Annotated in this window: 52 protein-coding genes and 2 pseudogenes; 38 read left to right on the forward strand and 16 right to left on the reverse strand. The window is 31.9% G+C overall.

Annotation, left to right across the window (positions count from 1 at the left end; all coding sequences use genetic code 11):
• The 4 genes from EKL98_RS13945 to EKL98_RS13960 all read right to left on the reverse strand — a co-directional run.
• Window positions 1–450 (reverse strand): hypothetical protein (locus EKL98_RS13945; protein ID WP_126562916.1); only part of this gene is annotated, 450 nt, incomplete at its 3' end.
• A 282-nt stretch (window positions 451–732) separates the two neighbouring features.
• The gene (locus EKL98_RS13950; protein WP_126562917.1) at window positions 733–981 is read right to left on the reverse strand and encodes a hypothetical protein; all 249 of its coding nucleotides are present in this window, start codon (window positions 979–981) and stop codon (window positions 733–735) included.
• A 331-nt stretch (window positions 982–1,312) separates the two neighbouring features.
• Complete coding sequence (locus EKL98_RS13955) at window positions 1,313–2,410, reverse strand: Fic family protein (protein WP_126553758.1); 1,098 nt, start codon at window positions 2,408–2,410, stop codon at window positions 1,313–1,315.
• A gap of 265 nt (window positions 2,411–2,675) precedes the next feature.
• Window positions 2,676–2,924, reverse strand: a complete 249-nt coding sequence (locus EKL98_RS13960) for an RteC domain-containing protein (RefSeq protein ID WP_158615131.1) — start codon at window positions 2,922–2,924, stop codon at window positions 2,676–2,678.
• A 797-nt stretch (window positions 2,925–3,721) separates the two neighbouring features.
• On the opposite strand from EKL98_RS13960, the gene EKL98_RS13965 reads away from it, so the two are divergent.
• Entirely contained in the window at window positions 3,722–4,135 is a 414-nt protein-coding gene (locus EKL98_RS13965) for a hypothetical protein (RefSeq protein ID WP_126562918.1), read from the forward strand.
• Window positions 4,136–4,364: 229 nt separating this feature from the next.
• On the opposite strand, the gene EKL98_RS13970 is transcribed toward EKL98_RS13965, so the two are convergent.
• Together EKL98_RS13970 and EKL98_RS13975 are read right to left on the reverse strand one after the other, a co-directional pair.
• A complete protein-coding gene (locus tag EKL98_RS13970) occupies window positions 4,365–4,826 on the reverse strand; it encodes a UpxY family transcription antiterminator (RefSeq protein ID WP_126562919.1) in 462 nt (153 codons plus the stop codon).
• Window positions 4,827–5,629: 803 nt separating this feature from the next.
• Window positions 5,630–5,881 (reverse strand): hypothetical protein, encoded by a 252-nt coding sequence (locus tag EKL98_RS13975; RefSeq protein WP_126553766.1) that lies wholly within the window; start codon window positions 5,879–5,881, stop codon window positions 5,630–5,632.
• 848 nt (window positions 5,882–6,729) lie between these two features.
• Between EKL98_RS13975 and EKL98_RS13980 the strand changes: the two genes are divergently transcribed.
• The 3 genes and pseudogenes from EKL98_RS13980 (at window position 6,730) to EKL98_RS13990 (ending at window position 8,031) form a co-directional block, all read left to right on the forward strand.
• On the forward strand, window positions 6,730–7,068 hold the full coding sequence (locus EKL98_RS13980; RefSeq protein ID WP_126562920.1) for a helix-turn-helix transcriptional regulator: 339 nt from the start codon (window positions 6,730–6,732) through the stop codon (window positions 7,066–7,068).
• A 228-nt stretch (window positions 7,069–7,296) separates the two neighbouring features.
• A pseudogene (gene tnpA, locus EKL98_RS13985) lies at window positions 7,297–7,742 on the forward strand (IS200/IS605 family transposase).
• 55 nt (window positions 7,743–7,797) lie between these two features.
• Window positions 7,798–8,031, forward strand: coding sequence for a helix-turn-helix transcriptional regulator (locus tag EKL98_RS13990; protein WP_126553770.1), 234 nt, complete (start codon window positions 7,798–7,800; stop codon window positions 8,029–8,031).
• Between the two features lie 182 nt (window positions 8,032–8,213).
• Here the strand turns inward: EKL98_RS13990 and EKL98_RS13995 are convergent, their stop codons facing one another.
• From EKL98_RS13995 to EKL98_RS18440, 3 genes are all read right to left on the reverse strand, one after another.
• On the reverse strand, window positions 8,214–8,690 hold the full coding sequence (locus tag EKL98_RS13995; RefSeq protein WP_126562921.1) for a DDE-type integrase/transposase/recombinase: 477 nt from the start codon (window positions 8,688–8,690) through the stop codon (window positions 8,214–8,216).
• A 113-nt stretch (window positions 8,691–8,803) separates the two neighbouring features.
• On the reverse strand, window positions 8,804–9,046 hold the full coding sequence (locus EKL98_RS14000; RefSeq protein ID WP_158618335.1) for an IS3 family transposase: 243 nt from the start codon (window positions 9,044–9,046) through the stop codon (window positions 8,804–8,806).
• 230 nt (window positions 9,047–9,276) lie between these two features.
• On the reverse strand, window positions 9,277–9,405 hold the full coding sequence (locus EKL98_RS18440) for a hypothetical protein (protein WP_255416483.1): 129 nt from the start codon (window positions 9,403–9,405) through the stop codon (window positions 9,277–9,279).
• 625 nt (window positions 9,406–10,030) lie between these two features.
• On the opposite strand from EKL98_RS18440, the gene EKL98_RS14005 reads away from it, so the two are divergent.
• The 25 genes from EKL98_RS14005 to EKL98_RS14125 all read left to right on the forward strand — a co-directional run bounded on the left by EKL98_RS14005 (window position 10,031) and on the right by EKL98_RS14125 (window position 36,265).
• Window positions 10,031–10,456 (forward strand): adenylyltransferase/cytidyltransferase family protein, encoded by a 426-nt coding sequence (locus EKL98_RS14005; protein ID WP_126562923.1) that lies wholly within the window; start codon window positions 10,031–10,033, stop codon window positions 10,454–10,456.
• Window positions 10,457–10,494: 38 nt separating this feature from the next.
• Window positions 10,495–11,499, forward strand: a complete 1,005-nt coding sequence (locus tag EKL98_RS14010) for a mannose-1-phosphate guanylyltransferase (RefSeq protein ID WP_126562924.1) — start codon at window positions 10,495–10,497, stop codon at window positions 11,497–11,499.
• A gap of 116 nt (window positions 11,500–11,615) precedes the next feature.
• Window positions 11,616–11,957 carry a phosphomannose isomerase type II C-terminal cupin domain gene (locus EKL98_RS18445; RefSeq protein ID WP_126562925.1) on the forward strand — a complete coding sequence of 114 codons (342 nt, stop codon included), beginning with the start codon at window positions 11,616–11,618 and terminating at the stop codon, window positions 11,955–11,957.
• A gap of 30 nt (window positions 11,958–11,987) precedes the next feature.
• Window positions 11,988–12,356: a hypothetical protein gene (locus EKL98_RS14020; protein ID WP_126562926.1), complete on the forward strand. Its 369-nt coding sequence runs from the start codon at window positions 11,988–11,990 to the stop codon at window positions 12,354–12,356.
• Window positions 12,357–12,497: 141 nt separating this feature from the next.
• Window positions 12,498–13,448 (forward strand): GDP-L-fucose synthase family protein, encoded by a 951-nt coding sequence (locus tag EKL98_RS14025; protein ID WP_126562955.1) that lies wholly within the window; start codon window positions 12,498–12,500, stop codon window positions 13,446–13,448.
• A gap of 140 nt (window positions 13,449–13,588) precedes the next feature.
• Entirely contained in the window at window positions 13,589–14,713 is a 1,125-nt protein-coding gene (gene gmd / locus EKL98_RS14030; protein WP_126562927.1) for a GDP-mannose 4,6-dehydratase, read from the forward strand.
• Between the two features lie 174 nt (window positions 14,714–14,887).
• A complete protein-coding gene (locus EKL98_RS14035) occupies window positions 14,888–16,009 on the forward strand; it encodes a glycosyltransferase family protein (protein ID WP_126562928.1) in 1,122 nt (373 codons plus the stop codon).
• A gap of 2 nt (window positions 16,010–16,011) precedes the next feature.
• Window positions 16,012–17,469: a hypothetical protein gene (locus EKL98_RS14040; protein WP_126562929.1), complete on the forward strand. Its 1,458-nt coding sequence runs from the start codon at window positions 16,012–16,014 to the stop codon at window positions 17,467–17,469.
• Between the two features lie 3 nt (window positions 17,470–17,472).
• Window positions 17,473–18,195 carry an acyltransferase gene (locus tag EKL98_RS18135; protein ID WP_126562930.1) on the forward strand — a complete coding sequence of 241 codons (723 nt, stop codon included), beginning with the start codon at window positions 17,473–17,475 and terminating at the stop codon, window positions 18,193–18,195.
• A gap of 2 nt (window positions 18,196–18,197) precedes the next feature.
• On the forward strand, window positions 18,198–19,448 hold the full coding sequence (locus tag EKL98_RS14050) for a glycosyltransferase (RefSeq protein WP_126562931.1): 1,251 nt from the start codon (window positions 18,198–18,200) through the stop codon (window positions 19,446–19,448).
• Window positions 19,449–19,463: 15 nt separating this feature from the next.
• Complete coding sequence (locus tag EKL98_RS14055) at window positions 19,464–20,585, forward strand: glycosyltransferase family 4 protein (RefSeq protein ID WP_126562932.1); 1,122 nt, start codon at window positions 19,464–19,466, stop codon at window positions 20,583–20,585.
• Between the two features lie 5 nt (window positions 20,586–20,590).
• The gene (locus tag EKL98_RS14060) at window positions 20,591–21,274 is read left to right on the forward strand and encodes an acyltransferase (RefSeq protein ID WP_126562933.1); all 684 of its coding nucleotides are present in this window, start codon (window positions 20,591–20,593) and stop codon (window positions 21,272–21,274) included.
• A 10-nt stretch (window positions 21,275–21,284) separates the two neighbouring features.
• Window positions 21,285–22,826: a lipopolysaccharide biosynthesis protein gene (locus EKL98_RS14065; protein WP_126562934.1), complete on the forward strand. Its 1,542-nt coding sequence runs from the start codon at window positions 21,285–21,287 to the stop codon at window positions 22,824–22,826.
• Complete coding sequence (locus EKL98_RS14070; protein WP_126562935.1) at window positions 22,823–23,362, forward strand: acyltransferase; 540 nt, start codon at window positions 22,823–22,825, stop codon at window positions 23,360–23,362. Before EKL98_RS14065 ends, EKL98_RS14070 begins: the two co-directional genes overlap by 4 nt.
• A gap of 4 nt (window positions 23,363–23,366) precedes the next feature.
• Window positions 23,367–24,452 (forward strand): glycosyltransferase family 4 protein, encoded by a 1,086-nt coding sequence (locus EKL98_RS14075; protein ID WP_126562936.1) that lies wholly within the window; start codon window positions 23,367–23,369, stop codon window positions 24,450–24,452.
• Window positions 24,453–24,460: 8 nt separating this feature from the next.
• The gene (locus tag EKL98_RS14080) at window positions 24,461–25,015 is read left to right on the forward strand and encodes a WcaF family extracellular polysaccharide biosynthesis acetyltransferase (protein ID WP_126562937.1); all 555 of its coding nucleotides are present in this window, start codon (window positions 24,461–24,463) and stop codon (window positions 25,013–25,015) included.
• 299 nt (window positions 25,016–25,314) lie between these two features.
• Window positions 25,315–26,073, forward strand: coding sequence for a glycosyltransferase family 2 protein (locus EKL98_RS14085; protein WP_126562938.1), 759 nt, complete (start codon window positions 25,315–25,317; stop codon window positions 26,071–26,073).
• A complete protein-coding gene (locus tag EKL98_RS14090) occupies window positions 26,063–27,454 on the forward strand; it encodes a UDP-glucose 6-dehydrogenase (RefSeq protein ID WP_126562939.1) in 1,392 nt (463 codons plus the stop codon). The genes EKL98_RS14085 and EKL98_RS14090 overlap by 11 nt, the downstream gene beginning before the upstream one ends.
• Window positions 27,455–27,590: 136 nt before the next feature.
• Complete coding sequence (locus tag EKL98_RS14095; protein WP_126562940.1) at window positions 27,591–28,016, forward strand: VanZ family protein; 426 nt, start codon at window positions 27,591–27,593, stop codon at window positions 28,014–28,016.
• On the forward strand, window positions 28,006–29,406 hold the full coding sequence (locus EKL98_RS14100) for an exopolysaccharide biosynthesis polyprenyl glycosylphosphotransferase (protein WP_126562941.1): 1,401 nt from the start codon (window positions 28,006–28,008) through the stop codon (window positions 29,404–29,406). The genes EKL98_RS14095 and EKL98_RS14100 overlap by 11 nt, the downstream gene beginning before the upstream one ends.
• An 18-nt stretch (window positions 29,407–29,424) precedes the next feature.
• Entirely contained in the window at window positions 29,425–29,613 is a 189-nt protein-coding gene (locus EKL98_RS14105) for a hypothetical protein (RefSeq protein WP_126562942.1), read from the forward strand.
• Between the two features lie 344 nt (window positions 29,614–29,957).
• Window positions 29,958–30,725 (forward strand): polysaccharide biosynthesis/export family protein, encoded by a 768-nt coding sequence (locus tag EKL98_RS14110; protein WP_126562943.1) that lies wholly within the window; start codon window positions 29,958–29,960, stop codon window positions 30,723–30,725.
• Window positions 30,726–30,732: 7 nt separating this feature from the next.
• Window positions 30,733–33,114 carry a polysaccharide biosynthesis tyrosine autokinase gene (locus tag EKL98_RS14115; RefSeq protein ID WP_126562944.1) on the forward strand — a complete coding sequence of 794 codons (2,382 nt, stop codon included), beginning with the start codon at window positions 30,733–30,735 and terminating at the stop codon, window positions 33,112–33,114.
• A 23-nt stretch (window positions 33,115–33,137) separates the two neighbouring features.
• Window positions 33,138–34,880, forward strand: a complete 1,743-nt coding sequence (locus EKL98_RS14120; protein WP_126562945.1) for a phospho-sugar mutase — start codon at window positions 33,138–33,140, stop codon at window positions 34,878–34,880.
• A 95-nt stretch (window positions 34,881–34,975) separates the two neighbouring features.
• Window positions 34,976–36,265: a lipid-binding protein gene (locus EKL98_RS14125; protein ID WP_126562946.1), complete on the forward strand. Its 1,290-nt coding sequence runs from the start codon at window positions 34,976–34,978 to the stop codon at window positions 36,263–36,265.
• 666 nt (window positions 36,266–36,931) lie between these two features.
• On the opposite strand, the gene EKL98_RS14130 is transcribed toward EKL98_RS14125, so the two are convergent.
• Window positions 36,932–37,669: a tyrosine-protein phosphatase gene (locus tag EKL98_RS14130; RefSeq protein ID WP_126562947.1), complete on the reverse strand. Its 738-nt coding sequence runs from the start codon at window positions 37,667–37,669 to the stop codon at window positions 36,932–36,934.
• A 220-nt stretch (window positions 37,670–37,889) separates the two neighbouring features.
• On the opposite strand from EKL98_RS14130, the gene EKL98_RS14135 reads away from it, so the two are divergent.
• From EKL98_RS14135 to EKL98_RS14160, 6 genes and pseudogenes are all read left to right on the forward strand, one after another.
• Window positions 37,890–38,231 carry a superoxide dismutase gene (locus EKL98_RS14135; protein WP_126562948.1) on the forward strand — a complete coding sequence of 114 codons (342 nt, stop codon included), beginning with the start codon at window positions 37,890–37,892 and terminating at the stop codon, window positions 38,229–38,231.
• Between the two features lie 686 nt (window positions 38,232–38,917).
• The gene (locus tag EKL98_RS14140) at window positions 38,918–40,006 is read left to right on the forward strand and encodes a Fic family protein (RefSeq protein ID WP_126562949.1); all 1,089 of its coding nucleotides are present in this window, start codon (window positions 38,918–38,920) and stop codon (window positions 40,004–40,006) included.
• A 22-nt stretch (window positions 40,007–40,028) separates the two neighbouring features.
• A complete protein-coding gene (locus EKL98_RS14145; protein ID WP_126562950.1) occupies window positions 40,029–40,628 on the forward strand; it encodes a transposase in 600 nt (199 codons plus the stop codon).
• Between the two features lie 158 nt (window positions 40,629–40,786).
• Window positions 40,787–40,855: pseudogene (locus EKL98_RS18140) on the forward strand (histone H1); the annotation flags it as partial.
• A 548-nt stretch (window positions 40,856–41,403) separates the two neighbouring features.
• Window positions 41,404–43,791 (forward strand): TonB-dependent receptor, encoded by a 2,388-nt coding sequence (locus EKL98_RS14155; protein WP_126562951.1) that lies wholly within the window; start codon window positions 41,404–41,406, stop codon window positions 43,789–43,791.
• A 10-nt stretch (window positions 43,792–43,801) separates the two neighbouring features.
• Window positions 43,802–44,875 (forward strand): PepSY-associated TM helix domain-containing protein, encoded by a 1,074-nt coding sequence (locus EKL98_RS14160; protein ID WP_126463452.1) that lies wholly within the window; start codon window positions 43,802–43,804, stop codon window positions 44,873–44,875.
• 356 nt (window positions 44,876–45,231) lie between these two features.
• Here EKL98_RS14160 and EKL98_RS14165 read toward each other — a convergent pair whose 3' ends face one another.
• From EKL98_RS14165 to EKL98_RS14185, 4 genes are all read right to left on the reverse strand, one after another.
• On the reverse strand, window positions 45,232–45,684 hold the full coding sequence (locus EKL98_RS14165) for a hypothetical protein (protein ID WP_126463454.1): 453 nt from the start codon (window positions 45,682–45,684) through the stop codon (window positions 45,232–45,234).
• Complete coding sequence (locus EKL98_RS14170; protein WP_126463456.1) at window positions 45,685–46,044, reverse strand: hypothetical protein; 360 nt, start codon at window positions 46,042–46,044, stop codon at window positions 45,685–45,687. It abuts the gene before it with no gap.
• Window positions 46,025–46,231, reverse strand: coding sequence for a hypothetical protein (locus EKL98_RS14175; RefSeq protein ID WP_126463458.1), 207 nt, complete (start codon window positions 46,229–46,231; stop codon window positions 46,025–46,027). Before EKL98_RS14175 ends, EKL98_RS14170 begins: the two co-directional genes overlap by 20 nt.
• Before the next feature lie 564 nt (window positions 46,232–46,795).
• On the reverse strand, window positions 46,796–47,101 hold the full coding sequence (locus EKL98_RS14185; protein ID WP_126455293.1) for an HNH endonuclease: 306 nt from the start codon (window positions 47,099–47,101) through the stop codon (window positions 46,796–46,798).
• Window positions 47,102–47,987: 886 nt separating this feature from the next.
• On the opposite strand from EKL98_RS14185, the gene EKL98_RS14190 reads away from it, so the two are divergent.
• The 3 genes from EKL98_RS14190 (at window position 47,988) to EKL98_RS18145 (ending at window position 49,508) form a co-directional block, all read left to right on the forward strand.
• Window positions 47,988–48,503 (forward strand): hypothetical protein, encoded by a 516-nt coding sequence (locus EKL98_RS14190; protein ID WP_126463460.1) that lies wholly within the window; start codon window positions 47,988–47,990, stop codon window positions 48,501–48,503.
• A 2-nt stretch (window positions 48,504–48,505) separates the two neighbouring features.
• On the forward strand, window positions 48,506–48,973 hold the full coding sequence (locus EKL98_RS14195) for a helix-turn-helix domain-containing protein (protein ID WP_231507358.1): 468 nt from the start codon (window positions 48,506–48,508) through the stop codon (window positions 48,971–48,973).
• Between the two features lie 412 nt (window positions 48,974–49,385).
• The gene (locus tag EKL98_RS18145; RefSeq protein WP_262706930.1) at window positions 49,386–49,508 is read left to right on the forward strand and encodes a Fic family protein; all 123 of its coding nucleotides are present in this window, start codon (window positions 49,386–49,388) and stop codon (window positions 49,506–49,508) included.
• 172 nt (window positions 49,509–49,680) lie between these two features.
• Here EKL98_RS18145 and EKL98_RS14205 read toward each other — a convergent pair whose 3' ends face one another.
• A complete protein-coding gene (locus EKL98_RS14205; RefSeq protein WP_126562953.1) occupies window positions 49,681–50,136 on the reverse strand; it encodes a hypothetical protein in 456 nt (151 codons plus the stop codon).
• A gap of 247 nt (window positions 50,137–50,383) precedes the next feature.
• Complete coding sequence (locus tag EKL98_RS14210) at window positions 50,384–50,854, reverse strand: hypothetical protein (protein ID WP_158618336.1); 471 nt, start codon at window positions 50,852–50,854, stop codon at window positions 50,384–50,386.
• Between the last annotated feature and the right edge of the window lie 116 nt (window positions 50,855–50,970).

A 50,970-nucleotide genomic window follows, 5' to 3' on the forward strand; every position in this document is an offset into this window, starting at 1 on the left:
TGCATCGACCATTGCCAGTAATTCGTATAATATGTTATCTTTTAGTATTGCTTCTACTACTGTATTGTATAACGGTTCGATGGCTTGACCTCTATCGTTTCCTCTAGCGTAAGGCCAAACATATTTTTCTGAGGCATTTATAATTTTATTTAACGGTTCTGCAGAATGGGCTGTCAGTACACCTCTTACTATTGGTCCAGGGTGTTGTGGAAACGCATAGCTTATGCCGTGGATGATGAATTCATTGAATGCTATACGGTTTACTTTTTTTCTTGCGTCATCAATTAAGCCTGCATATTTGGAACGATTGAGAGATTGGCTGACTTCTGATTGGCTCATTCCCAATTCTTCTGCCAGTGTATGGTGAAACCAATCTTTGTTTCCTAAAGCGATAATCTTTAGGAGGATTACTATGTCTTGTGGCTTTAGATTATTTTTTATTTGGGACATTTTCTTTATATTGCATATTGCGATATGCAATATTACTTAATATTTACTTATAAAACAATAGATTACTATTTTATATCGCATATCGCGATATGCAATATATCTCTATTGACTATAACAAATTGAGTTGAGGTTAATTATTTAAATACTATGTGTAAAATATGATTCTAAGTATGTATTGACTTCAGCTAAAACATTCTGATATTCTATAATTAATTCTTTTAGTATTTTTTTTCTTAATCTCACCGCTTGAATTCATTATGTCTAATTGAGTTGATACGTCCTCTAAATTCCAAACAAGGTTTCTCCTTTATTGGTAGCAGTTATTGTTGCTGATTTTGTTAATGGCAAGTGCGCAAAAGCATTTCTTGTATTCATTAAAGTTTGAACTTTACTTATCATTTTGTTATCAAATGAATCAATATTTCTTAATATTTTCATTTTGGCACCCGTGCTTACAATTGAAGAGTTAAGGACAATAGTTTTAAATTCATGTTCTTTTGCAGGAGAAAAGTAGCGTATCGTAGATATCAAATTCTTTCTTTTTAGAATGGAAAAACTTTTTGCCTAATCCCCAGAAAATTTATGTGACCCATGATTTCTCGTATCATAAATGATCCTATTAATTTATTGGCCATACTGATGTGATTTGATCGCAAAGTAGGACTAAAAATCATCATCAAAACTGTCCAGTTTGAACCGGAATGAGGTGTTCACTTTGCTCCGGAATCACCTGTCCAGTTTGAACCGGAATGGGGTGTTCAGTTTGACCCGGAATATCCAATAAGAATTTGTTGGATTCCTCTAATATATTCCGTTGGATTGTGATTTAAGTCAGCCATATTTTTATAGATTACTTTTTTAATTATTTTACTCTCAAAACTTCTAACAACTTAAAATTTAGATACAACTTTTCTTTGCCCACTTGTTCACTTTTCAAGAAACCGTGATTTTCCAATTCTTTTAAATAATTACCTACCGTTTTTAGATTGCCTAATCCTGCCTTTTCTAATTGGTTTCTTTTTGTATATGGTAATCGGAATAGCTCTTCCATAAGGTCTTTTGAATATATTTTTGGTAACTTTTGTTGTATTTCGGTTCCCATTTCATTCATCAGTTTTTCAATCTCCGCTATTTGGCTCCTTCCTTTTAGGGCTGTTTGTTCCACCATATCCAGCATATATATAATCCAATCTTCCCAATTTCCTTCTTCTGTTACTTTTCTGAGATTGGTGTAGTATTTGTCTTTGTGTTGAATGATATAATTACTTAAATATAGTGCCGGTAAATCAAGTAAGCCTGTCATTTTGAGGTATAATAATAGAATAATTCTTCCTGTACGACCATTTCCATCAAAGAATGGGTGAATTGCTTCAAACTGGTAATGAATGATTGCCATTTTTACTAATGGGTCAATATTATCTTCTGCGTGAATAAAATCTTCTAGGTTTTTTAGCTTTTCTCTAATTACATTTTCTCCTTCTGGTGGTGTATAGACTACAGAGTTTGTTGCTGGGTTTTTTAATTGTGTTCCAGGTGCATTTCTTATACTGGATTGATTTTCTTTTATGATTTGCATTATTGCAACAAATAGATTTGTCGTTAGGATAGGTCGGTTTTCTACTTGTTCTACACCAAACCACAAGGCATTTTTGTAATGCATTACTTCTTTTGTAGCAGGATTATCATTTTTTTTCTCAGCAATCGATGCTTTGAACAGTTCGTCTTGTGTTGTGATTATATTTTCAATTGCAGAACTAGCTTGTGCTTCCTGTAAATTGATTGTGTCTATAAATAATGTTGGATTGGGTAAATTTGTAATTGCTCCTTTTAGCTCTGATAAAGCTCTACTGGCTGCAATTGTTTTTTTGAGTATTGTAGTATTTTCTATTTCCGCTTGTGGGGGTAATAACGGCAAATCATTGTACGCAATTTCTGGATTATGTGTTATTCTCTTACTCATATTATAATTTTTAAACGAAGGCGTTTATTACCTTTAATTTGTGTTCGAGTGTAAATATAATAAAAATTTACTCTCGTTTTGTTTTTGAGAGTAAATATTGCCCTCGTTTGATTTTAAGTTTTTCTTTCTTTACAAAAAGGTAATTGACATTAAATATCGGGGTTTGTTTTTTGTTATTATTTAACTTTTATTGAGGGTAAATATAATTCTTCAATAAAATAGTTTTGGAATAACGAAGTTTCATCTTTTACAACACCAAGCACAATTAGCCGACCAGCTTGCTGATCTCAATATTATAGATTTCATTATAGAAAATTAATTTACTTGCCAACTGCGGCTTAATTTCCTTGAAAAATTCTATTTCTTCTGATTTACTGGTAAAACTATGTTTTTTGAAAAATGCTTTCAATTGTTCTAAGCTTGCTATTGTAGCTTTAATAGCCTGCTGAGAAGAGTGTATTGGGTAATCTACATTGGAATGGGTTGTTTTTAATTGTTTTTCTAATTCTGCCATTATTGAATTTGAGTAGTTTTTCATTGGATTCGCTGCTAATTAAGTATTTAAGACCTGTCTATTGTCTTATTTGTAGTCAGCAAATCTATTTGGACGTATGCATTTTAGCAAATGTTTACTTGTGTAATTCCCGAATTGCATAGTAGAATTCCCGAATTGCATACTTTGTTTTTTGATATTCATGCGGTAAATAGGCTTTGTATTTACCGTAATAATGCGGTGATTAATGAAAATAATCACGGCATATTTTTATTTGCGGTATATTGGATAATCAGGAATAATTCGAGGTCGATAGATCATGAAGAGTTATGATGAGATGCTTTATGGTCTTTACCTTACTTATTTAAAAGATTAAGTGCTTATTTATGAGTAACTTACTTACTTTTAAAATTACAGTAGCGTTTAATTACTTTTCTAATTTTATACTTATATGTTATTTTGATTTATCCTAAAATCAGGTTGTCAATTTGACTTGTTTTTCACGTACTTGGACCGATTAAAAGGAGACATAATCTTGAATCAAAAACTAATTTCTCTAAAAGTCCTGTAAAAGGAAAAATTAAAATAAATAAGGATATATAAATACTTTTTTTATTTAGCAATGAGTCAATTTTTATTTTATTTTACATTTTTTCAATTTAAAAAACTACAAATTCTTTTTAATTAAAACATTGATTAATATAAAAAGACAGTATGGATTCCTTCAGTCAGGAATTAAATTAAAATTTAAAAAAGGGTTACTTAATCCGAAAGGATATAAAAGGATTTATGAAATGTAGAACTAATAAAAAATAGATTTGAAAAGGTATAGAAATAACTTTGGGGCATTAGATAGCAATGAAATTACTTTATTTATTCATAATAAAAAACAAAAAATAGAATTTCAGGATATTTTAAAAATTAGATTTATTAAAAGACAAAAATATCTTTTAAATTATCTTGTTTTTTTTGTGTCTGTTCTTTTAATGTTTTTTATTAAAAATAATTCTTTGTCTAGTCATCAACATCTAATTTTTTTGTTTTCAAGCTTGATACTTTTACTGATTAGCTTTTTTTTTAAATCATTTGAATATAAGTTCATTCTAATTAAAAAAAATGATTTTATAATAATTGATGTTCCTAGTAAATTAAGTATGGAAGCTGAAAATTTAGTAAATCAATACCATTTAGTCTATGCTGAGTACAAAAATTGGACAAATTTTCAAGACTAATTTAAATAGGAATAAAAACCTATCTTAAATCGTTGAGATTTCTGTCTAGAAAATGAGTGCGGCCTAGTCATACTGTTAATAATCACAATATTATTTTAAAAAAAAGGAATCATATTAAAAAAATAGAAGTAAAAATGACAACTTATCATCGATTTTGAGTTCAATTCAAATTGCTTAATTAGGAATTAAGCGCTAAAACATCTCATTTTAGATTATAAATTCAAATCTTTTATTTAATTCGAATTTTAAGTGTACATCCTAATGATTCTAAAATCAAAAAATAATGCGTATTTGTAATTTCTTTTACAACTGCATTTTGATTCAAAAAGGGTCCGGAATCTACTTGTATTGTTTCTCCAACCTGATATGACGTTATTGATATTTCAGCTGTTTCATCTTTCAGCCATTCTTTTATGGTTTCAATTTCTTTGTCTTTTACAATAGCATGCTTTCCCAACCAGAATAAATATCGGATAGCCCCGGGTGAAGTAAAGACTAAATTCCTGTCTTTTTCTGCTAATTGAACAAAAACATAATGATTAAAAAGAGGTACTTGTATCTTCTTTTTTCTATCGGACCATTGTTGCTCTTTTATAATTAAAGGACAGTAACAATTTATACCAAACCGATTTAATTGTTCTGCTACTTTTTTTTCCCCTTTGGGTTTCGTATATACTACATACCAGTTCATATTGCTTTCTTCTATTTTAGTGGAAGTATAATTCGTTTGATATTACTAACTAAATTCTAATTGCAATTTTAAAAATACAGTTAGATTCTATAATTTATACTTATATGTTAGGTGTTGAGGTACTCTTTTTAGTGCTTTTAAAAATAGATAAAACTAGGTAAGCTATTTCTTTAAATTTAAAACAATTTTTTAAATAATGGATTTAAAGAATTAATCGTAATTTATTTGGTAGGGATTTGTCTTTTTTTTAATGTTAGGAAGTGTATTTTCTTGGTATGAATCAATGAAACCAGTAAATGCAGAAAGGAAGATGTTCTTTCTTCTAGTTCTTTTAGTTCTTTTAGTTTTGGACTCTTTATTATCTAAGATCAAACTCGTCTACAGTTGTACATTTTTTGTTTTTGATACCAATCATTGCTTACTAAATCCATGTGTTTTATTTTGAAACTTTCAAAATCAAAGTCGTATCGGCTGTTGCAATTGAATAGTGCTTGCCGTTGCTTTCTTGTAGTCCCGAAATAGAAAAATTAATCCTCGAATTATTTAATGAATCGTTATTGGTAAAAAATTCTGATTTATAATAGCTGCAGGAGAGGTGGTAATTCCTTTGAAATTAATTATAAAAATAGTGGTGTCAATCAGACTTTGTTCAATGATTTTAACATATTCCAGTATTTTTGGTTGCCAATTTTAAATCTGGTTAACAAGCTATTATTGATAATGTCGTAATATGAAGATCTGAATTGGGATAATATTATTGTTCTGGTTCTGCTTTTCGAAGTTTATATAGGAAAGACTGAATTTTATTTTGAAAATGTTACAAATTCGTTGTTTAAATAATCTTCAATTAAACTTTCGTCTTCTGCTGCTTTGGCTATGTTTAAAGTTGAACTTTCTCCATAACATTTTACTGAAAACTGCTGCTCCTTTTTGTCCAAACGTAAAATTAAGAATCCAGCCGATTCCCCTTGCTGTAGTACTTCATTGTGCAATATTTTTGAACTAAAAATAATGGGTATTTTTTTTTCATTTATAATATATTTTAAAATCTTCATTTTAATTGAATTTATAGTTAGTAGTTACTTCTTTGAATTCTAAATAATAATTGTTAAGGGGTTTTTCTTTATTTCGAACTTTTATTTTTTTATTTCCATTATAGAAAAAAAGTACTACTTGAACATATTTTGCATTATTAACATTATTGATTGTTTAAGTTCAAATGTATATATAATGTAAAACATAAGAAGGAATAACATGGCGATTTTCTCCTAATTTCGGACATTTTGATTCTGATGATTTTTTTGTAGTAATTTTAAAAAGTATTATTTTTAGTTCTTTAACTGAAGCATGTCCAATTGTTAACAATGTAGTATTTAGAAGGTACTTTAATTACTATTGCATTTAGACTTTCAATGACTATAAAAACCTTCTAAAATATTAAACATATCCAAAGAAATTATATCCAAACCATTATGTCGCCAAAAAATTGTAGATAAATAAGAAATGTTGTTTTAAATTTAAAATATCAGTATTTTCTTTGTTTTATTTCTTTAATTCAATAGCATATTTGTCTTTTAATTTTTTTTTTTAAAATGTAAAACAATAAGGTATTTCATGTTATTTTAATATTATTCTAGTTTTTAACAGTTAAAACACTTTTATTGGTTTTTTATAATGTTTATTTAACGTATTTGGTATTTTATGTTAAAAAAATTAATTATGTAAATTAGAATTGTCCTTATTTAGGACATAATAGTACTAAGGTGAACATAATATCGGTTGTAAAAAAGAGTATTATTGTAATAACGTTTAAGATTTAAGTATTATTAAACAGATTTTCGTTTTTTTAACAAATGTTTAATAGATATATTAATACAAGTTTAATTCACAACTTCCTCAAATCATGAATAAAAAGACTTATTATAATATACGAAAAATTCGAGAGATGAATGATCTAACTCGAGATTATGTAGCCGGAGAACTGCAAATGAGTACTAGTGGTTATGGTAAAATAGAACGCGGTGAAATTGATTTGACTATTTCTAAACTTTATAAGATTGCTGCTGTTTTGGGAGTTTCAATTACTGACTTATTGTTTTTTGATGTTTCAACTCTTTTCAAGAATAATGTAAATGAGACCTCCGTACATCAAGCAAGTCCTGAAGCAAATACTTTTTTTGATAAAGAACAGGTAGTTAATTTAGAAAATGTGAACCAATTACCGATAAATAAAAACAGGTGAATTTAAAAACACGAGGTTAGATTTATAATACTTTTTTTTTAATTTATGTTCCTCGCCTAAATTAGTGGAATTGTATTTTTAGAATAAGAACCTTTTTTTAGAAAACAACTTTGTTTTTCATTTATTTATCTTAAATTAGCAATACAATTATCTTTTTGAAATTTAATCAAAAGAATTCTTCGAGGCTATGCCTCGGAGTCACTAGTTAAAGAGTAGTATATTTGTTTGATGAGTGTACCTGTTTTCAAACGGCATAATAAAAGTTTGTTACTTTATCATTTTAGTTTACCAGATAAAGTATCGAAGAAATGTTTTGTCTGAAGAAGTAGAAATAAGTTTGTAAAAACATTGCAGAACGGTTTGAAATTCATTTTATTGAAATTGGGGCAGATGAAAATCACGTTCATTTTTTGATACAAAGTCTACCAAAAATTTCTGTTGAAATCATTGTTATAACAGTAAAAAGTATAACTGCAAAAGAAATTTTCCGATTGCGTCAAGACGTTAAAAGTAAATTATGGGGTGGTAATTTTTGGACGAGTGGATATTATATAAATACAGTTGGTTAATATGGAAATGAGAATGTAATTCAGAAATACATTCAAAATCAAGGAGAAGAAAAGACTGTTTACAAATCATTTAACAAAAACCAGCTACGGTTAACTTTTGAATAACACGATACCTTTAGGCTCTGCCTCAGGGTTATTCATTATTTTCAATAAAAAAAATATGATTTATAAAAAAATAAAAGAAATAAGGTTGTTCAAGAATGTGACTGTTGACTTTGCAGCTTCGGAATTGGAAGTAAGTATTTCTGATTATTTGGCTATTGAAAATGGAACAGTTGATATGAAATTGTCTAAAATTTTTAAATTAGCAGTTATTTTTAATGTTTGTGCTTATGAATTTTTTGATGATACTGAATTTGGAAATAATTCGACTTGTATTAATGTAGGTACCTAGTTCCACAACGTTGTTGATGTGAGTTGATTTAATTTTGAGTCAAATTTAGGATTTTATTTTTAAATATAATTTCTTGATCTTAAAAAGAAATCAATTCGAATTTTGGGTCTAGTTTAAACTATTCTTTCATTTAGTATTAATTCATTTAGTAGTATTTGGATGCGCAAATAAAACCCGCAGTATTAGTTAAGCAACATTTTTAAAATTATTTTTCTGTATCCAGAATTCTTCAATGGTTTGTAATCTAAAGCGGAAAGCCTTCTTTTCGTGTTATAGCAAATTTCAATAATTTCAAATATAGCTCGTTTCATCTGTTCTTTTGATAGGAGTTTATTTCTATGAATTTGTTCTGTTTTCAAAGTCTTAAAAAAGCTCTCAGCTACTGCATTATCAGAATAATTCCCTTTTCGGCTCATGCTTCTTGTAATCATTTTATAAGATTCAATCACATTGGTGAACTTTTTACTAGCATATTGAACTCCACGGTCAGAATGAAATAGTAATCCTTTTTCAATACTTCGGTTTTTAACAGCCATTTTCCAAGCTGCCAACGAAGTTTCCCCTACATTCATTCCATTACTTAGACTCCATCCGATAATTTTTCTGTCATAAAGGTCTAAAACGGTTGTTGAATATATAAATCCTTCTTTTACTATAATTTAAGTAAGTCCGATACCCAAACTTTTGACGGTTTTGTAACTGAAAATTCTCTATTAAAAACATTGGGAACAATTAAATACTTATGCTTAGAATTTGTTGTAACCTTGAATTTCTAGCTTAATTTACTTCTTAAACCCAGTTGATTCCTATATTTAGCAACCGTAACTCTTGATATTTTATTACCCAGAGAAATCAACTCTGCCGTCATTCGTGGACTTCCATATCGCTGTTTTGAATCAAAATAAATGGAAGTTATCTTTTCTTTCACAAGTAAGACTCTTTGTTTTCGCTCTGAAACGGACTGACTTTTCCAATGATAATAACGTCTTTGTCCTGCTTGTAATACTTTGCACATCTTTTCAATCGGAAATATCTTTTCATTGTTTCTGATTAAAGTATAAATCATCGACCGTTTTTGGAAAAGATGTCTATCGCTTTTTTTAATATATCGTGTTCTAGTTCTGCGTCTTTTGAACCTACTTATAAGCTCTGCTATTCGTTCCTGTTCTGGCGTTTTCTTTTACAATTGCCGTTACCTGGAAAACTTCCTTGCCCAAACTCTTCATACTAATCATACTCTTTTCTCTATTTATTCAATTGTGGAGCTGTAACTCTTAATTCTCTAGCTAATTCTGAAATGTTAGGCCTCTCATAACTCAATTGGACGGTTTTCTCTTTAAAAGCACGGTCGTAAATTTTACGTACTTGTTTCATAAATTAAAATTAAGGTTTTTATTCTTAACTTTTTATACAGGTAAAGTTAGCAAGTCCATTCCTATGCTAATTTTTTGTTTTTTTCTTAAAAAATGATAGCGATATTTTTAGAAGACTACAACTACTTGATCAGATTGTTGTAAAATGTTTGTAGTTAATGTTTTAATAAAGTTTATAAAAAAAAAATTCTAAAATTTTTATAAATTATTTTTTTGGGCCTTAATACAATTGTTATTTTGGAGATGTTGCGAGTCTATATTGGGCTTAATTGTCCTTAATCCGGCTATTTAACCACAAAAAATGATTGTCTGAAAAACCAAAAAATTTTATCATTGCATAGTAGTTTAGTTAATTATTGCTTAAATGTCTATGAAGTTTTTGTAGTCTATTAAACATCTTATAGCTCATTTATCAAATTTACCATTCTACCCAAAAATTTCTTTTTTTTTATTTTGTAATCACATAAAAATGTGACTTACAATAGGGAACCTTTTTTCTTTTTTGTAATTAAATTCAATTTAAAGCTCTTATTTAATTTAATAAAAAATAAAAAAGCAAACGTTTTAAATTATAATCTTATTTCATTATACCGATCAATAATCAATTTCATTTATAATTAAAACTTATGAAAACTGGTATCACCTTTAGTGCTTTTGACTTGTTACATGCGGGTCATATTAAAATGCTCGAAGAAGCTAAACTTCATTGTGATTATTTAATTGTTGGTTTACAGACAGATCCAAGCGTAGATCGTCCTAAAAAAAATAAACCAACTCAATCTGTAGTAGAACGGTACATTCAATTAAAAGGATGCAAGTTTGTAGATGAAGTCGTTCCATATACTACAGAGCAAGATCTTGAAGATATTCTTCGAGCTTTTCATATTCACCTACGAATTGTTGGTGATGAATATAAAGATAAAGATTTTACAGGCCGGAGTTATTGTGAAGAAAAGGGTATTGAATTATATTTTAATACTAGAGATCATCGATTTTCTAGTAGTAGTCTCCGTCGGGAGGTAGCAGAAAAAGAGCTTTTAAGTGTAAAATAATTAATTAACTAATCCACTCTTTTATATTAACAATATTAATGAATACAAGACAACATATTACCCATGTAGTTCTCACTGGCGGCGTAGGAAGTAGATTGTGGCCACTTTCACGTAAAAGTCAACCCAAACAGTATTTAAGTTTGTTTGCAGGAAGATCTCTTTTTGAATTGACTGTAGCACGAAACGCTGCTTTAGTTACTGATGTAATTATTGTTGGTAATGCTGGAAATTGTCACTTAAGCACCGAAGTAATGGTGAAAAAGGAGGCATCCTATACTCACATCATAGAAGCAACACCTCGTAATACTGCAGCAGCGATCGCTTTTGCAGCTTTTGCCTCAGAACCGGATGACATTTTAGTTGTAACACCTTCAGATCATATTATAGAGGAAACAGACCTTTATGAGCGTACTGTTGAGGAGGCGATTGCACTGGCAAAGAATAATTATATAGTCACTTTTGGTATCCAGCCAACTAAACCAGAAATTGGATATGGTTATATTGAATTTGAAGGATCAAATGTACTTGCCTTTCATGAGAAACCAAATATCGAAACTGCTGTAGCTTTTATCGCACAGGGAAATTATTTATGGAATAGCGGTCTTTTTTGTTTTAAAGCAGGACTTTATCTGGAGGAATTAAAAAAACAAGAACCTGAACTGTACAAGTATTCTAAAATAGCTTGGGAGTCAAATGTAGATGGAATGCTTGATTATGATTTGTCAATGCAAATTCCAGCTATTAGTGTTGATTATGCTGTAATGGAAAGGAGTAAAAATATACGTGTTGTGCCCTCCCATTTTGGATGGTCAGATTTAGGGTCTTTTGAATCTGTTTATGAATATTTAGTCAAGACTGGACATCCTGTAGATGATAAAGGAAACATAAGTATTGGCAGTACCATTCACACCGCTTTTGTTGGAGTTGAAAATTGCTTACTGGTTCATAGTTCAGATGCCTTATTGATTTTACAAAAAGAAAAATCTCAGGATGTCAAGCACGTTTATCAACAACTGGAATCTGTAGGGTCTGAATTGATTTAGTGCAATTGTGCCGTAAATGAAAAGCAGGAAAGCAATCGTGAAAATTGTTTTTCAAATGAATACAAAAGAGACAAATTTTATCCTAACAAAAAATCATCCTTTAAAAACAAAAAAATATGGAACATGATAGTAGACCCTGGGGGCAATATTGGGTATTAGACGATGCTACTACACATAAAGTAAAAAGAATTTTAGTGGATCCGGATGAACGTTTATCCTATCAGTATCACCATCATCGATCTGAGGCTTGGACTATAGTTTCTGGAGTTGGTCGCATCACATTAGATGGAATTGTTAAAGACTATAAAGTGGGTGATACCGCCATAATTCCGCAAGGCGTTAAACACCGAATAGAAAATGCTTTCAATGAACCTCTTATCTTTATTGAGGTGCAACATGGCAGTTATTTTGGTGAGGATGATATTGTTCGTATTGAAGATGATTATCAAAGAGTCTAGAGTATATTAATTTTTAATTTTAATTCATTAATGATTGAAAAAAGAATAAGTTCTTTAGAATTCGATGAAGCGTTAAAACTAATAGCGGCTTATAAATTGCAATTAATGCATGAGTTAAAAGAAAATGTTTTAGTAGACAACATTAATATTCAAAATGATGTTAATGAAAAAACTTTTAAAGCGCTAAAAATTTACTATCAGCTGTATTACAAAATAGAACTTAATTGGGATGATTTGGCGGTTATGGAAATATCTTTATTGAAATCAATTGATTATAATAAAATGGCATTTGTAAAAGGATTTGGATTCATTTCTTTGTTTAATTTTAAAGAACTAATGATTTCTTGCTCTATTTTGAAAGAAGAAGAGTATTGTCAACTTAAAAAACGTTATCGTTAAACGGTTAGATATTCGTCAACAAACTACATTATTATTATTATTATTAATTTAAGTTTATTGTATTTAAAAAGAACAAATTTTTTTGTTCAAAATTTATTAAAAAAAGGAAAATTCACAATAGGCTAACTATTTTAAAAGATGATTAATAAAAACAGTACAATTTATATTGCCGGACACAAGGGAATGGTAGGTTCTGCCATCTGGAGAACTTTGACGGAACTAGGTTATACGAATCTAATAGGCGCTTCAAGGAAAGAGGTTGATTTAAGAAAGCAATCAGTTGTTCGCGATTTCATCCGAAAAATAAAACCCGATGTTATTATTGATGCTGCTGCCAAAGTAGGTGGGATTTTAGCGAATAATAGTTTCCCGTATGAATTCCTGATGGAAAACCTGCAAATTCAAAATAACCTTATTGATGCCGCCCACCGTTTGGGGGTGGATAAATTTATCTTTTTAGGGAGTTCTTGTATTTACCCCAAATTAGCCCCGCAACCTCTGAAGGAAGAGTATTTATTGACAGGACCTTTGGAACCGACTAACGAATGGTATGCTATAGCCAAAATCACTGGAGTAAAAGCCTGTGAGGCTTTACGGAACGAATACGATAAGGATTTTGTGAGTTTGATGCCTACTAATTTATACGGTACTCACGATAATTTTGATTTGAACAGTTCGCATGTTTTGCCAGCTATGATTCGCAAATTTCATGAAGCCAAATTAAATAATCATGCAGTTGTAATATTATGGGGAAGCGGTACTCCTTTGCGCGAATTTCTATTTGTAGATGATATGGCAGCAGCTGTTGTTTTTGCCTTAGAGAATAAATTACCAGACTCCTTATATAATGTAGGTAGCGGAATCGATTTAACTATTCGAGAATTAGCCTTAACGATTCAAAGAATTATCGGTCATGAAGGCGATATTATATGGGACGATACTAAACCAGATGGTACTCCCCGAAAATTAATGGATGTTTCTAAAATGCATAATTTGGGTTGGAAACATAAGGTTGACTTAGAAACAGGAATCCAATTGACTTATGATTGGTTTTTGGATCATACTGATATTATTAAAGAAATTAAGCTATAAATAGTTTTTTTTTAAAATTCTGATTTCAAAGAAATCTACATTCGCTTAAGGCATTTTTACTTTAGGCTACTATACAACTTTACTATTTTAATCCCATTGCGCTTTAGCGTAGACGCACTTTTGTGCCTTAGAACAAACTTATGAATCCAACACCAAAAACAGCTTTTATTACCGGAGTTACCGGACAAGACGGCGCTTATCTTAGTGAATTTTTATTGAAAAAGGGTTACATCGTACATGGATTAAAAAGACGTTCCTCTTTGTTTAATACGGATCGGATTGATCATTTGTATCAGGATCCTCATATGGATCACCGTAATTTTATTTTGCATTATGGCGATATGACGGACAGTACGAACTTAACCCGATTGATTAAAGAAATCCAACCGGATGAGATTTACAACTTGGCGGCCATGAGTCATGTAGCAGTTTCCTTTGAAACACCAGAATACACTGGAAATGCGGATGGATTGGGAACCTTGCGTATTTTAGATGCTGTACGTTTTTTGGGATTAGAGAAAAAGACACGTATTTATCAAGCCTCTACTTCAGAGTTGTATGGTAAAGTACAGGAAGTACCGCAATCAGAAACAACATCCTTTTATCCCCGTTCGCCTTATGCTGTAGCCAAGATGTATGCTTTTTGGATTACTGTAAATTATAGAGAAGCCTATGGAATGTATGCCTGTAATGGGATTTTGTTTAATCATGAATCGCCAATACGTGGGGAAACTTTTGTTACTCGAAAAATTACCAGAGCCACTTCTCGAATTGCCTTGGGATTACAAGATAAATTGTACTTAGGGAATCTAGATGCGAAACGCGACTGGGGTCATGCCAAAGATTATGTCCGCATGATGTGGATGATTTTGCAAGCGGAAGAAGCAGAGGATTGGGTTATTGCTACTGGTACGACTACTCCAGTAAGGGATTTTGTACGTATGGCTTTTGCCGAAGTAGGAATTGAATTGGAATTCAGGGGAGAAGGAATTGAGGAGAGAGGTTTTGTAAAAGCCTGCACGAATCCAGACTACCAATTGGAAATAGGAAAAGAAGTATTGGCAGTAGATCCAGCCTATTTTAGACCTACTGAAGTCGATTTGCTTATTGGTGATCCAACGAAAGCAAAAACTAAACTAGGATGGGAATGTCAATATGATTTAGTTGATTTAATTAAAGACATGATGCAGAGTGACTTACGTCTTATGCGAAAAGATCAGTATTTAAAAGAAGGCGGTTATACTACTTTGAATTATTTTGAGTAGATAAATGAAAATTTAGCTGTTAGATTAAATTAAGCGTATTAAAAACGTATATTTTTAAATAGTGGATGTAGTAATTTTGAACCAGAGAATTATAAATTTTGAGTGGTTATATTATTTATTGTATTTTAAATTTATAAGCTATAGTATTTGAAAACAATGTTTTAATAAAAAATAATGAATAAATTATTATATATAGCACCAGTGATTATTGATTTAGAAAAATTAAATGGTGTTTCCAAGAAAGTATTAAACCATTACAAGATATTTAGGGAATCCTATAAAGCTGACATGATATCCTACGGGCCAAATTGCTTGTATCATTTTCACGACAATAGTGTAGATACCATACCTTTGGGAAAATTAAAAAGGAGACTAAAATTATATTCATTTATTAAAACTAATTTAGTTCCAAATCAGTATGAATGTATCTATATCAGATATCATCTTTCTGATTTTTTATTTATTTATCTATTAAAGTTACTGAATAATAGTAAAATTGCAATTGAAATCCCGACTTATCCTTATAAGCACGAACTCCTTAAAAGTCAAAAAGGGCTGTTGCGCTATTTGATTGATATAACTTCACGGTCATTTTTAAAATTATATGTAGGACGAATTGTTACCTATTCAGAGGATGTTAACATTTTTGGAATTAAAACAATAAATACCATTAATGGGATAATATATGATAATTTAATTCCAAGTCAAAAAAAAAATCGACCTGAATTAGAAATTAATTTAATTTCTGTATCTGTAACAATGATTTGTCATGGTTATGATCGATTGATAGTAGGTTTAAATGATTATTATAAAAATGGAGGGAATGTAAATGTTTTTTATCATTTGGTTGGAGATGGAATTGAAATAGAAAAGTATAAAGGATTAGTAGAAAAGTATAAATTAGGAAAGTACGTGAAATTTTATGGTTTTAAGGGAGGTCAAGAATTAGATGAAATTTATGACAAAGTAGATATTGCCATAAATTCATTAGCAATTCACAGAATTGGATTAAAAACAGAAAGTACGATCAAATCTAAAGAATATGCCGCCAAGGGTTTACCAATGGTTTCCTCTTATGAAATTGATGCTTTTTCTCCAGAGGACAATAAAAAATATGTGCTAAAGATAAGTGCAGATGAATCAGCAGTCAATATAGATCAATTAATTCAGTTTTATGGACAGGTTTATAATGATACTCTAATTCTTTCGACCGATATAAGAAATGCATCTCGAAAGAGAAGTGATATGCGTGTTACCTTGAAGGGCATTATAGACTATTTTAATACAAGCATTTAAGTTTGAAAAAGTATAATTATATAGTGATTTTATTAGCTATATTAGCTTTTATTGAAAGTTTTTATGTCTATAACGAGGCGATTCCGAGAAAGGGTTTAGAGCTTTTGTTTATTGTACCATTATTTTTCGCATTTTGTATTTTGGTTTTTGGAAAAATAATACTTCCTTATCAAGAAAACGGAATTGGATTAAAAATTTACTATGTTGTTATTATTGTTCGCTATCTTCTACACCCTTTTCTTATCATTATTTCTAATGGAGATCTAAATAATAGAATGCCTGAAGCAAAAGGAGATTCTTATCCAGTTGCAATTCTGATATATTGTATAGAATTGTTTATTGCCTGTATCGTAATTAAGCAATGGTTTCCGATTTATATTAGGAAGTATAAGAAAGAATATATATCAAAAAAGCAAATCCCCTTGAATTCTTATGGTAAAAATATATTAATTTTATTTTCTTTATTTCTACTGATTCGATTTAATTCTTGGATACCAGGTCTTAAAATACTTGGGTTGAAAGAAGCTTTCTCTTCTATCGCTGTAGTATTTGATGCTACCATTTTTAACTGCCTAAAGGTTTTTGCTTTTGTATTTTTATTAATTGAGACCAAAAAGAATATTAATAATAAAACAAATTTTAAAATTTACTTTGGTATAACTTTCGTTGTAGGCGTATTTAATTTCATTTCTTATTTTGGTAGCAATCGATCATTTATTTATGAAACAGCAATTGCTACGATTCTAATTCTGATCTATAGTTATCCCCAATTCAAAAGAAAGATATTAGCTGTTTTGTTACCTTTAGCTATAGTAATGATGTTGTTATCCTACGTAAACAAACAATTTGCTGCCGATAATGCTATAACTTTCCAATCTCAAGACAATACTACTATACTATCTAATATTGTTGAGGAATATACTAATGGACTCTGGACTGTAGCAAGATCTTATCAAGCCTCAATCGGAATATCTTCCAAGATTTCCTCGGAAGCATTTATTAAAGATTTTTCAGACGGTGTCTCAGGACTGGCTGATTTACCAGGATTTAAATCTATAAACAATAGTTTGTCAGGCTTACGTTCTTCTTCGGATGTCTTTAAAGATTCTCTTAAACAAAGAGATGATAGGGGACAGATGCTGTCTTTGTCAGGTGGTTTTTTAATTATAGGGGGTGATTTTTTTGGTTGGCCATTTTTGGTAATTGGGAATTATTTAATGATAATGCTTCTTGTAAAAATGGATATTGCATCGAAAATAATCAAGGATTTATATTATAAGTATATGTATATCTGGATGTCGATTCTTATGGGGCTTGTTCACTGTTATTGCTTGCAAACAATCATTTTCTGTTGGAGTAAATTTATTTTTTTTTATTGGATTGTTCTATTTGTTAATGGAATACCCTTACCTAAAATGATACTTTGTAAGACTAAAAATATTACTTTAAAAGGAGTGTAAATTATGAAAATAAAAGACATACGGTTATATTACCTCAAATTTAAGCTTACCTATTTTTCTCGACTATGCAAGCCCAATACTTTTAATAAAATTCTTTCATTAGAAGGATTTGAAATTGGAAAAGGTACTTTTTTTTATGATCCAAATTCTATGACCATTGATAGAGAAAGACCATGGATGCTAAAGATAGGTGAATATTGTAAAATAACTAAAGGGACAATACTATTGACTCATGATTACAGTAGGTCTGTTATGAGGAGAAAATATGGGGAAATCATAGGAGAAGCGGGCAAGACTATTATAGGAGACAACGTTTTTATTGGAATGAATAGTATTGTTTTAATGGGGTCTTCTATAGGCAATAATGTCATAATTGGAGCAGGAAGTGTCGTAAGTGGGACTATTCCTGACGATGTTGTAGTTGCTGGAAATCCAGCTAAGGTTATAAGAACATTAGAAGAGCATTATCTAAGAAGGAAAATTAAATCCATAGAAGAAGCTAAATTATATGCTCGAGAATTTAAAAATAAATATACAAGAAAACCATCGATTAAAGAAATGAATGCTTTTTTTCCATTATATCTTGAGCGAAATGTCGAGGCTATTCTTCGTTCTGGAGTTAACATAAACTTAAATGGAGATAATAGAGATGAAATTTTAAATTATTTTTTAAAATCAAAAGCTGTATATAGCAGTTTTGAAGAATTTCTTTCGGATTCATTATAATTATGAAAAAAAGAATATTAATAATTATTAACGCACGGTTTCCTTATGAAAAATCAGAAGATTTTTTATCAAATGAATTAGATTATGCTGCAGGATACGATGAAATTATTTGCTTTCCAATTTTAGTATTTGGGAAAAAATCAGCAAACGATATTATTTACAAAAAGAGTAAAAGGGCTTTCTCTTGTTTTAATCCAATTTCTTCTTATTGGGAATCAGAGAAGAAAATAAAATTATTGTTTCTAGTTTTAACAAAAAAGTTTGTTTACGAAGAGATTTTCTTTTTATTAAAAAATAGGAAATTTTCCACAGGAAATATTAAGAATTTATTTTCTTTTTTATTAATATCATATAATGCTTTTTATGAAGCTTGGGATAAAATTAATGAAATTATAAAAAACAATGATGTTGTAATTTACTCTTATTGGATGCACTGTAGCGCATTGGCAGCAATATCCTTGAAGAGAAAAATAAAAAACACTGCAAATGTTGAAAAAATAATTACTCGCTGTCATCGATTTGACTTATATGAATATGCTAATGAGAGCAACTATATTCCTATGAGAAAACACATATTATCTAATATGGATGAAATACATTCTATTTCAGAGGATGGATTAATATATTTAGAAGATAAATATGCGATAAATAAAAACAAACTTATTCTTTCAAGGTTGGGTACAATAGATAGAGGTGTTTCTATTTTTCCCAAAAGCACAACATTACATCTTGTTTCTTGTTCTTGGATGAGACCCGTAAAACGAGTATCATCTATTGTTAGAGCTATTTCAAATCTTTCATTTCAACTCGAATGGGTGCATTTTGGAGATGGAGAGGAATACAATACTATTGAAAACTTAGTAAAAAACATTGATAATCCATTAGTTAGCTACAAATTGATGGGTGCCTATAGTAACGAGAAAGTTTTAGACGAATATGCCACTACCCATTATGATGTGTTTATTAATGTTAGTGAAAACGAAGGTGTTCCGGTATCTATAATGGAAGCAATGTCGTTTGGTAAAATTATAATTGCTACAAATGTTGGCGGTACTTCCGAAATTGTGGAAAATGGGATTAATGGATTTTTACTGAATAAAGATTTTACCAATGAGGAACTTGTTTCCGTAATCACTAAAGTAGCATTATTAGATGAAAAACAGTTTAGTGATATGTGTAATCAATCACGAAGAATTTGGGAGGAGCGATGTAATGCGGAGAATAATTATGTCCAATTTTATCAAAATGCGTAAATCATTTTTTGAATAATGAAAATAAATGTAAATCTACAGTCTTTAAATAATTGGGGAACAGGTATTTGTTTGTTTGGAAATAAATTAATCGAGCACTTTAATCATAATACCAATTATGAATTATACGGATGCTTTAATTTTGTACGAGGAGTAAAATCAAATAACTTAAATCGATTCCGTTTTCCAGTTAAGTATTCAATTATTCCTTCGAAATTGGTGTATTCTAGGGTAATCAATAGTTATTTACCTTTTTACTATCATAATATGATGGGTAATAAAGGGGATATTAATCTTTTTTTTACCTATAAAATTCCTAGGGTTAGGTATAAAGGAATCACGATATGCACCATTCATGATCTTATACCATTAAAAGTTTCTCAGGAAAATAGGCAGATAGAAATTGATTATAGAAATGATATTACGTATGCTATAAATCATTCGAATTATTTGATCACAGTTTCAGAGGCATCCAAAAAAGATATTATTTCTGAATTTAATTACCCAGAGAATAAAATTACGGTTATTCCTAATGGAGTTGATTTTAATTTTTTTAATAAGGCTCTTGATGAAACGGAATTATCTAGAATTAGAGCCAAATATAAGTTACCCAAAAAATTCATCTTATATTTTGGAAACATAAGAAAACATAAAAATGTTGATAGTTTAATAAGAGCCTATTCATTGCTATCTAAAGAAGTTAGAAATGAAGTTAGTCTAGTAATAACACAAGGGAATGAAGAATTATTTCAATTAGTTAAAGAATTAAATTTAGAAAATCAAGTTTGTTTTACCACTTTTATAGATGATGCAGATCTGCCTTGCATCTATAAATTGGCTTTAGTTATGGTATTCATATCATTATATGAGGGTTTTGGTTTGCCTATAATTGAAGCGATGGCAGCAGGAACTCCTGTAATAACCTCTAATATTTCATCTATGCCTGAAATTGCGGGGAAAGCCGCCATATTAGTAAGTCCACTACAACTTAAAGAAATTTCAGAAGCTCTAGAAAAAGTAATACAAAATCCAGAAATAAGAATAAAAATGATTGGCTTAGGGTATGAGAACGCCAAAAAATATAGTTGGAAACATTCAGGAGAAAAATTAGCAGCATTATGTGCTGAACTTTTAAACTAATACACATGATAAATTCTGTAAAAAAGATTATACGATTAACACTTAGTTTGCCCAAAACTATCTATTTTAATTTTTATGTATTTCCTTTCAAAGTAGCTATAAAACTACCAGCTTTAATAGATTATAAAACCAAATTTTATGAGCTACACAAAAACACGGTATTATTAAATGGGAAGGTGAAGTTTGCAATGGTCAAGATTGGTTGGGGAAAAGGATCAATCGGAAATGAATGTAATCGATATAATTATTGGGGTATAAAGAAAGATTGCAGAATAACTTTTGATGGAACAGCGCATTTTGCAAAAGGTGTTTCTTTGAGAGCCGATAATGGAGGTAAAATTTCATTTGGAAATAAATTTGTAGCCAATCAAAATTTTTTTTGTGCCAGTAATACATCGATAAGCTTCGGTGATAATGCAGTTTTAGGTTGGAATATTCATATTCGGGATGGAGATGGACATAACATTTATGATGAAAATAAAAATATTATAAATAATAATAAACCTATCAGTATAGGAAATCAAGTTTGGTTAGCCAGTTACGTTAGTATTTTAAAAGGTGTAAAAATACCTGATAATAGTATTGTTGCATTTGGTTCTATTGTGACAAAATCTTTTTTTGAAAAAAATGTAATTATTGGAGGCATTCCCGCTTCTGTTGTCAAGAAAAATATTAATTGGGAAATATAAAATACAATTAATGACCACAAATAGAACTCGGAGTTCCATAAAAAATTCTGCTACAGCCTTATTGGGGCAAGCTGTAACAATTATATTAAATTTTGTAGTACGAACCATTTTTATAAAAACGCTGGGTGTAGCTTACCTTGGTATCAATGGATTATTTACCAATATACTTTCGGTACTTTCTTTTGCAGAAATAGGATTTGGTACCGCCATTATTTATGCAATGTATGCACCTTTGGCGGGTAAAGATGAAATAAGGGTTTCCAAACTAATGAATTATTATGCCAAAGTTTACGAAACAATTGGCACTTTTATTTTTATTTCAGGATTAGTATTAATCCCGTTTTTACATTTTTTTATTAATGATTTATCCGAATTACCAAAAGAATTACCTCCATTATGGGTTGTATATCTGCTGTATTTATTTAATACTTCAATAAGTTATTTTTTTAATTACAAGAGATCTTTAATAATAGCGAGTCAAAATGGTCATATCGACTCTTTGAATCAACTTTATTTTAATGTGATTAAGGGAGTTTTGCAAATCATTGCCTTATTTGTTTTTCATAATTTCTTGATTTTTTTAATTATACAAATTTTATGTACTTTTTTTGGTAATTATTTGATTTCTAAAAAAGCTGATAAGTTATTTCCATATCTAGCATTACATAAAGAAGAAAAGATTGATAAAATAGATAAAGATGCTTTAAGAAGAAACGTCTTTGCAATGTCATTCAGTAAATTAGGATCAGTTATAATTACAGGTGTTGATGATTTACTGATTGCAAAGTTTGTTGGAATCATTGCTATGGGAATTTATTCTAATTATTTATTGTTGACCAATACCATTCGAATTGTTTTTATGCAAATGCTTTTGCCTATTACAGCAAGTGTTGGTAATTATATAGCAGAAAAATCAGATGATGAATGCCATAATTTCTTTAAAAAATTATTTTTTATAAATGCCTATTTTGCTATTTGCTGTTTTATTACTTTAAGTACGTTAGTAAATCCTTTTATCTATTTAATTTGGGGAAAAGATTATGTTTTTTCGGCACTAATCACATTCTTTATCACGTTCAATTTTTATTTAGATAGAATGCGTGCTACATCTCAAATATTTATCGATGCAAAAGGTCTTTTTTGGCCCATTAAATGGAAGTCTTTATTTGAAGCAGTTGTAAATTTATCTTTTTCATTTTATTTTCTTTTAGTTTTAAAATGGGGAATTGAATCCGTAATTATTGCTACAATTATAAGCAATTTGACAACAAATATTTGGTGGGAGCCTTACGTAGTGTTTAAATATGGTTTTAAAAAAAAGGTATCAAGTTATTATGTATCGGTAATTAAATATACCGCTATTTTGGCTATATCTTATGTTATAACGGTTTATATGCAATCTTTCTTTTCTACTCATTTTGAAGGTTTTGTTGTTAAAGCTATAATTTCTTTGATAATCCCCAATATTGTAATTTTTCTTTTCTATAACAGTACAATTGAATTCAAATATTCTATAAGTCTTATAAAAAATATAATAAACAAGAAATTATGATAAATAGACTTTTCAAGAAATTAATTTTCCATTTTCTGAAATTATTATTGAGACCTCTAGACGGTCGGTTTCCGAGAATATACATGAAAATGTATAACTCCCTTTTAAAAATGATGGGGGTAAAAATGGATGGAAATCCAAGATATATTTCAACCCAAGTCAGGTTTGACGATTTTGACAAAATACATTTATCCGAGAGGGTCGTGATTTCTGAAAAAGTAATTCTATTGACGCATGATTATTCTTTAACGACTGGACTTATTGCATTGGGAAATTCACCCAAAACAGATATTGCATTTATTAAAAAAATTAGTATTGGCAAGAATGTGTTTATTGGCATGGGTGCTATAATAATGCCCGGCACTGTCATACATGATAATGTTTTAATTGGAGCGGGAAGTGTTATAAGAGGTATAATTAAGTCAGATTCTATTGTAATTGGTAACCCTGGGCAAATAATTGGAAAATTAACAGACAAGGCCAAAAAATGGGATCTACAAATGGAGGGCTCATTTATAAAAAAAGATAGAAATTAAAAAAATGAAGATACTAATTATTGGACCTTTTCCTGAACCGATTAATGGTTGTTCTCTTGCCAATGCTATTCTTTTAAAGCAGTTAAGATTGAATAACACAGTTTCAGTTGATGTAATAAATACGAATTCAAAAAACATATCTTCGAAAAATGTAGGACATTTTACAGTTAGTAAAGTATTTTCTTTTTTAAAAGTCTATAAAAAAATATTTAATATTAATAAATCAGATGTTGTATATACAACTCCAGGGCAAACTTTTTATGGTATAGTAAAATATATACCTTTTTATTTTTATTGTTTACTAATTGGGAGACCCTATATTATACACATCCACGGGAATCATTTAGGTAATGAGTATAAAGCACTACGTGGATTTAAAAAATGTTTTTTTTCATTTTATATAAAAAAAGCCTCGGCTGGTATTGTACTTTCCAATTCTTTGAAAGTCAATTTTAATGGTTTGTTGAATCCGAAAAAAATTTTTATTGTTGAAAATTTTGCTCAGGATGATTTAATTCAAAAGGAAAAAATATCTAAACCTAAAGACATGCTTAGGTTACTTTATCTAAGTAATCTAATGAAAGAAAAAGGGGTTATTGATTTTTTGGATAGTTTAATTCTGCTTAAAAAAGAGGGAATTATTTTTGTAGCTGATATAGCGGGTAAAATTGAAGACGAATCCAAATTTATGATAAACAATAAATTTAATAAGCTTCACGGGTTTATTAAATACCATGGTGTTGTATCTGGGCAGTGTAAAATTGACCTTTTAGAAAAATCTAATGTCTTTATTTTACCTACTTATTATCGTATGGAAGGACAGCCAATTTCTTTAATAGAAGCTATGGCTACAGGAAATATAATTGTTACTACCAATTTTTCTGGAATTCCTGATATTATTAATAAAGATAATGGTTATTATGTTCAAGCCAAAAACCCAGAAAGTATATTAGAAGTACTGATGAAAATTGATCAAAATCTAGATGCAAATATCAATAAATATAGTCATAGAAATATTGAATATGTGAAATGCAATTTTACAGAAGCTCAATTTGCAAATAAAATTCTAAATGTTATCAAACAAGTTTAGTAAAGAATATGATGACAAAAGTTCGTTTAGATTTATTTAATTCGAAAATAGGACTCGATAGAGAGGCTTCTAAAGCAAAAGAAATCTTGTGGTATTTGGTAAAGATTTTATTTTTTCTTTCGCCTATTCCTTATCCTTCCATGGTTAAAGTGTTTTTATTAAAGTCTTTTGGTGCTCAAATAGGGAAAGGATTGGTAATCAAACCACGTGTAAATATTCATTTCCCTTGGAAATTAGTAGTTGGTGATGATGTTTGGATAGGGGAAGAGGCATCCCTTCTGAATTTTGAATTATTAACAATTGGCAACAATGTCTGCATAAGTCAAAGAGTTTTTTTATGCGGAGGAAATCATGATTATAAAATAGCTTCAATGCCTTATCGAAATGGCATGATTACACTTCAAGACGGTTGTTGGATTGGGGCAGTTTCATTTATAGGTCCTGATGTAACAATTGGAACAGATACTGTTATTTCTGCAAATTCATTAGTAACCAAATCATTATCTGAAAACGGTGTTTACAGTGGCAATCCTATTAAATTTATAAAAAATCGTTGGGAATAAAAAAAAACGTATTAATCTTCTCAATTTTTTTAAAATTAAAGTCATCATTAAGAATATAAATTATATAAAAGGGAGCCTAAAAATCGATTTTTAGTACTCTTGATTACTATTATAATTTAAGTGATTTATATATACTTAAATTAAAAAAAACTACTATTTGCTTAATAGAAAAATAGCACAAATTTTTATGTATTAATTATCCAATTTTTTACTTCCTCCTATTTTTATTGAGGAAATTAAACTTGGATAGACTTTAAGCTCCAAAGCCAATTTTCTTTCAAATTCTAAATTTATCTATTATGCGTATTAGTATTATTACAGTATGTTATAACCGTGTGTTCACTATCGAAAAAGCGATTCAAAGTGTATTGACACAAAATTATCACAATATCGAGTACATCATAGTCGATGGCAACTCTACCGACGGTACCAAAGCTATTATTGAGACCTATCAAGATCGCATCAGCCAGTATATTTCAGAGCCTGATCAGGGCATGTATGATGCTATTAATAAAGGGCTTCAATTGGCAACTGGTGATGTTATTGGTTTGATGCATTCGGATGATGAATTTTATGATGCACATGCGATTAGTAAAATAGTAGCTTCTTTCGAGCAAGATTCCAAAACAGAAGGGGTTTATGGTGATGGCATTTATGTTTCTAATGATAGCGAAGAGCGCTTGATTCGGAATCGTATAGGAGGTGCTTTTAGTCTTGAAAAAGTAAAATCAGGTTGGTTGCCTTTGCATCCCACTGTTTATCTAAGCAAATCAGTAATAAATAAACACGGATTATACAACCTTGATTTTAAGATTGCTTCTGATACAGAGTTTTTGCTACGCTATTTATACAAGTACAAAATCAAGATGAGTTATATTGATAGTTATATCGTTAAAATGAGAATGGGAGGGATGAGTACCAATGCGAAACGCGCTTTAGAAGTTTTACAGGAAGACTATAAGATCTACAAGTACCATGGCTTAGCAGCTTTTCGAGTAGTATTTCAGAAAAAAACAATTGCCTTAAAACAGTATTTAAAAATAAAAAATGAAAATTAGCAAAATATGTTGCATTGGGGCGGGTTATGTAGGAGGGCCTACTATGGCTATCATTGCTCAAAAATGCCCTCACATTCAGGTGACGGTTGTCGATTTGAATGCTGAACGCATTGGAGCCTGGAATGATACCGATACTGCTAATATACCCATCTATGAGCCTGGATTAGCTGAAGTTGTGGCCGAAGCCCGAGGACGTAATTTATTTTTCTCTACTGATGTGGCGAAAGCCATTGATGAAGCCCAGATGATTTTTATCTCAGTTAATACGCCTACTAAAACGTACGGATCTGGTAAAGGGATGGCAGCCGATTTGAAATACATTGAATTGTGTGCCCGTCAAATTGCAGCTATTGCAAAAGACAATAAGATCGTAGTAGAAAAATCTACCTTGCCCGTACGTACCGCAGAAGCCATCAAAAGCATTTTAGACCAAACTGGAAATGGAGTGCAATTCCAGATCCTCTCCAATCCCGAGTTTCTAGCAGAGGGAACGGCCATTCAAGATTTATTGGCACCAGACCGTGTATTAATTGGTGGAGACCAATCTGAAGGTGGAGAAGTTGCAGTTCAGGCTCTAGTGGATATTTATGCTAATTGGGTGCCTATAGACCGGATTCTACGCACTAATTTATGGTCTTCGGAACTGTCTAAATTGACTGCCAATGCCTTTCTTGCCCAACGGATTTCATCTATAAATGCCTTGTCCGAACTTTGTGAAGTTACGGGTGCGGACATTAATGAAGTGGCTAAGGCGATAGGAATGGATAGCCGAATAGGGCCGAAATTTCTGAAAGCTTCTGTGGGTTTTGGAGGGTCTTGTTTTCAAAAAGATATTTTGAATTTGGTTTATATAGCTCAGTCTTATGGACTGACCGCTGTAGCCGATTATTGGGAGCAGGTGATCATTCTAAATGACCATCAAAAAAGAAGGTTCGCTAAGAAAATTGTCAAAACTTTATACAATACGGTATCCGATAAAAAAATAGCCTTCTTGGGATGGGCCTTCAAAAAAGATACGAACGATACCCGAGAGTCGGCCGCGATTTATGTAGCGGACGATTTGCTCAACGAATATGCGCAGCTTGCGATCTATGATCCGAAGGTGAGTCGCAAGAAAATGCTAGCTGATTTAGATTATTTAGAAACTAGAACTCCAGAAGAAAATGCGAGACAGGCTAAAACATTTGAGGATCCTTATGTGGCCTGCAAGGATGCACATGCTATAGCAATACTAACGGAATGGGAAGAATTTAGATCCTATGACTGGCAGCGTATTTATGACGATATGCAAAAACCAGCTTTTGTATTTGATGGTAGGAATCTTTTGGGTAAATCCCTACTGGAGCGTATTGGGTTTGTGTATCACGCTATTGGTTCTTAGAATGAGTGTTGGGCTTTAGGTGCTAGGTGTTGGGTTTTGGTGAGCAGGTAATACTTCAACGAATCGCTAAAGCTGAGAACACAGATTATTTTTAGGTATATTTTTTTGAATAGCCCTATTTTACTTTTGAAAACAAATGAAAACAATTTTACTTTTATTAGTAGTGGCTTGCATTAGTGCAGTCTTTTATTTTTCCTGGTTGCCGAGTCCTAATTTAGACCAGGAAACTTATTTGCCTAACTGGCTTCTTAACTGGAGTAACATTTATTACAATCTGCGCACAGCAGTTCCTTTTTTCGCTATTGGTTTTTTATTGGAAGAGGCTAAACTTGATAAAATTATAAGAAGAAGCTACGCCAGTAGTTTTCGGGTTTTTATGCAAAACACGGCTATTTCAGCTGCGGTTGTTTGTGTAGCTGAAGGGGGACAATTCGTACTTCAGAATCGAAATCCTGATTTAATGGATGTTTTTTTTGGAACCGCAGGCAGTATAATGGGAAGTATGGTATACTATCTGCTTCACTATTTCATAAATATTAAAAGAATAATCGATGCGAAATAGATATAAGTTCACTTTTATCACCTGCTGTTTTCTAGCCGACTTATTAGCTTTGGTTTTTGGTACCCTTATTTTTTTAAGGATTAGTACCGATATGGCTGTTGAATGGAATTTTTTGCTTTTGAGTAAAATGATTCCAATTACAATACTAAGCTGGTTGTTTTCAACTAGCTATTTTCGCTTGTATCGCGTGGATACGCTATTTAGTTTAGATGCTTTTTACCGGAACAGCTGGCGTGCTTTATTGACGCAAAGAATCCTTTGGCAAATCTCCATTATTATTTTTCAAGGGAGTTTACAAGATTCTTATGGGAGTCGTGCCCATTTGTTTCAATTGAGTTTTTTGCTGGTCTATATTTTGTTGTCGCGTATTATGCTCACTTTCATACTAGCACAAATTAAAAAATGGGGTTCTAAACCTTATACGGTTGCGATTTGGGGTTTTAATAAAACTAGTATTGAATTAGCCTCGAAATTGGAAACCAATTCTTGTTTTATTGATTTTAAGGGAATTATGAACGAGAATTCATCGGAAGACTTTATGTCTAAAGAAGCCTTTAACTTTGCTTTGACTAGTGCGATACAGAGCGCATCAGCCAATCAGATCAGTGAATTGTATATTGTAGTGCAACCCAATTTTATTAGTGATTTAAACTATTATTTTGAGTTGGGAGACAAGCAAAATCTGCGTTTGAAATTTGTACCTGATTTTTCAACCATTACAAAAGATCATTTTAGTGCGGGCAACTTGGATCATTTCCATGTGATTAAACCCCGAAATGAGCCTTTACAAAATGCCTATAATCGATTGGTTAAAAGAATATTTGATCTTGTTTTTAGTGTATTAGTCATCGTTTTTGTTTTGTCGTGGTTGTATCCTATTTTGGCTTTCCTGATTAAAAGACAAAGTCCTGGGCCTGTTCTTTTTAAACAATTACGGACCGGGGAAAAGAATGAAGCTTTTTGGTGTTATAAGTTTCGAAGCATGCAAACCACAGGTTTCGATGCGAGTCAACAAGCCCGAAAAGGAGATGCACGTGTAACTCCGATTGGTAAATTTATAAGGCGAACCAGTTTAGACGAAATGCCTCAATTTTTTAATGTCTTGTTAGGCAATATGAGTGTGGTAGGTCCTCGCCCTCATATGCTTCAGCATACGATGGACTATAATGAACAGATTAATAATTTTATGGTACGCCATTTTATTAAACCCGGAATAACTGGTCTTGCCCAGATTAGTGGTCTTAGAGGAGAAACAAAGAAAGTTTCGGATATGAAACGCCGCGTGAATGCTGATATTGATTATTTGCAGCATTGGAGTCTGGTCAAAGATTTGAAAATATGTTTTTTGACTGTTATTGTTAGCCTGAAAGGGGACGAGAAAGCTTTTTAAATTTAAAAAATAGAACCTATGGATATCACTTATTATTTAGCCGGTTTGCTCTCAGGAGTTTCGGTAGCCACTTTTTTTATTGGGAAAGAATTATATCGTTATTATATTAAAAATAAAGTTCAAGAAAAAAAGTTGCGCCGAATGTTGAAGTTGAACGATAAAATTAAGAAATCGTATAGTATAGAAACTAATGGAATGATGAAATAAAGAAGTTTGCACCCCGATTGAACAGCTTAAGTGGATAGTCGCAGATTTATATAGAAATCGAATCGCTTCGCTGATTCGCAATCTCTCACAAGTCAAATTATTTATTTTATAAAGTTTCAATTATTTATCACAAAGTATACGAATTCACACGAATTGATTTCTTCAGAAATAAAGAAGCTATTCGAATATTCATTAATTATTTAGTATTGGACACGCTATGGCTTTCTGTCTGCTTCAAAAAGCTATAGGTAATAATAGTCCATAGTAGTTTCGTTTTTACAAATGGTTTTCATTCCTATAGTAAATCCCATTTTATTTTTACATCACACCCAAATTATTTTCTTATGATTAAATCAATTTCCACAGCGATTTTGTTTGCTGTGCTTTTCCAATCCTGTGCTAGTAAAAAAGATATTTTATATTTTCAGGATGCGACTAATTACCCAAGTATTCCTGTGGAATATGATGGCGCTATTATTCAAACAAATGATATTTTGAGCATTACCGTAAGTGCTCTAGTTCCAGATACGGCAATCCCTTATAATGTGCAAACAGCGGGTAACGGTCAAGCCATAGCTAATATCGAAATCCTAAAATTGCAAGGCTATTTAGTTTCTCCTCAGGGTGCTATTGTGTTTCCTGTTTTAGGAACTATTCCGGTAGTTAAGCAAAGTATTTTACAATTAGAAGAGCACATCCGTAGACTTCTTGCTGAGGGAGGGCATTTAGTGAATCCGACTGTCAGTATTCGAATATTAAATGCTAAAGTAACGGTTTTAGGAGAAGTTAAGGAGCCAGGAACCTATACTTATGCGGAGCAATACCTCACATTACCCCAAGCTCTTGGATATGCAGGAGATTTGACGATCAATGGGAAACGAACAGATATTTTATTGATACGGGAGATTGATGGTGTTCGTACTATAAATAAGATCGATTTGACCACGGCCAAGTGGATGACAGACCCCAAGTATATTATTAGACAAAATGATGTTTTGGTTGTTAATCCTAATAATCCTAAAGTCAAAAGTGCAGGCTATGTTGGTAACGCAGGGACCTTGTTAACGATAGCTTCCTTGTTATTGAGTTCCATAATTTTATTAACCCGATAACTAGTTTATGAAAAGTGATAATAACGATTATTTCGACTTCATGGAAGAGGAAAATCCAGTAGAAATCAAACAAATTATTGGTAAATACCTGTCTTATTGGCCTTGGTTTTTAGGAACGGTATTTATGTGTCTTTTTTTTGCTTATGGATATTTGCGTTATGCCGATGTGATTTATAATACGGAAGCAAAGGTAAAACTGCTTACAGACAAAGAAAACTCTAGTTTTTCGTTAGATGTCACTAAGTTGTTTACTAAGTCGAGTATCAATTTAGAAAATGAAATCGCCTTATTTAAATCGGTTCGTCTTTCGGAGCAAGTGGTACAAAATTTAGATCTTAATGTTGAATATATTTATAATTCTACGGTAACGTCTAAAAGGATGTATCGCCCCGCTTTTAAAGTAAGTTCCTCTATGAGAGCAGACCAAATTAAGGAAGTGTTTCAGTTTAGTCTTAGTATAACCAAAACAGGCTATACTTTATTAGATGAGAAAAGCGGGAAAACTACGCAAACTAAGGGATATTGGTTAAAAAATCCAGTTTCAGGTTTTCCTATCCGAATAGAACCGGGTTTAGTTCAAAATTTAGCAGCAACTATAGGGACTAATTATACAATTATTATTCGGCCAATAAGCCAATCGGCCTTGCAGTTGAGTTCGGATTTTACGGTAAGTCCGGAAGGAAAAGACAGTGATATTGTTTCGATATCTCTTAGCGGTACGGATGGTGCCCAGTCTGAAAAGATTGTAGATAATTTAATTCATGTTTTTGAATTGGATGGGATTACGGATAAACAGTTGGTCTCACACCGAACCATTGATTTTGTAGATAATCGTTTTATTTATTTGCAAAAGGATTTGGATTCAATAGAAATATCGAAAAAAGAGTATAAAAGTAATAATGATCTGAGTTTTATTCAGGAAGATGCAGGTGCGAGTATACTTAAGAAATCGACTAAAGATGAAGCACTTTTTCAAATCGAATCACAGTTGTTATTAGCCGAAATGCTCGAAGATAATTTAAATAAACAGACTGTTTTTGAGTTGTTACCAGCTGATATTGGGCTCCAAAGTAGTAGCATTAATCAATTGGTCAGTAGCTATAATGCTTCGGTATTGGAGTATCAAAAATCGCATATTAGTGCTGGGGATAATAATCCAGCCATTAAGGTTTTAGTAAGTGCTCTTGCCAGTCAAAAAAAGAATGTAATACTCTCCGTAAAGGGATACAAACAGCAATTGGAAAGCAGTCGAGCTCAAAGTCGACTGGCTCAAAAAACAGCTGAAGGTTCCTTTTCGTCTTTACCCGAAAAAGAAAAGGTTTTGCGCAGTATTGAACGCCAACAAAATCTCAAGGAAAGTTTGTATTTGTTGTTGCTTCAAAAACGAGAGGAAGCTTCGATTAATCTGGCAGTAACCGTTGCTAATACTAAAATTATTGATTACGCCATAACCAATAGTTTACCGGTATCTCCACAAGGTAAAAAAATTTATTTAGGGGCGTTATTGCTGGGATTATTAGTTCCATTTGGAATTTTATTTTTAATTTTTAAATTGGATAATAAGATTCACTCTGCACATGATGTGGAGGTTAGCAGTAAAAACATACCAATTTTGGCTGAATTACCTTCTGTAGCTGAAAATAGTAATTCCGCTATGCAAAATCTGGAAGCTTTTAGAACCCTAGCCCAAAACACTTCCTTCATTATTCCTTTTACAGAAAGTAGCTTAGGTAAGGTCTTATTTGTTACTTCCTCGATTAAAGGAGAGGGGAAAACCTTTGTAAGCTATCATTTAGCTCATGCCTATTCTCATTTGGATAAAAAAGTTTTGGTTGTTGGGACTGATTTTAGAAACCCACAGTTGCATAAATATCTGAAACAGACTAAAAAAGAGAATAAGGGATTGTCCAATTACTTGCATGAGCCTGCTTTGCAATGGCAAGATTTAGTTTGTACAACTAAGGAGGTCGAATATCCTTTTTCAGTTTTATTGGCGGGTGCTATACCACCCAATCCTGCACTACTATTGTCTAATTCTCGTTTTAAAAATTTTATTGAGGAAGTTAAAAAGGAATATGATATTATCATTTTTGATACCCCACCCACCTTGTTGGTTTCGGATACGCTTATTATTTCAAAATATGCCGATACTACTTTATATGTGATGCGTTCCGGACTAACAGAAAAAAATCTGATTGCTTATTCTAATAAACTGGCTTCCGATAAAAAAATAATGAATATGGGTTATGTCATTAATGACGTTAATTTTAACAGTACATACGGATATGGATATGGTTATAATTATGGATACGGCTATGGCTATGGAAGGGATTCTGAATCGAAACCCTGGTATAGGAAATCAATTATAGTAAAATTATTTTCAAAGTAATCTTAATTCATATTCATATAAAAATGACTCTATCTCCCCGGATTTTAGATGCAGTAAACGAATGGTTCACCCCTACTTTTGACGCCGCAACACAAGAAGCTGTGCTACTGCTAATGACTTCTTCTCCAGAGGAAATGGAAGAGTGTTTTTATAAAAACATGGAGTTTGGTACAGGAGGCATGCGAGGGCTTATGGGTATGGGGAACAATCGTATTAATAAGTACACTCTTGGGAAAAGTACGCAAGGACTTTCCAACTATTTGCATACTTGTTTTCCAAATCAGTCCTTAAAAGTCGTTATTGCTTATGATTGTCGTCATAATAGTGCAAGTTTGGCTAAGGTGGTTGCCGATGTTTTCTCTGCCAATGGCATTCAAGTATATTTATTCTCGGATTTGCGTCCTACGCCTGAATTGTCTTTTGCGCTTCGGTATTTGGAATGTCATTGTGGTATTGTACTCACTGCTTCTCATAACCCCCCGGAATATAATGGGTATAAAGTGTACTGGCAGGACGGAGGTCAAATTGTTCCTCCAGAAGATGCGGAAATAATTAATATGATTGAAAAATTGGATTATGATCAGATTAAGTTTAAAGTCAATGAAAGCTTAATACACTATATTGACACCGAAATAGATGAGGCTTTTATTCAATCATCGATCCTGAATGCCAGCTTTAAGACGCCAAAGAAGGCCAAAGAAAATTTAAAAATTGTATTTACTTCCCTGCATGGCACTGCTATAACAGTAGTCCCTCAGACTTTATCGCAAGCGGGCTATAACAATGTGTATCTTGTTGAAGAACAAGCGGAACCCAATGGAAATTTTCCTACGGTACAATCCCCCAATCCTGAAGAGCCCGATGCTTTAGCAATGGCTTTGGCCTTAGCGAATATCGTGGATGCCGATATTGTTATAGGAACTGATCCTGATGGGGATAGATTGGGAGTGGCTGTTCGAAATACTGAAGGGCAAATGATTTTGTTGAATGGGAATCAAAGTATGATTTTGATGACTGCCTTTTTGTTAGAACAATGGAAGAAAGAGGACAAAATTAATGGCAAGCAATTCGTTGGTTCTACCATAGTTTCCACTCCCATGATTGCAGTATTAGCTGAAGCTTATGGTGTGGAATGCAAGTTAGGTTTGACCGGATTTAAATGGATCGCTAAAATGATCAAAGATTTTCCTGATTTAGAATTCATAGGAGGAGGGGAAGAAAGTTTTGGATATATGGTGGGAGATGCTGTTCGCGATAAAGATGCTGTTGCTGCGACTTTATTGATTTGTGAAGTGGCGGCTCAGGCTAAAGCCCGAGGCAGTTCGGTTTACGAGGAATTATTGCAGTTGTATGTTCAGTACGGTTTTTATCAGGAGCATTTAATTTCGATTACCAAAAAAGGGATTGAAGGATTAGCTACCATCAAACAGATGATGGTTTCCTTCCGAGAAAATCCTTGGCAGGAGCTGAATGGTCAAAAAGTGATTCGCATTGAGGATTATAAATCTTCATTTGCTCAAAACCTTTTGACGGGGGAAACAGAAATTTTGCCCTTTCCTAAGGCCGATGTGTTGATTTTTTTTACAGAAGACGGCTCTAAAATTTGTGCCCGACCTAGCGGAACGGAGCCTAAAATTAAATTTTATATTAGTGTGCATTCTCACTTAGATTGCGTTGAAAACTATACCAATATAGCCGGTTCTTTAAAAGAAAAAATTAATTCTATTCGGATTCAAATTGAACTGGAACTTGATACATTCTCTTAAAAAGACCGCTGTAACTTGATTCCATTAGGTGCTCTACTAATTTGGGCCTATTTATTCAATACCCCTAAACAATTTTTAAACTTAAATACTACATTATGAAGTCATTTTTTTTATCAGGAATTTTTCTCCTTTTTCCCATAATCCCCATTTTTGCTCAACAAAAAGTTAGTAATACGATTCTAAAAGAGGGTTTTTTTCCTAAAAAATCGGAAGCTATTTCTCCATATTTTCTAACTTTGGGTTTGAATGTCCTGGATAACGGAAATAGCAAATTACCTTTTAATGCGGATGAATGGTCCATTACGAATCCATTTTTTATCAGTTTAGAGCGTCGTAGTGATGGTTCTGATTTTTCTGCAGTATTGTCTTTTTCAACCAATAAGTTAAAAATTAAATCTATAAATCGATTTTATTACAGCATAGATGCCTCAGCACGCTATTATTTTGATGATTTAATTTTTAATAATACTGACATTGAGACTTATGCTGGTTTAGGATTAGGGCGTTTTTTTTTAGAGAATAATGGTAATAATACCTTGAATTTTAGTGGTGGTGGGCGTTATTGGTTTTCGAAAAATTTTGCATTATCGCTCGAAGCCATAGGTAAAGTAGGATTAAAACCGATGAACGAAGCAGTGTTAAATCATTATGCCTATAATTTTGGGATAGTTTGGGGGACCAGTGCAAGAAAGAAAATACTTGAGGAAACTCCAATAGCTTTGGAAGAAAGCCTTATAGAAGAAAAAGAAAAAGTTGTCGCTTTAAAGGAAGATGTTATAAAAGATAAAGAGGTAGTAGTTTCTATTATGGAAAGCGTTATAAAAGATAAAGAAAAAGTTGTCGCTTTAAAGGAAAATATTTTAAAAGCAAAAGAAGAATTAGAGTCAAAATCAAATGAAAAAGAGGTACCAAAACTTCCACTTTCGGAGGTGAAAACGGCAGAAGCATTAGTCTCTAAATTGAGTAATCGTACTTTTCCAGATGAAATTCCAACACGACTTGATTATACCGGAGATTGGTACATACGAATTACTAACTCAGAAAAGACCTCTTTGATATTTGAACATGCCTTATTTTCTACTTACAGCAGTTCAGAAGAAGATGGGACGATGTGGATCAGTGATGCTAAAAAAGGGCCATGGCTGCAGTGTAAAATCTCAGTAAATTTAAAGGAGGGCACTTTTACAGCTTTAGCACAACCGAATTTTTTGGATCAAGGGACATTAACTATTACTGAGGGTAGATTTGAAAATAGAACAGGAGTATCGAAAGCAGGGAATATTGTGGATAAAATTTATTTCAAAGCAGAATTCAGTTATGATCCAGGGAATATTTTACTTTTTGAAGGGCATAAAAGCACTGGATTACAAGTAGATAAGTATTAGTACAACAAATCCAATGAAAATAATTATTTAAAAATGCTAGTACCAGCGTGTTTTTAGTTAAAAAGAATCCCAATTCTCGATATGCTTTGCTATTATAGTTAAGTGTATCGAGAATTTTGTTTTAAGTCTAATTTGGCCCAGGAAGTAAATCGTATTTTAAACGGTTTTCGAAACTGTTTTTGCCTGTTTATCTGATCAGATAATATTCTAGATAAGAATTAAAAAGGGTGTATAGTATACCTTTTATTGTGCTTATGCGGATAACACAAATAAGTTAAAGACTTGATTTATTATAATTATAGGAAATAGCATTCCGTTTTAGATTAAATCTTTTTTATATCCAACATCAAATATTATGGACTTTAATAAAATTATTTCTCTGATTAAATTACAAAAAGTGACTGAACTAAGTGTGCTAGAAATTCAGGAAATGACAGCGTTCTATTTGGTCCTCCTTAAAATACAAGAAAAACGAGTTGGATTTGATGTTGGCCTTGTGATGCGGGAGGTATATACGAAAACTGTTTTTGAAAAATTCCTATTTCAATACAAGAAGTCATAAGGTTTAGATTTGTCAGGTACTTAAAGTTGCATTGATATAGATCCTACTTTTAGTAGGGTTTCCGTTTTTGAGTTTTAAAATAATTTAAATCGTATTTTAAGCATTCAGAATGCATTAAAAACAGTATTATTTTCGAGTAAATCTCCTATTTTATTTTTATTTGGAAAGGGTATGGGTTTTGTTTTTAATTCCTCAATATGACGTTGGTTATGGATATCAGTCCCTGTAAAATCATATAGGTCATTTTCAAGTAATTGTTCCGCAATTTTTTGAATTTCCTTGCCATAATACCCAGTTAGGGACAATAGGTTGAGCTGAAAGTAGACCCCAGACTCTTTTAATTTATTGAATTTTTTAGTGTCCTTATGAAAATATCGATAACGTTCTGGGTGGGCTACTATAATTTTATAGTTTTTCATTTTTAACTCAAACAGCATTTCATAAAGGTCTATTGGATTATTAAAATAAGGAAGTTCTACTAATACGTAGGTGTCTTTAATACATAAAAGACGTTCTTTATTTATTCGCGCGATTAAAGTAGCATCTAGGAGGTATTCACTAGCATATCCTTTTAAGAAAGTACGGTTTGGATCTGTTTCAATAGCAGTATCATAAGCCTTTTTTATAGTTGAATTTGTATTATTCCAAAGCCCTTCAAAAGTATGCGGTGTTGGAATAGCTCCAGCAATATTGAGTTCTTTCATTCCAGAGATAAGAGAAATGGTTTCTTCCCTTGTTTTAGCGCCATCATCAATTCCCGCCAACAGATGGTTGTGGATGTCGATGAAGTTTTCGGGCATTAAGTCTTTTATGAAAAATTTTGATTTAAAAAAAGATAGCATAGTATAGCTTTTATAAGCGTTCTTGATTGGAGTACAATTTATTTGATTTTTTTGAATAAAACAATTTAAGTGTAACTGCAATTTATCCTTGATACGGACATTTTTTCCTTTTTAAGACTACTGCATTTCTATTAATTTTTGGTTACGGGAGCACTCGAAATTTGTTGCTGTTCAATAGTGTCTCTCGACTGTGATCGAGATGACAAGAAGTGAATGGTAAATGGTGTCTCTCGATTTACTAAAGCGAATAGAGAAAAATTTCGGAAGTTTCGATAAACTTAAAATCTTAATTGCTGCTACCTCAAAAAATGTTGATGGAAATGGTTGGGGAATTTTAGCATATCAACCATACAGCGATAGTTTGGTGATTTTACAATGCGAAAACCACGAAAAACTAACACAATGGGGTGCCATTCCTTTATTAGTTATTGATGTTTGGGAACACGCCTATTATTTAAAATACAAAAACAAACGGACCGATTTTGTGGATGCCTTATTTAATATCATCAATTGGGATAACGTGGCCATGCGATTGAACGATGCGTTGAAGTTAACAAGGTAGTATTTAAGGTTAGTTATTTAATTCAAAAAGGATGTTTGTTGTAAAAGACAAGTATCCTTTTTTATTAAAAAAAATAGCACCAATCTCAATTCTTTCGGATGACCATCGGGATTTTACAAAATAAAAAGGAAACAAAAAGCATCGATGCCCTTTTAGGAAAACCATATTCTTTGTGTTTTCTTTTTCTGACACTTCATATCAAGTAACATTTTATAAATAATGGGATATTCACTTTCTATTTCCTCTTTTTTGTTTACCTTTTGTATTTTATAAAAAAGGTTTTTAGTCTCTCTAAGGTAGCAACGCTATTCTTTATTGCCAGCTCGGCCGAATGTACTGGTTTTTCTGTTTCCAGATGGATCAATTTTAACTGATGTTCTAACTTGGACATCAAGGATTCAGCAAACAATTTCATTAGGTCTGTTTTAGATTTACAATTGAACTGATTCAGTAATTGAATCGGGAGGCAAATCTATTTGATGGTTACTAGGATTGCAAATAGTCTGGTGTTCAATTCCCGAATTGAATAGTGAAATTCCGGAATTGCATACTTTGTTTTTTGATACTAATGCGGTGAATAAGTTTTATATTTACCGCATAATTGCGGTGATAAATGAAAGTAATCACCGCATATTTTTTTATTTGCGGTAAATAAGTTTTATATTTACCGCAAAAATGCGGTAGATATGTATATTCATCAAAAAAATGATTGGCCAAAATTCGCTTGGGATGCAGATGTGATTACGCCCCTGCTAGGAACCGTCAGACACAGGCAAGGCAAAATACTTGGAGTGATGCAAGGACTTGGATTTCGATTGCAAGAGGAGACTGTGCTTAAAACATTGACCTTGGACGTACTAAAGTCGAGCGAAATTGAAGGAGAACAATTGAATCCAGAACAGGTTCGTTCTTCAATTGCAAGGCGTTTAGGTATTGAAATAGCCGGTGCTGTTCCTGCGGAACGCAATGTTGAAGGTGTTGTAGAAATGCTATTGGACGCTACGCAACGATATGAAGAACCTTTAAGTGATGATCGTTTGTTTGGATGGCATGCTGCTCTTTTCCCGACCGGGCGAAGTGGAATGTATAAAATAAAAACTGCAGCTTGGCGAGACGATGTCATGCAGGTTACTTCTGGTCCAATGGGAAAAGAAACTATACATTTTGAAGCACCAAGCGCGGATAAAGTACCTACAGAAATGAATGTTTTTTTAGATTGGTTTAATTCAAATCAAGATTTTGATCCTGTATTGAAGGCCGCTTTTGCCCATTTGTGGTTTGTTACCATACATCCATTTGAAGACGGTAACGGACGCATCACAAGAGCTATAACTGATATGCAACTGGCACGCGCCGACCAAAGTATAAAACGATTTTATTCGATGTCGGCTCAAATCCAAGCTGAACGTGATACGTATTATGCTATATTGGAAAGTACACAAAAAGGTGATTTGGATATTACTGACTGGTTGGAATGGTTTCTTGACTGTTTGTTGCGTTCTATGGCACAGACCGATGAAACTATCGCTGCAATCTTAAAGCGTACTCAATTCTGGGAAACTCACCGTACTACCAACTTTAATTCCCGTCAACAAAAAATGCTTGAACTGCTTCTTGATGATTTTTTTGGTAAGCTTACTGTTTCTAAATATGCCAAAATCACTAAAGTTTCTACTGACACTTCTCTTAGAGATATTCAAGATTTAATGGGTAAAGGTATTATTGAGCAAGAAGGAAGTGGTAGGAGTACTTCGTATAAGTTGATTACTATTTAACAGTGTATTCTATATTTTTTAATTGTTTGTTGAAGATTTTCTACCCTCTGACTGCTTTGCTAATCAAAGTTTACTGGATTCAATGCCAATAATCACTTGTTCTGGAAAGCGTAATGCAAAAGTAGCTAAAGAACTGACCGACAAAGGATATTGCTCTACTAAAAGCTTGTATTATTATGGTGTGAAATTACACGCATTGGCTTTTAGACGCTTAGATAAAATCCCTTTTCCTGAGGAAATTCAAATAACTCCTGCCTCAGTAAATGATTTAACTGTATTCAAAGAAGCTTGGTCTGAGAAAACTAACAGGAATTTTTTTGGAGATAAAATATACAATGATCTAGATTTTTTTTCTGAATTAGAGCAAAAGAAAAATTCGATTATGATGACTCCAATCAAAGGAATTAAAGGGCAATGTCAAGAAATCAAAAATAGAGATAAAGCTGCAAATGATTTGTTTTCGACAGCAGTATCAAGAGTTAGACAACCTATAGAAGCATTTTTTAGTTGGCTAATTCAAAAAACAGATATTCAAAGAGCAAGTAAAGTGAGGTCTGCCAAAGGACTGTTAATTCATATCTTCGGCAAAATTGCTTCCGCTTTTATAAACTTAATATTTTAACCCTTGATTCGTATTACTAATGAAAAAACATATCCTATTCGTCCTTTCCCTTCTACCAATCAAAACTTTAGCATGGGGCAAAAATGGCCACGCTCTAGTTGTAGAAGTAGCTTTTAATTATCTGGATAAAAACACTAAAAAAATAGTTTTAGGATACTCGTAAAGCAACTCTAGAGCTAGAGAAACTATTAAAAGAGTTTAGAAAAGTTTCTGTAGAAGAATCAAAAAATAATATTTCCCTAAAAAAACCTCGTTTAAATCGTTTTAAACGAGGTTTTTGTGTTTATCATGCCAATTAAATTTTAGGAGCCCTAGTTCAACAAATACCAGCAGCACTTTTCTATATTTTGTGGTACATATTACTATATAGAAAGCTTATCCTTTCATTAACTGTTTTAGCCGGCCTTGGTAAGACTGCCAATAATTTCTCTTAGTAGCATCGTTTAGGAAAGAAGCAGCTACCACTTTTTCTGCCTTTTCTGACTGTGATAACGCAACTCCATGATATCATTAAAGTTTTTCTCACTGATGCCTATATGCACCGCAAAGACAAAAAACTGTTGCCTTACTTTTCCTTGATCTAAATTTTCAGGTAATAGTCCATCATCCAACGCAAATTCTTTATCGTCTATATGAACACGGCTATTCAACAGATCATAAGCTGGACTTACCCTCTAATCATTTATTTCTTAAAATAAACTTAATTTTCCTTTGCTAACTTTCTTTTTAGTTTTACTTTCGTACTTTATATTTAATAAATCTAAATAAGAATAACATGAAAATTATTATTTTAATTGCTGCTGCGCTGCTATCAGTTCAGGGATTTTCGCAATCAAATCTAAAGGGTAGAGTTACAGACCAAAATAATCAAACAGTCATAGGAGCTACTGTGCATATTAAAGAATTAGGAAATAATACGATTACAGATGTTTCTGGAGATTATTTGTTGTCTAACATAAAAGAGGGAACTTATTCAGTTAGGATTGAAATGCTTGGTTACCAAACTAGAGTCAAAAGCTTTAAGTTTGATGGTACTAGTTCAGTAGTATACAATGTTACTTTATCAGATGATATAAGCCGTTTAGATGAAGTTGTAATTTCTGCCAGCAGGCACTCAGAATATTTATCAGAAATACCGGCTTCGGTTACAGTTATTGGACAAGCTACACTGCAAGAGTTTGCTAAATCTACTTCAAATATTAGTGAAATACTAGAATTTACAGTGCCAGGTTTAGCGATGTCTTCAGGTACTTTTTCTAACTGGGGACAAACATTACGTGGGCGATCTTTACTAGTTATGGTTGATGGTATTCCGCAATCTTCACCTTTAAGAAACGGACAATTAGGAATAAAATCAATTACTCCTAATGATATTAGTCGCGTGGAGGTTATAAAAGGAGCTACTTCTATTTTTGGTAACGGTGGTAACGGCGGTTTTATTAATTACATTACTAAAAAACCTAATTCTATCAAAAAATTTGAAGGCTCCACCAATGTTTGGGGTACATCTAATGTAGCAGAAACAAAAGACGCATTAGGATTTGGGGTTTATCAATCCTTTAAAGGGAATTTAGATAAATTCAGGTATTATATTAGCGGGAGTTATGAAGAAACGGGCAATAAATATGATGCTAAAGGCATTCCGCTTTTACCGACCTATGGATTTGATAATTCTAAAATATACAGTACGTTAGGAAAGATTGAGTATCAATTATCTGCAAATCAAAAAATAACGCTAGGAGGGAATTTTTATAAATCGACACAAAACTCTCCATTTATTCCTGTAGCTGCCATAGTTGACGTTTTTAATAAAGAAGGAGATTATGCCATAACAGCTGGATATGGTGAAAAAGGGACTATTGTGGGAGAAAAAGCTAATGGTTCGATCCTTGGTAATGCACAATTGACCTATAATTTAAACAATATATTTTCTGAAAATACAGACTTTCAAACTGATTTATATTACCAAAACACAGAGAACATTTTCTTTTATTCTGATAAGTTTGAAAACGGAGGCCAATCTGTAATAAATGCAGAAAAATATGGATTAAGACCAAATTTTATCACGAAGTTATCAGACAACAAGGCGGCAGATATTACACTTACTTATGGTGTAGATTTACTTAGAGATAAAACCAATCAAGGATTATTAGATGGTAGGTTATGGGTGCCTAATATCGAAATGATTAGCTGGGCGCCTTACGCACAATCCACCCTTAAATTTAATGAAAAATGGGTTGTCAAAACGGGTTTGCGTTATGATGATATTAATATGGACATTGTTGATTATAGTACTTTGCCGTATTCCGGTAAAAGTGATGGTAACTTTAGCCCGTCTGTAGAGGTACAGGGTGGTAAACTAAACTTTAATAATCTCGCCTTTAATTTTGGTGTACGTTATATTGAGCATCAAGAATTTATACCATATGTAAGTTACTCACAAGGTTTTTCAATTGCAGATTTAGGTTCTGTATTACGTTCTGCAACAGCAAGTAATATTAATGATATTCAGTTAGAAGCTGCAGTGACTAAAAACTATGAATTTGGTTTTTTATCTAAATTTAATAACCTGAAGTTTGAGGCTGTTGGGTATTACAGTACCTCAAGTTTGGGTACGGGAATTGTTTTTGTTGATGAGCTAAATACATTTCAACCTTCAAAACAACCACAACGCATTTATGGCGGAGAGGTTGCTGTAGATTATTTTACGTCAAACGATAAATGGCAATTTGGAACCTCTTATTCGTATGTTGAAGGTACAAAATATAATATAGGAGATGAAAATAACTTAAGCTATTTAGGAGGTGATGTTATCTCCGCACCAAAATTGACTGTGTATGCAAATTGGAGACCGATACCAAAAGTAAGTACTTCTATTAGAGTTACCAATTCGGGAGACAGAGAAAGATTTGATCCTTTTTTAAATGTAAACACTAACAAATATGAATATAGACATACTGAATTTCCAGTAAGTGGTTATACCTTAGTTAATCTTTCTTTGGCTTACCAATTAGAACCTAACTTGTCTGTGTCCTTAGCGGTAAATAACTTGTTAAACGAGTATTATCTTCCTGCAAGATCGCAATGGGCATCCCCATTAAAAACATTTACAGGAGCTGGCGAAGGGGCTAACGCTAAAGTAAGTTTACAATATAATTTTTAATTTCTGTTTGATGGCTTTAGGGAATATAGTGCGTAAAATTCATTTTTGGGTAGGTATTACATGTGGTTTAGTTGCTTCGATTTCTGGCCTTTCTGGTGCTATGTATGTATGGCAACCAGAATTCAGCGCGGCACTTAACCCTGAGCTATTAAAGATGAAAAACATAGATAGTTTAGAGGATGACGTTTTTTTAAAAACGGCATCCTCTTTAGCAACGACGCACTCGGATAGTATTAGCAAAATGTTTCTACCATATAGAGAGCAGCAAACAATTTCTATTGAATTTAAAAACGGGAAAACCAATTATTATAATTCAGAAAATGGGCAGTTTTTAGGAGAGAAGTCAGCTTCAATTGTGTTTTTTGAAGATTTATTAAAATTTCACCGTACCCTTTTCATTCCAAAAATAGGCAAGTATGTGACTGGCACAAGTACTATTGTTTTTCTTTTATTAATATTGCTTTCGGGAATTTACATTTGGTACAAAACCTATAGTTCTACCCTTAAAAACGGGTTTAAAATTAAATGGAAGAGTAAGAAAAAGAAATTTAATTTTGATCTTCATAAGGTATTGGGGGTTAGCTTTTTTATCCCACTTTTGACAATTTCCTTTACAGGTGCCTATTTTACGTATAATTCCTATTATAAAAAGGCGCTATCAGTGCTAGATAGTAGAACAATTCTTAAACAAGAAACACAAAATAAGAATCCCCCATCCTTTGCAACGATTTTATTAGATTCCGATAAAAGTTATGACTTGCGTGCCATTTACTATCTTAAAGATGCAAATGACAACTATCGGTTTAGATATATTGAGAGTAGATTTAAAACGCAAGGACTTAGAAAAACCAAAGAACTGACGGTTAGCACAAACCTAAAAACAATCTCTTTAACAGATTATAGGAATGATGCTACTAGCAACCGTTTGGCAGCACAATTTTACCCTGTACACACAGGTGAAATTGCAGGACTATTTGGTAGGATTCTTGTTTTTATCGCTGGACTTATTCCCCTTACATTGTATATCACTGGCTTTAGGATATATCTTTCTAAGAAACGAAGACTAAGGAAGTTTCCTGGTTGACGGCAATTTATTGTCACCGCTAAAATTCAAAACTGGGGATTAATCTTCACCCAGTTCTAAACTATATTTGAAAAAAGAGTTCAACTTTAATTAAAAAGTCAAACCCCTATATTTTTAAACTTACACACTTTTTACAGAAGTGTCTTTTTTTGAAAAACAAAAATAAATCAATATTTTAATTGTAAATCAACACAGAATCTATCGAGATCGAGTTGTTATTACCAGTAATACTTAGCAGTCTTTTAAGATAGCCGATAACGCCAGTCTATAAAATAACCTCCGTCACATTACCCTCAAATATAACCAAACACCGTTACAAAAAGAAGATTATTCTTATCTGAAGAATCGAATTGAACTCATCTTTTTGCTAACCGCCGTATACGTGACCCGCTTGGTTTATCCTGAGCGAAGCCGAAGGGTTCGGTGGTGTGTGTTAGTAGATATTGTCCGTCAGCTTTTTCTTTAAGTATTATTTTTGATGATTTTAAAGCCTTATTTACATCTTCAACAGCTTTTTTATGGTCTAATTTTTCATCAAAGAGATAATAATCTGGATTTACTAACGATATTATTACTTTGATTAAATCTCGATTTGGCAAATTTTCGATTTCGCTTGATTGCTCATTAAGTTTATTTAAAACGTCTTGAACCCAAGAATGTCGGGTTGAACCGTCGTGAACAAAGTCTAGGTCATTGTCTATGAAAAATTTTGTCAGTTGAGATGAAGAACGATAAGAGAAATGGTTAAAAGCTTCGTTCCCACATATCATTTCGGATAATTTCGTTATCGCAGGTCTGCTAATTTTCATTCAAGTGTTTTTTGTAGCTATTAATTGAGTAATGTTATTTTTTTTAGTTTCAAGTTCTGAAATTAGCTTGTTATTTAATTCAATATTTTGGTTTAATTTCTCTGATATCAATAGCAAACGGCTTTCTAACTCGTCAACAATTTCCATTTTCTTTTTTTTGTCTATAGGTTGCTCTTTATCCCAAACTCCATTTTGAACTTGATAATATACTAATCTATAAAGAAATCCAACAGCTGAATTGAAATCATTTCCAGCACAATGTGCTAAAAAACTACTTAAATCATCACGTAAATTCCCTGCTCCAAAATCATTTTGAAATTGATATTGAAAAGGTAAAATACTAAATAATTTTGATTGCAAAATTTGACCTAACTGCACCGATTGCTTTTTTAGAGAATTCAGTAAATTCAGTCACAGAATAATAACCAATGTAAACAGTTGTTAAGTCTTGAAAGTCTTTATATGTTTCCGCTACTCTCTTATCTATATCGAGTTTCCAAAACTCTTCAATTTGAGGTAAAATACTTTGTTTATGTTCTGGTGTCATATTCTGTTATTGGTTTTAAGTGTCATAGGGTCTGCTTGCTTGTAACTTGTAAATAACATCAACAAATAACGCTTTTTTAAAGTTTTACCATATGTCAAGCTATTTATTCTAGTTCGTAAATAAAGACTTTTATAAGTATTGTTACAATACCCACATTTAGTGATATTTTAACTTAAATTGAATATACACTAGAAAGCTAATTTTATAGGTAAGGGAACTTATGCCCAAAAGTGAAGGAAAACACTCAAAAACCAAGCTTAAAATGCATTTGTACGGACTGGAAAAAGCCGAACGTAAAAGGAAAAACCTGATGCGACTAGGGATTGACAAAGACCACGCCTATGCTTGGAGCAGAACCAGAAAAGGAGGCTGGCGCATTGCCCAAAGTCCGATTCTAACTTCTACAATTACCCTACTACGGCTCAAGAAGAAAGGGTATCGGTCTATGCTGGAAACCTACATTGAATTCAATCCATCACTTTGCGAACCGCCGTATACGAGACCCGTACGTACGGTGGTGTGTGAGGCACACTCAGTCAGTTTCTGGCGGAGCCGTCTACTCGATTAGTAATTGCCTTCATCGATCATTTGTCTTATTTCAGCGCGTCGCTTTTCATCAATTTCTCTATGGATTTCGTCGTGACAATTTTTGCAGACAGAAATTAAATCTTCTAACGCTTCATCATATAATCTTTCATAAGTTTTGTGGTGAACTTGTTCAGCAGGTTTCTCTTTACAGACTTGACATAAATTTTCATCCCGAATTAAAACTTCTTTTCTTTTTAATGCCCAAGCATTAGAACTCAAGTATTCGGTATATTTTGCAAATCTTGAAGTGCTATAATTTAATGGCTTTACAAACTCCCACAATTGCGTTGAATTTTCTTTACGTTCATTTGCCCAATTATTATAGTTCGGATAACTAAATTTAAATCTAATTTCTTTTGAATATTGTTTTGACTTAACGGTTTATTTCTATCCACGCAACCTCCACAATTTTGACATTGTCTATGAAGCCTCAACCTTTCAGGATTTCTATTATCAATAGTAACATTAAAAAAAGGATCATTACAACATTCGCCAAGAGTTGTAAGAATTAAATTATTGCAATCTACACATTGCAAGATATTATGAAATTTATGTGTAGAATAAATAATCGTTTTTTGGCTATTGCATCGAGAACATTTTTTCATCAAATAAATATTAATAATTTTCGGTTTTTTTTAAGGTTGTTGCTAACGTTATACCGCCTTGAGTTTGCTGGAAGTTCGTAACCGCTCAATTTTCCGTTTAACTAAAACTTGATGCGAAACGGTAATTCCACTAAATTTCAGCTAGCTCAAAGCAGTTAGGTGCTGGCATCTTTCAAATCTACTTTTATAACATCTTTACTATCTATTTTTCGTATTACTAAAGTTGCAACTTCTAACTGGTCTTTATGGTTGCCGAATTTCCAGTTTTCTAATTTTTTCTCGCCAAATAAATAATAACCTTTAGTTTCCAGGTGCTTCAGTAAATTATTTAATGAAAGAGATATTCTTATATTTTGTACGGTTATGAGTTTTTCATCGACTGATACTTCATGTACACGAGCGAGATGCCCGCGCCAGGGGAAATATATTAAAGTGGATAGTTCCCAGCAACGGGAATTGATTAATCGCCATTTTTCAAGTATCTAAACCAATAAAATTAACTGCAATAAATTATACAATATGTATAATTTTTATGTATATTTGTCTAATGAAATTTTGCTTAAATGGATGTAAAAATATTAAAAATCGATGGAAATGTTTTAGTAAATGCTAAAATTTCAGATTCAAAATTATTAAAAGTAAATCTTCCGTCAGTGGCAGATGGATGGAGATTTAATTTTAATAAACACTCGAAAAAGAAAGGTTTTGAAACATATATTTTGGTGTCTGAAGAAACTTCTGAAAAAATTGAAGGTTGTTTAATTTTTGAAATGAAGGAAAAGATTGAACCCTATATGGCTTATGTTGAAATTGCTCCTCATAACAAAGGAACGATAAAAGAATATGATAATGTTGCAGGTTGTTTAATTGCATATGCTTGTCGGTTAAGTTTCGTAAAAGGAGAAGGTGACTTTGAAGGCTATTTAGCATTTGATGTTTTTGAAGAACATAAAGAAGAGGAAATAAAACTAATGGCAGTATATTCAAAAAAATACAATGCTTTTAAGGTTGGTGATACCTCTATGATTATTCCACCTGAAGGTGGGCAAAAATTAATTGATGAATTTTTAAATGAATGAATATGAAAACTAAAGAAATTCAAATTGAAGATATTTGGAATGATAAAAAGAAAGGGGAATTAAAAAAAGCTATATTATCCCATTCTACTACTCAATCCAGAGAACGAATATTAAGCAATCGGTTACTTTCTATTCAGTATAAATTAGAAGATTATATTCGAAATGAAAGTGATGATACAGAGGTTTTAAAAATTCTTGATTTTGTTAAGATGTATTTAAAAGTCCTTAATCTTTCTAAAAAAAGATTAGCAACTTATTTTGAAATGAGAGATAGTAATCTTCATAAATATCTTTCAGGGGAAAGAAAATTAAATGCACAAGTAGCATTGAAACTTAGTACATTTTCTCATACTAAACCAGAACAATGGTATAAAGTTCAACTAAAAAATGAGATGATTGAGTTAAACAAAGAAAAAGCTAATACAAAAGAATACGAAAAATATGATTACCGTAATTTAGTAGAAGTATAATAATCAAAAAAATAAATCTGAACTCATTGTGAAAATATTTTTTTTTATGAAAAAAAATGGAAAGCTCTCTAACGAGGGCTTTTTTACAAAGAATCAGTCAAGACTTATGTGAAATTTGCTAAAGAAATATGATTTATAGAATACTAGATACTTGTAATTAGTAGTAAAAATAGTTCTATATTAGCTGAAATAATAATTCTAAAATGGAATCAAATCTGAGTGAAATAATAATTAATGAGAAAGGAAAAATACTTTTTTTTGCACTTCAACATTTTTAGATGACAAATCCAGAACATTAATAATTCAGGAAAATAAATGAGTATACCCATAAAGCGGTTAATCAAAATTTTTGTAATAATCAATTTTAATTTTTATAAATGAGTTCCGAAACTAGTGTATTTCAAATCAAGATATTGATCCTGTATTGAAGGGCGCTTTTGCCCATTTGTGGTTTGTTACCATACATCCATTTGAAGATGGTAACGGACGTATCACAAGAGCTATAACTGATATGTGGATACTGGTTCGAGGTTGAGAGACATCGAAGAGCTGGGAAGGTCGCCTGAGTTATAGTAGCAAAACAGTTCTAAAAATCTATTGATACGGCGATCTCAAAGGCGAATGCAATTCGACGTGATTAGCTTTAGGACAACTTCTAGTATAATTCGAAGTCAGGAGACCTCGAAGAGCAGGGGTGTTGTATTCTTTTAACTTTGCTTGATTGAAGCACCTCCAGTCATTCTGATTGAAGCACCTCCAGACATTTTTATTTGAGTTCCTTTAGAATTCATTTCAGAATCAGTTATTATTGTTTCGCCCGTAGAGCCTTGTGAACCTCCTGTTACTAAAATGTCAGATTTTAACGTTGACTTACTAATAGAAACAGTTCCGTGTTGATGGTCAAATCTTATTCCTTTTATAGCTTCAAGAAAAGCATCGTCAATTTCAAGATCTCCTGTTGAGGCACATGCATCAATAACGCCAACTGTGTCATTAAATACTTTTTCAAAATCTTGAGGTGTTGTGGCTAACTTTAATTCATTTTCTAATTCAGATTTTGCATTGAATGCTTTTAAAAAGAAATTCTCAATAGTTGGTGTGGTAAAATTCGCAAAATAACTTGTTGCTAAACTTCCGATTATTCCGATCGTAATAGGGTCCATAATTTTCTTTATTAGTTTTATTAGGTGTTTTTATTATTCAGTTTTCTTTTTTCCGTTAAATAGACGTTATTATAAAGTAATAATTTCGTTCTCATAAATTGTCTATGGTTGCCACTAACGGTAGGAGGCTTTGAGATGGTGTGTGCTTCGTAACCGCTAATTTTTCGCTTGAACGAAAAATTGGTGCGAAACGGTAATTCCAATATATCACACACTATATCAAAACGGCGGTTAGCGGTTTTACTTGTTATTTAAAACATTCTTTAATAAAAATTTTATCTTCCGCGGAAAATTTATTCCACTTTGCAGTTCTTTCATTAGTATTTGGTTCAGCAGAATAAGTTTTATTATCAATAGGGTTTTGAAACTTTTCAATTAAATTTTCGATTAATTCTTTTATACTTTCTCCAAAATCATTCTTATGATATATTCCAACTGATAATTTGTTTTGTTCATTATTATTAATTTTCGGAAAATAGCAAACATTTCTTTCTTTACGAATTTCCGCAATAAACGTATTTGTTCCCATGCAAAATCTAATGCAAATTTCAAATAAATTACTAGAAACAATATCATAAATGAGTTCAGAAATATTTTGTTTATAACTATTGTTTGGCAAATAATTTTGGCTACCAATTATGAAAGGAATAGTTAAGCCGTCTTTTCCTTTATCACGATGTTTTTTTAATAAAATTTCCCAGTACTTATTTTGTTTCATTTTATTTCCCATTTATTTTGTCCCATACATAAATAAGTATACTGGATATGCAAATAAAAACTGCACATTAAGTTAAGCTACATTTTTGTAATTAATTTGATTGTTAAATTCTTCAA

The sequence above is a fragment of the Flavobacterium bomense genome (genome assembly GCF_003970355.1).

Excerpts from the sequence above, each read along its gene's own strand:
- EKL98_RS13955 (WP_126553758.1), bottom strand. The coding sequence starts at position 2,410 with ATGAGTAAGAGAATAACACATAATCCAGAAATTGCGTACAATGATTTG.
- EKL98_RS13960 (WP_158615131.1), bottom strand. The coding sequence starts at position 2,924 with ATGGCAGAATTAGAAAAACAATTAAAAACAACCCATTCCAATGTAGAT.
- EKL98_RS13970 (WP_126562919.1), bottom strand. The coding sequence starts at position 4,826 with ATGAACTGGTATGTAGTATATACGAAACCCAAAGGGGAAAAAAAAGTA.
- EKL98_RS13975 (WP_126553766.1), bottom strand. The coding sequence starts at position 5,881 with ATGAAGATTTTAAAATATATTATAAATGAAAAAAAAATACCCATTATT.
- EKL98_RS13980 (WP_126562920.1), top strand. The coding sequence starts at position 6,730 with ATGAATAAAAAGACTTATTATAATATACGAAAAATTCGAGAGATGAAT.
- EKL98_RS13990 (WP_126553770.1), top strand. The coding sequence starts at position 7,798 with ATGATTTATAAAAAAATAAAAGAAATAAGGTTGTTCAAGAATGTGACT.
- EKL98_RS14000 (WP_158618335.1), bottom strand. The coding sequence starts at position 9,046 with ATGTGCAAAGTATTACAAGCAGGACAAAGACGTTATTATCATTGGAAA.
- EKL98_RS18440 (WP_255416483.1), bottom strand. The coding sequence starts at position 9,405 with ATGAAACAAGTACGTAAAATTTACGACCGTGCTTTTAAAGAGAAAACC.
- EKL98_RS14005 (WP_126562923.1), top strand. The coding sequence starts at position 10,031 with ATGAAAACTGGTATCACCTTTAGTGCTTTTGACTTGTTACATGCGGGT.
- EKL98_RS14010 (WP_126562924.1), top strand. The coding sequence starts at position 10,495 with ATGAATACAAGACAACATATTACCCATGTAGTTCTCACTGGCGGCGTA.
- EKL98_RS18445 (WP_126562925.1), top strand. The coding sequence starts at position 11,616 with ATGGAACATGATAGTAGACCCTGGGGGCAATATTGGGTATTAGACGAT.
- EKL98_RS14020 (WP_126562926.1), top strand. The coding sequence starts at position 11,988 with ATGATTGAAAAAAGAATAAGTTCTTTAGAATTCGATGAAGCGTTAAAA.
- gmd (WP_126562927.1), top strand. The coding sequence starts at position 13,589 with ATGAATCCAACACCAAAAACAGCTTTTATTACCGGAGTTACCGGACAA.
- EKL98_RS14035 (WP_126562928.1), top strand. The coding sequence starts at position 14,888 with ATGAATAAATTATTATATATAGCACCAGTGATTATTGATTTAGAAAAA.
- EKL98_RS18135 (WP_126562930.1), top strand. The coding sequence starts at position 17,473 with ATGAAAATAAAAGACATACGGTTATATTACCTCAAATTTAAGCTTACC.
- EKL98_RS14050 (WP_126562931.1), top strand. The coding sequence starts at position 18,198 with ATGAAAAAAAGAATATTAATAATTATTAACGCACGGTTTCCTTATGAA.
- EKL98_RS14055 (WP_126562932.1), top strand. The coding sequence starts at position 19,464 with ATGAAAATAAATGTAAATCTACAGTCTTTAAATAATTGGGGAACAGGT.
- EKL98_RS14060 (WP_126562933.1), top strand. The coding sequence starts at position 20,591 with ATGATAAATTCTGTAAAAAAGATTATACGATTAACACTTAGTTTGCCC.
- EKL98_RS14065 (WP_126562934.1), top strand. The coding sequence starts at position 21,285 with ATGACCACAAATAGAACTCGGAGTTCCATAAAAAATTCTGCTACAGCC.
- EKL98_RS14070 (WP_126562935.1), top strand. The coding sequence starts at position 22,823 with ATGATAAATAGACTTTTCAAGAAATTAATTTTCCATTTTCTGAAATTA.
- EKL98_RS14075 (WP_126562936.1), top strand. The coding sequence starts at position 23,367 with ATGAAGATACTAATTATTGGACCTTTTCCTGAACCGATTAATGGTTGT.
- EKL98_RS14080 (WP_126562937.1), top strand. The coding sequence starts at position 24,461 with ATGATGACAAAAGTTCGTTTAGATTTATTTAATTCGAAAATAGGACTC.
- EKL98_RS14085 (WP_126562938.1), top strand. The coding sequence starts at position 25,315 with ATGCGTATTAGTATTATTACAGTATGTTATAACCGTGTGTTCACTATC.
- EKL98_RS14090 (WP_126562939.1), top strand. The coding sequence starts at position 26,063 with ATGAAAATTAGCAAAATATGTTGCATTGGGGCGGGTTATGTAGGAGGG.
- EKL98_RS14095 (WP_126562940.1), top strand. The coding sequence starts at position 27,591 with ATGAAAACAATTTTACTTTTATTAGTAGTGGCTTGCATTAGTGCAGTC.
- EKL98_RS14100 (WP_126562941.1), top strand. The coding sequence starts at position 28,006 with ATGCGAAATAGATATAAGTTCACTTTTATCACCTGCTGTTTTCTAGCC.
- EKL98_RS14105 (WP_126562942.1), top strand. The coding sequence starts at position 29,425 with ATGGATATCACTTATTATTTAGCCGGTTTGCTCTCAGGAGTTTCGGTA.
- EKL98_RS14110 (WP_126562943.1), top strand. The coding sequence starts at position 29,958 with ATGATTAAATCAATTTCCACAGCGATTTTGTTTGCTGTGCTTTTCCAA.
- EKL98_RS14115 (WP_126562944.1), top strand. The coding sequence starts at position 30,733 with ATGAAAAGTGATAATAACGATTATTTCGACTTCATGGAAGAGGAAAAT.
- EKL98_RS14120 (WP_126562945.1), top strand. The coding sequence starts at position 33,138 with ATGACTCTATCTCCCCGGATTTTAGATGCAGTAAACGAATGGTTCACC.
- EKL98_RS14125 (WP_126562946.1), top strand. The coding sequence starts at position 34,976 with ATGAAGTCATTTTTTTTATCAGGAATTTTTCTCCTTTTTCCCATAATC.
- EKL98_RS14130 (WP_126562947.1), bottom strand. The coding sequence starts at position 37,669 with ATGCTATCTTTTTTTAAATCAAAATTTTTCATAAAAGACTTAATGCCC.
- EKL98_RS14135 (WP_126562948.1), top strand. The coding sequence starts at position 37,890 with ATGGTGTCTCTCGATTTACTAAAGCGAATAGAGAAAAATTTCGGAAGT.
- EKL98_RS14140 (WP_126562949.1), top strand. The coding sequence starts at position 38,918 with ATGTATATTCATCAAAAAAATGATTGGCCAAAATTCGCTTGGGATGCA.
- EKL98_RS14155 (WP_126562951.1), top strand. The coding sequence starts at position 41,404 with ATGAAAATTATTATTTTAATTGCTGCTGCGCTGCTATCAGTTCAGGGA.
- EKL98_RS14160 (WP_126463452.1), top strand. The coding sequence starts at position 43,802 with ATGGCTTTAGGGAATATAGTGCGTAAAATTCATTTTTGGGTAGGTATT.
- EKL98_RS14165 (WP_126463454.1), bottom strand. The coding sequence starts at position 45,684 with ATGAAAATTAGCAGACCTGCGATAACGAAATTATCCGAAATGATATGT.
- EKL98_RS14175 (WP_126463458.1), bottom strand. The coding sequence starts at position 46,231 with ATGACACCAGAACATAAACAAAGTATTTTACCTCAAATTGAAGAGTTT.
- EKL98_RS14190 (WP_126463460.1), top strand. The coding sequence starts at position 47,988 with ATGGATGTAAAAATATTAAAAATCGATGGAAATGTTTTAGTAAATGCT.
- EKL98_RS14195 (WP_231507358.1), top strand. The coding sequence starts at position 48,506 with ATGAAAACTAAAGAAATTCAAATTGAAGATATTTGGAATGATAAAAAG.
- EKL98_RS14205 (WP_126562953.1), bottom strand. The coding sequence starts at position 50,136 with ATGGACCCTATTACGATCGGAATAATCGGAAGTTTAGCAACAAGTTAT.
- EKL98_RS14210 (WP_158618336.1), bottom strand. The coding sequence starts at position 50,854 with ATGAAACAAAATAAGTACTGGGAAATTTTATTAAAAAAACATCGTGAT.